Raw genomic sequence first — 57671 nt, forward strand, 5'->3', positions numbered from 1 at the left:
GGAGATGCACGCGATCACATTCTTCACCGCGGACGAGGAGGGCCGGATCGCCACGGTGACCGACTTCTGGCCCGAGCCGTACGAGCCTCCGGCGGGCCGGGAGCATCTGGCCGAGCGGTACTGAGCGGGCCCCACGGCCGAGTCCGGCTCGGCCGCCCCGTACCGTGGGCGGCGTGTACCGGTTCCTGCTGACGCCCCGCTGGTGGGGGATCAACGTCTTCGTGCTGTTGGCCATCCCCTTCTGCATCTTCATGGGGTCATGGCAGTTGGGGCGGTTCGAGGACCGGGTGCAAGAGCACCGGACGGCGGACGCGGCGGCCTCGACGGCCAGGACGGACCCCGCCCGGCCGCTGGCCGAGATGCTGCCCGTGACCCTGCGGACGTCCGGCAAGCAGACCACCGCGAAGGGCCGGTACGGCAAGCAGCTCCTCGTGCCCGGCCGGGAACTGGGCGGCAGGAACGGGTACTACGTGCTGACCCTCCTGCGGGTCGACGGCGGCAAGGCGCTGCCCGTCGTCCGGGGCTGGCTGCCCGGTGCCGCCGACCCGGCGAAGGCCCCGGCCGCACCCGGCGGCGAGGTCACCGTCACGGGCGCGCTCCAGGCGTCCGAGAGTCCCGGGTCGAACGGTGTCAGCACGGCCGGAGGACTTCCTCCGGGGCAGACCGCGGCGATCAGCTCCGCGTCGCTGGTGAACCTCGTGCCGTACACCCCGTACGACGCGTGGATCACGCTCGACAAGGCCGACGCCGGGATGAAGGCGGTGCCTCCGACCGCGCCGGACAACACGGGCCTGGACCTCAAGGCGTTCCAGAACCTCGGCTACACCGGCGAGTGGTTCGTCTTCGCGGGCTTCGTCGTCTTCATGTGGTTCCGGCTGCTGCGCCGCGAGGTGGAGTTCGCCCGCGACACCGAACTGGGGATCGTCCCGGACGCCACCGACGCCCCGGGGAAGAAGTCCGAGGACGCCGACACCGGCGGCACCGCTCCGGCGACGCCGTCCGCCACGGCCTGACAGGCCGGGGCGCGGCGGCCAGGCCGCGGCGGCTCCGGGGCGAACCCCGCGCCGCGCATCCGTCAGTACGGCTCATCGGGCGCCCGTCACGTCAGTACGACGCATCGGGCACCCGTCACGACGCCTGACCGTCCGCCTGTCCGCCCGTCAGGCCGTGGCGGACGGCGTGCCTGTCAGGACGACGCCAGGATCCCCGTGTGGTAGACCGTGCCCGCGCAGGCGTTGGACACGGTGACCGATGCCGTCGCGCCACCCGTCGCCGCTGTACTGGAGACGACGACGCTGCCGTCCTGCACGCCGTCCTCGAACAGGAGCTGGGGCGAAGTACCGCCGACCGCCGCGTCCGTGGTGGTGCCGCCGCTGTCGGTGGCACCCTGCGTCGGGCTCGGGGTCGGTGAGGGATCCGCCGTGGCCGGACACGTCGCCGAGGGGACCCAGGCGAACTTCACCACGTACGAGGTGCCCGGCTGGAGCACCAGGGAGGTGACCTCCGTGGTGGGATCGGGCAGCCCGGTGGCCGCGTCGCCCGCGACATGCGTCGCCACACCGACCTTGGTGGCGTCCGCCGCGCCTTGGGCGAGCGCGTTGACGGTGCCGGCGCCGGTGACCGTACAGGCGGCGGTGGAGACGTTCGAGACGGTGAAGGAGCCGTAGACCGCGCCGGTGGAGTCCGGGCCGGCGGCGGTACCGGAGGCTCCGCCGAGCTGGTCCGCCGTGCACGGGGTGGCGGTCGAGGAGGAGGCCGAGGGGCCGGCACCGCCCGTGGCGGCCCCGGCCGCGCCCTTGTCCTTGCCGCCCGGTGTCTCCGTCCTGCCGCCGGTGCCGTTGCCCGTGGACGTGCCGGCGGAGCCGCCCGCGTCCTTACCGGCGCCGCCGTCCGAGCCCTTGCCCTGGCCCGCCCCGCCCTGGGCCTGTGAGCTGTTGGCCGCGATGGACGGGTCGGCGTTCGACCCGGAGGAGTTCGAGACGTGGACGAACGCCGGGATCGCCGTGCCGATGAAGAGCGCCGCCGCCGCCATGCCGATCACGGCCTGGCGCTTCCTGGCCCGTCGGGCCGGTACCGCGCGGCGCAGATGGTCCAGGGTGCCGTCGGTGGGTTCGATCTCCTGGACGGCCTGGTGCAGCAGCCGGCGCAGTGCCAGCTCGTCGGAGCCGAGCAGCCCTTCGGGTCCCAGTCCGTCCGGGCCCGGCATGTCGGGCTGTTCGTCGGGGCCGTGGTTCACAGTTTCGTTCCCAGCGTGCGATTGCTTGTGCTCGTGTTCCGGGCGCCCCTCGTCCTGGGGGCGCCACCGGTCGTCGTACTCGCTCATGCCGAGGCCCCCATGGCGACGCGGAGCGCGGCGATGCCCCGCGAGCCGTACGCCTTCACCGAACCCAGGGAGACACCGAGCGTCTCGGCGACCTGAGCCTCGGTCATGTCCGCGAAATAGCGCAGGACCAGGACCTCGCGCTGGCGGCGCTGGAGTCCCTTCATCGCCTTGATCAGCGCGTCGCGCTCCAACTGGTCGTACGCGCCTTCCTCGGCGCTCGCCATGTCGGGCATCGGCTTCGAGAGGAGCTTGAGGCCGAGGATGCGCCGACGCAGGGCCGAGCGCGAGAGGTTGACGACGGTCTGCCGCAGATAGGCGAGCGTCTTCTCCGGGTCCCGGACGCGCTTGCGCGCCGAGTGCACCCGGATGAACGCCTCCTGGACGACGTCCTCGCAGGAGGCCGTGTCGTCCAGCAGGAGCGCCGCGAGACCGAGGAGCGACCGGTAGTGCGCCCGGTAGGTCTCGGTGAGGTGGTCGACGGTGGTACCCGCCGCCAGGCTGTCCTCCGCGCCGTCGCGCTGATTCGGGATGCGGGCCGGCCGCGCTGCGGGCATGGGCGCGATCACCGGCATGCCGCCGGGCGCGCCGGGGCTGCGGAGTCGGCGGGGTGGACGCAGGGCCATGCCCCTTGTCTGTACCGCGGTGAATTCGAGTACCTCTGCCACGCCAGTTGGACACTCGTCCCCCCGGCAGGGTTGTACGCGACAGGCATCACATTCACGCCGGGCGTCACATCGGCCGGATTCCCGTCCACCGGAACGCCCCTCCGTCCCCCCGCCGTTACGCTGTTCAGCCCGCGCGACAGTGCACCAGATGCCCTCATGCGTAACAGCTCTTCTCCTCTGCCCAATGCTCTGCCGCCCCCCGGACGCCCCTGAATGGCGACCGCAAAGACGCTCCCCGTCCGCTGCGCGGTTGCGCGGGACAGGGAGCAAATTTTCGAACGCCAGCACGGGTACGTACAAGTGGTCCGGACCACTAAGTTGATCACTGGACCGACATAGATCCTACAAACCCACCGCCCGGGGAGCACCAGGATTACGGCCCGCACCCGCCGGACCAGCAGAACCTGCGGAGCCGAGGCCGTCCGGACGGCAGTCCCGTCCGGGTCGAAACCGATCCGGACGGCCGGACCGGAGCACCCGGGACCCGGGCGGCGGACCGCCCGGGACCCCGCGTGGACGGCCGGATCTACGGCGTCGCGACGATCTCCGCCGCCACCAGCTCCGCGATCTGGGCGGTGTTCAGAGCGGCTCCCTTGCGCAGGTTGTCCCCGCACACGAACAGTTCGAGGGCCGTCGGGTCGTCCAGTGCCCGGCGGACCCGGCCCACCCAGGTCGGGTCGGTGCCCACCACGTCCGCGGGCGTCGGGAACTCCCCGGCGGCCGGATTGTCGAAGAGCACGACTCCCGGCGCGGTGGCCAGGATCTCCCGCGCCCTGTCGACGGTCACCTCGTCCTGGAAGCGGGCGTGCACCGTCAGCGAGTGCGTGGTCACCACGGGAACACGGACGCAGGTCACGGCGACCTTCAGACGGGGCAGCCCGAGGATCTTGCGGGTCTCGTCGCGTACCTTCATCTCCTCCGAGGACCAGCCGTCCTCGGCGAGCGACCCGGCCCACGGCACCACGTTCAGCGCGACCGGCTCGGGGAACGGGCCCGTGTCGTCGCCCACCGCCCGGCGGACGTCACCGGGGCTGTTCCCCAGTTCGGTGCCGGCGACGAGGGACATCTGCCGGCGCAGGGTGTCGACGCCCGCGCGGCCCGCGCCGCTGACAGCCTGGTAGGAGGAGACCACGAGTTCGCGCAGCCCGAACTCGGCGTGCAGTGCGCCGAGCGCCACGATCATGGACAGGGTCGTGCAGTTCGGGTTGGAGACGATCCCGCGCGGGCGCACCCGCGCGGCGTGCGGATTGACCTCGGGGACGACGAGGGGCACTTCCGGGTCCATCCGGAAGGCGCCGGAGTTGTCCACGACGACCGCGCCCTTGGCGGCGGCGATCGGCGCCCACTGGGCGGCCACCTCGTCCGGAACGTCGAACATGGCGACGTCGACCCCGTCGAGGGCCTCCTCCGACAGGGCCACCACCTCGACCTCGACGCCGCGCACGGCCAGCTTGCGGCCGGCCGAGCGCGGCGAGGCGATCAGACGGATCTCGCCCCAGACGTCCGCGTGCTGGGACAGGATCTGGAGCATGACCGTGCCGACGGCCCCGGTCGCTCCCACGACCGCGAGCGTCGGTCGTCCGGTCATCGCCCGGTGCCTCCGTAGACGACGGCTTCGTCGCTGTCGGAGTCGAGTCCGAAGGCGGTGTGCACGGCCCGTACGGCCTCGTTGACGTCGTCGGCGCGGGTGACCACGGAGATGCGGATCTCGGAGGTCGAGATCAGTTCGATGTTGACCCCGGCGTCGGTGAGCGCCTCGAAGAAGCCGGCCGTGACACCCGGGTTCGTCTTCATGCCGGCGCCGACGAGCGAGATCTTGCCGATCTGGTCGTCGTAGCGCAGCGACTCGAAGCCGATCACGCCCTTCGCCTTCTCCAGGGCGTCGATGGCCTTGCGGCCCTCGGTCTTCGGGAGGGTGAAGGAGATGTCCGTGAGACCAGTGGTGGCCGCCGACACGTTCTGGACGATCATGTCGATGTTGATCTCGGCGTTGGCGATGGCGCGGAAGATCGCGGCGGCCTCGCCCGGCTTGTCCGGCACACCGACGACCGTGACCTTGGCCTCGGAGGTGTCGTGAGCGACACCGGAAATGATGGCCTGCTCCACCTTCTGGTCCCCTTGCTGCTGTGTCTTTCCGACGAGTGGTGCGCTGCTGACCCAGGTGCCCTGAAGTCCGCTGAAGGACGAGCGCACATGGATCGGGATGTCGTAACGGCGCGCGTATTCCACACAGCGGTGGAGCAGCACCTTGGAGCCGGAGGCGGCGAGCTCCAGCATGTCCTCGAAGGCGATCCAGTCGATCTTCTTCGCCTTCTTCACCACGCGCGGGTCGGCGGTGAACACGCCGTCCACGTCGGTGTAGATCTCGCACACCTCGGCGTCGAGCGCCGCGGCCAGCGCGACGGCCGTGGTGTCGGACCCGCCGCGGCCCAGCGTGGTGATGTCCTTCTTGTCCTGCGAGACACCCTGGAACCCGGCGACGATGGCGATGTTGCCCTCGTCGAGCGCCGTACGGATACGGCCGGGGGTGACGTCGATGATCCGCGCTTTGTTGTGGACCGAGTCGGTGATGACGCCTGCCTGGCTGCCGGTGAAGCTCTGGGCGCTGTGGCCCAGGTTTTTGATCGCCATCGCCAGCAGGGCCATGGAGATCCGCTCTCCGGCGGTCAGCAGCATGTCGAACTCTCGTCCGCTGGGCATCGGAGATACCTGCTCGGCGAGATCGATCAGCTCGTCCGTCGTGTCGCCCATCGCGGAAACGACCACGACCACCTGGTGGCCGTTCTTCTTCGCTTCCACGATCCGCTTGGCGACGCGCTTGATGCCCTCGGCATCGGCTACGGAGGAACCCCCGTACTTCTGCACGACAAGGCCCACGTGCGCTCCTCGCTCAATCCGTCTCTGCACCGCACAACTGCGGTCGGCTCAGTCTAACGAGCGGCCGGATTTCCCTTCCGGGGTATCGCATCGTGAGATGTCCCGCTCACGACGTGATCACTCCGGGCTGTCAGGTCGATAAGGGACGTCCGGCCGCTCCGAGACGGCACCTGCCCGTGCCGAAGCCCCGCCACTCCGAAAGTGCCCCGAGTCACACCGCGGACACCGGGGCGCGGCCGGCTGTTCGACCGTGCGCGGACCGAGCGGGGCTGCGTCACCGCCCGCGGAGCGAGCAGGGCTGCGTGACCGCGCGGGGACCCGAGCGCCGCTACTTGACCGTGCGCAGGCCGAGCGGCCCCGCGATCTCCTCGGCCATCACCTTGCCGGCCTCCTCCGCGAGGGCTTCCTCGCCGATCTCCTGGTCGGTGTCGAGGCCGTCGAGCTCCTGGAGCGGCTGGTTCAGCCGGACGTGGGCCACCACGGACTGCAGGGCGCGCAGGGCCGCGGAGGCGGTGGAGCCCCAGTTGGAGAAGTAGGAGAACTGCCACCACCACAGGGCTTCCGTGGTGCGGCCCGCGCGGTAGTGGGCCATGCCGTGGCGCAGGTCGGTGATGACGTCGGCCAGGTCGTCGGAGATACGGGCCGGGACGGGGGCCTTGCGGGGCTCGTAGGGGTCGAAGACCTCGGAGTAGACGTCGATCGGCTCCAGCATCACCGCGAGGCGCTCGCGGAGTTCGTCCACATCCCCCTCGGGGCCGAGGTCCGGCTCGTAGCGCTCGTCGGGAACGATGTCCTCGTGCGCGCCGAGACGGCCGCCGGCCAGGAGGAGTTGGGAGACCTCCAGGAGGAGGAAGGGCACGGCCGAGTCCGGCTCGTCGCCCTTGGCCACCTCGGTGACGGCGACCAGGAAGCTCTCCACCTGGTCCGCGATCTGGACCACGAAGTCGTCGGGGTCCGGGCTGGTCTCGTGCAGCGTGGCGTCAGACATCTAGAAGTCGTCTCCCCTCGAAGGCGCGGCCGAGCGTGACCTCGTCCGCGTATTCCAGGTCGCCACCCACCGGGAGGCCGCTGGCCAGGCGGGTGACCTTGAGGCCCATGGGCTTGATCATGCGGGCGAGATACGTGGCCGTGGCCTCGCCCTCCAGGTTCGGGTCCGTGGCCAGGATGAGCTCGGTGACCGCGCCGTCGGCGAGGCGGGCCAGGAGTTCTCTTATCCGCAGGTCGTCCGGGCCGACGCCCTCGATCGGGCTGATCGCGCCGCCGAGCACGTGGTACTTGCCGCGGAACTCACGCGTGCGCTCGACCGCGACGACGTCCTTCGGCTCCTCCACCACGCAGATCACCGAGAGGTCGCGGCGCGGGTCGCGGCAGATGTTGCACAACTCCTCCTGCGCCACGTTGCCGCAGGTCGCGCAGAAGCGGACCTTCGCCTTGACCTCCATGAGGGTCTGCGCGAGCCGGCGGACGTCCGCCGGCTCCGCCTGCAGGATGTGGAAGGCGATCCGCTGCGCGCTCTTGGGACCGACGCCGGGGAGCCGCCCCAGTTCGTCGATGAGGTCCTGAACTACGCCTTCGTACAACGGACTGCCTTTCCGAGTGTCCTGGTACCGCCTGGTCCCGTCCTGCGTTTCCTCTTGCGTTTCTTCCTGGTGCGTACGGTAGTTGGCCGCCGCCGGTCTTAGAAAGGCAGACCGGGGATGCCGCTGCCGCCGCCGAGCCCCTGGGTGAGCGGGCCCAGCGTCCGCTGCTGGAGCGCCTGCGCGTTCTCGTTCGCCGCCTGGACGGCCGCGACGACCAGGTCGGCGAGCGTCTCGGTGTCCTCGGGGTCGACCGCCTTCGGGTCGATCACCAGGGCGCGAAGCTCTCCGGAACCCGTCACGGTCGCCTTCACCAGGCCGCCGCCCGACTGGCCCCCGACCTCCGTCCGCGCCAGCTCCTCCTGCGCGTTCGCCAGGTCCTGCTGCATCTTCTGGGCCTGCTGCAACAACTGCTGCATATTGGGCTGGCCACCACCGGGAATCACGATCAGCTCCTGGTTTCGAGTACGGCTGTGTGGACCGCTTTTCCTGTCCAGCTTGAGCCTACGTGGTCGACGGGCCCGTCGCCCAAGCACTCTTTCGAGTGACACCGTCATCGCGCCTATACCTGATCAAGACCCTCTTCCAGGCGGAAAAGCCGGTAAACCCGGTCCATCGCCACCCATTGGGCGGTAGGAAGGGGGCGGCGCATTTGCACCACGCGTCACAGGACGTCACGCAGTGTCAGTGCCGTCACCGTCGTCACCGTCGTCCGTCATCACCGTCGTCAACTAGGGAGTACCGGTGAGTCAGCCGGAGATGCAGCCGGAGGGGCCGCCCCAGGACGGGCGGAGCGAGGGCGCGGCGGGGCTGCGGCCGGGCGACCTGACCGGTCGGCCGTTTCCGCTCGGCGACTGGGGGGAGCCAGCCGAGCGGCTCCACGAGCTCTACCGGTGGGTGGAGCAGGGGGCGCTCGACACGGCCGCCTGGTACCTCTCCGACCGCGTGTGGAAGCGGTGGGGGGCGCGGCTGCTGCGGAGCGGTGCCTCGCTGGGGGCCGTCGCCGGGGCCGCGCTGCCGCTGCTCGACCTCACCGGGTCGGCGCGGGGGGCGGCTCCGTGGGGATATCTGGCGCTGCTGCTCGCGGTCTCCTGCGTCGCCGTCGACCGGTTCTTCGGAGTGACCTCCGGATGGATAAGGGATGTGGCCACCGCGCAGGCCGTGCAGCGGCGGCTTCAGGCACTTCAGTTCGACTGGGCGTCCGAGAGCGTCCGGGAGGTCCTGGGCCCCGCGGACGGGACGGCCAGCGAGGCGGCCGACCGGTGCATCGGGGTGCTGCGCAGGTTCTCGGAGGACGTCACGGAGCTGGTGCGCACCGAGACGGCGGACTGGATGGTGGAGTTCCGTACGGGACCGGCGCCGCTGGGGATCCAGTCGTCGGCGGCGGGAGCGCCCAGGCCCGACGGATCGCCCCTGAACGGGCGGGTCCCGCTGCCGCCGGGAACCCGCCCGAACATGCCCCGCCAGCGCCCGCCCGAGCCCAGGTAGCGGTCCCGGGCGGCCGGTGTGCCGGGTCGCCACGGCGTCAGCCGGCGCCGCAGATCTTCAGGCCGACCGGCGTCCCGCACGGCAGATGACCGCGGGCGCGGATGACCGCCTCGCCGCTGCCCTGGCCGATGTACGTCAGGAAGCTGGAGGCGAGGGAGTCGCTGGGCGAGTCTCCGTAGGTGTAGGCGTACTCGATCTCGCGGTACGGGTAGTCCGTGGTGCCGCGCTCCAGGTCCACGACGGAGGCGCTGTGACCGTCGAGGCCGATCCGGTGCAGGCCCTTGTGCCCGGTGGCGTCGTTGAGTTCGCTGTAGCCGATCGCGCCGGGCAGTTCGGCGACCTTGCTCAGCACCTGGTCGGTGGAGTCCAGTTCGCAGCGCACGAGCGGTGCCGTCGCGTCGTCCTTGTGGACGCAGTCCAGCGAGGAGTTGGCGATCTCGCCGCGTCCGAGCACCCGGCGCTGGAACACCTGCCGGGTACCGGAGTTGGCGTCCCGGCTGACGAGGAGGACGGGCCTGTCGGGTCCGCCGAGCTGCTTCCAGTTCCTGATCTCGCCGCGGTACAGACGGCGTACGTCGGTCAGCGACAGGTTCCTGACCCGGACGGTGTCGTTGACGACCAGCGTGAAGACCGAGACCGCGATCCGGTGCTCGCGCAGGCTGGGGAAGTCGCCCTGCTGGGGACCGTCGGAGAGGGCGACGAGGGCCGGCGATCCCTTCTTCGACGCCTGCCCCGCCGCTTCGAGCGCACGCACACCGTCCGTGCTGCCGTGGGCGTCCACCGTGATCGTGGAGCCTTCGCAGTCGTGCTCGTACCTCTCGGCCAGGCCGCGCATCACGGGCGCGAAGGCGGTCGAGCCGGTGACGGTCAGCGTGCCCCGCTCACAGCCCATCGGCGGTGGCGTGTCGTCGCGCAGGACGACGATCAGGGCGAGCGTGACGACGCACGCCGTCAGCATCACCGTGATCAGCCGGGCCGCGCGGCTGAACAGCGGCTGCTGATCGTCCGGGGTCGTACTGCGGTTGGGCCGGACCTCACCGTCCCGGATGCCGCCGACGATCCGTATCGGACAGCCCACGTCGCCGCCCGACAGCAGGACGAGCAGCTTGAAGTGCTCGCCCCGGTTCAGCGGGACCCCCGGGACGTGCAGGGTGCCGTCCTCGTAGCTGAGACCGGCGGTCGGGGTGAAGTGGCCCATCAGGTGGTCGGTGCCGGTCGGCTGGGTCACGGACACACCGCGGATGGTGCGGTCGGTGAACACCGCCGTCAGGCCGTGTTCATGGCTCGTGTAGTCGTCCCGGCCGATGCTCTGCGAGCCGTCGTTCTCGATCCGCAGCAGCACGAGGGTGGCGTCGGACATGCCGGGTGTCTCGTCGAACAGCCCGAGCCGTACGTTCGCGCGCCCCGAGCGGACGTCGTCGCCGATGGGATTGTCCATCTGGACGCGGTAGCCGATCGTCTTGCGGCGCGGCACCCTTCGCTCGTACCAGACCATCACGGCGGAGGAGACGACACCGATGACGGCGGTCCCGACGGCCACGACGTTCTCTGCGCTCAGCCAACTCACAGTGAGCCACTCCCCCGAGCACTGTGGTGCGGTGCGGTCACCGTACGGCCGCGGCCGGAAACAGCCCACATACGGGAAATGAACTTCGACCGCCCCGGACGGCACGGCGGTGGACGCCTTCCCCGGGGTCCGCGGCCACGGCCCGCGGCCCCCGGGCGGGGTCCCCCGGCGGGGTTCCGGGCTCAGCCGCTCTTCGTGTAGTTCAGCTCGGCCTCGGCTGCCGAGCCGGTCTTCGCCCGCCGCAGCCGGCCGTCCGGCAGGAGGGTGACCTCGGAGGCGGCACCGGGCTTGCAGGACGGCGGTTCACCGACGGTGACCTGGGAGGGGCCGATCTCCAGCGGCCCGCCGGGCCCCGGAACCGCGGCGAGGGCGGCCTGGAAGACACAGTGGTAGTCACTGCCGTCCGCGGTGACCGTCAGCACCGTGTCGCCGACCCCGCCCTGCTGGATGGTCAGCCGACGCGTGTGATGGCCGGTGGAGTTGTCGATGGCGGCGTCCCAGGTGCCGAGGAACGCCTCCGGGACGGTGCCGCCCTGCGTCGCCCCGGTGCTGGGCGACTCGGAAACGGTGGCCGGCGTCTGCGCGGCGCTCTGCCCCGGTGTCGTTTCGCCGGAGGCCGGGACGGACGCCTTGGGGTCGTCCTGGCCGCCCCCGCCCGCGCCGCCCTTCAACAGCGCGAACACACTGCCGCCCGCGCCGAGCGCGACGACCAGGGCCACGACGACGAGGAGGGCGGTGGACCGGCCGCTCCTGCGCGGCGGCTCCGGTCCGAGCGGGGCGACCACGGGACCGTACGGAGGGGTCGGCCCCTGGGGCGGGGTCGCGCCGCCGGGTCCGTACGGGTGGGCGGCGACGCCCGGGCCGTAGGGAGGCGTCGAGCCGTACGGCGGCTGGGGCGCACCCCAGCCTGCCTGCGGGTAGCCGTAGGCGGGGTGGGCGGGGCCCTGGCCGGGGGGCAGCGGGTGCTGCTGCGGGTAGCCGTAGGCGGGGTGCGGACCGGCCGGCGCCGCGGGAGGAGGCGTCGCGCCCGAGCCCCCGATGACGGTGGGGAGATGGTTCACGGGGCCGGGCCGCCCGGGGGGAGGCGGGGTGGAGCCCTCCTCGGCGGGCGCGGGCGCGTGCTCCGGGGAGGCGTCGGCGGACGCGGCGGGCGCCGAGGAAGAGGCGGAGGGCGTCGAGGAGGCGGCGGAGGCCGAGGCGGCGGGCGCTCCCGACGGCGGCTTGGAGAAGTCCGGGGCCGCGACCGGCGCCGAGGGCGCGGGCGGCAGGGACGGCCTGGCCGGCACGGCACCCGCCGGGGGCCGCCCCTGCCCCTCGTCGGGATTCTCCGTGTCGAGCAGTTGCACCGCGTGGCGCCCGAGCTGGGCCACCAGCGAGCCGGGCAGCCAGGGGTCGAGGGTGCGCCCTTCCGAGACGGTGTCCTCCGCGCCCGTGCGCTCCAGGATCTCGTCGAGACCGGGCCGGGCGGCCGGGTCCTTGCGCAGACAGTCCCGCACGAGGTCGGCGAGCCCCTCGGGCACACCCGTCAGATCCGGGTCCTCCTGCGCGATGCGGAACATCATGGCGTGCACACCGCTGTTGGCCGCCCCGAAGGGAACGGAGCCGGTGGCCGCGTACGACAGGACCGAGCCGAGGCAGAAGATGTCGCACGCGGCCGTGACACGGTCGCCGCGCACCTGCTCGGGGGCCATGAAGCCGGGGGAACCGACGAGCGCCCCGGTGTGGGTCAGACCGCCGTCGGTCACGGTCTCCAGGGCGCGTGCGATGCCGAAGTCGATGACGCGGGGGCCGTCGATGGTGACGAGGACGTTCGACGGCTTGAGGTCGCGGTGGATGAGGCCCGCGGCGTGGATGTCCGTCAGCGCGTGCGCGAGGCCCGCGGCGAGGATGCGCACGGAACGCTCGGGCAGCGCTCCGTGGTCGCGCCCGACGACCGCCTGGAGCGAGGGCCCGGCGACATAGCCGGTGGCCACCCAGGGGATCGCGGCCTCGGTGTCCGCGTCCAGCACGGGTGCGGTCCAGAGCCCGCCGACCCGGCGCGCGGCCTGCACCTCCTGGCGGAAGCGTGCCCGGAACTCCTCCTGCTCGGCGAGCTCCGGCCGGACGAGTTTGACGGCGACGGTACGTCCCCGGTCGGACCGCGCGAGATAGACGTGGCCCATCCCTCCGGCACCGAGCCGCGCCAGCAGGCGGTACGCCCCGATCCGGTGCGGATCCCCTGCCCCCAGGTTCTCCATGGCAGCGCCCACCCTCCCCCATATGTGTGCAACAGACCGAGGATAGTGCGCTCTACGGGGAAGTGGACGGGTGCTGTCTACGGTTCCGACACGACTGATCCCGTTTTCGTAACGGGTCCCGCCGTCTCCTTGACGCCCGCCGCCGGGGGATCGCCGGGAAGGGCCGCCGGACACCCCCGAACGCGGACCCGTCCCTCGGTCAAGCCCGACAGACTGTCGCGGAAAGCCCCGGACCACAGACAGGACGCCGATACCGCGCCCGGTCCGTGGACATTTACGCTTCGCCGCATGACCCCTCAGCCCAACCCCCAGGCCGGCGCCGCCGTGAAGGCCGCGGACCGCGCGCACGTGTTCCACTCCTGGTCCGCGCAGGAGCTCATCGACCCGCTCGCCGTCGCCGGCGCGGAGGGGTCGTACTTCTGGGACTACGAAGGCAAGCGGTATCTGGACTTCACCAGCGGGCTCGTCTTCACCAACATCGGGTACCAGCACCCGAAGGTCGTCGCCGCGATCCAGGAGCAGGCCGCGACCCTGTCCACGTTCGCGCCCGCCTTCGCCGTCGAGGCGCGTTCGGAGGCGGCCCGGCTGATCGCCGAGCGGACCCCGGGCGACCTGGACAAGATCTTCTTCACCAACGGCGGCGCGGAGGCCGTCGAGAACGCCACGCGGATGGCCCGGCTGCACACCGGCCGTCCGAAGGTGCTCTCCGCCTACCGCTCGTACCACGGTGCCACCTCCACCGCGATCAACCTCACCGGTGACCCGCGGCGCTGGCCGAACGACAGCGGCGCCGCCGGTGTCGTCCACTTCTGGGCGCCCTTCCTGTACCGCAGCCCCTTCCACTCCGACAGCGAGCGGCAGGAGTGCGAGCGCGCGCTCCAGCACCTGGAGGACACGATCGCCTTCGAGGGGCCCGGGACGATAGCGGCCCTCATCCTGGAGACGATCCCGGGCACCGCGGGGATCATGACGCCGCCGGCCGGCTACCTCGCCGGGGTGCGCGCGATCTGCGACCGCTACGGGATCGTCTTCATCCTGGACGAGGTCATGGCCGGGTTCGGCCGGACCGGCAAGTGGTTCGCCGCCGACCACTACGAGGTGACGCCGGACCTGATGACCTTCGCCAAGGGCGTGAACTCCGGCTATGTGCCGCTGGGCGGTGTGGCGATCTCCGCCGCCATCGCCGAGACCTTCGCCAGGCGGCCCTACCCGGGCGGACTCACCTACTCCGGCCACCCGCTGGCCTGTGCCGCCGCCGTCGCGACGATCAACGTCATGGAGGACGAGGGGATCGTCGACCAGGCCGCGGTCATCGGCGAGACCGTCCTCGGACCGGGGCTGCGCGAGCTGGCCGAGCGGCACCCGAGTGTCGGCGAGGTGCGCGGCACGGGCGTCTTCTGGGCGCTGGAGCTGGTGAAGAACCGGGAGACCCGGGAACCGCTGGTCCCGTACAACGCGGCGGGCGAGGCGAACGCGCCGATGGCCGCGTTCGGCGCCGCGGCCAAGGCCCGCGGTCTGTGGCCCTTCATCAACATGAACCGCACCCACGTCGTTCCGCCGTGCAACATCACCGAGGCCGAGGCCAAGGAGGGTCTGGCGGCCCTGGACGAGGCACTGTCGGTGGCGGACGAGCACACGGTGTGACGCCGTAGAGGGGGCACGCCCCGGCGGGGTCGGCCGCGCGGTCGCCCGCGCCCCTTCGGGGGTGCCGGAGAATCCGCCCGCCGACCCCCACGGCGTATGGTGGCCTGCTCGAAGGGATACGCGAGGAGACACGCGCACCCGCCCACGCGATGGGGAGTGAGACGACCACCATGGCCGGCACCGGCGGCACGGGCGCCGTAACCCGCAGCACCCTGCGGCAGCAGATCGCGGACGCGCTCCGTGACGAGGTGCTCGGGGGCCGTCTCCGGCCGGGCCAGGAGTTCACGGTGAAGGAGATCGCCGAGCAGTACGGCGTCTCCGCCACCCCCGTCCGCGAGGCGCTGGTCGACCTGTCGGCCCAGGGGCTCCTGGACGCGGACCAGCACCGCGGCTTCCGGGTGCACGAGTACTCCGCCGCCGACTACCGCGGCATGGTCGAGGCGCGCAGCCTGATCACGGAGGGCATGTTCCAGGCCCTCGTGGCCGAGGGCATGCGGCAGGCCGACGATCCCCGCGCGCTCGCCGCCCTCGCGGCCGTCCGGCGCCGCGGCGAGGAGGCCCAGCGCGCGGCCTCCGCCGGCGACCTGAACATCCTCATCGGCTACGACCTGCGTTTCTGGCGCGAGCTCAGCAGCCTGTTCGGCAACACCTACCTCTGCGACTTCCTGCACCGGCTGCGGGTCCAGTCGTGGGTCTGCACGGTCCAGCATCTGCGCCGGGTCTCCGACCTCCGTGGCCAGCTCTGGTCCGGCCACACGGAACTGGTGGACGCTCTCGCGCGCCGCGACGCCGACACGGCGCGGGCGATCGTGACGGCGTACAACGAGCACGCGCTCGCCCTCATCGAGCGCCTCGACGCCCCCTGAGACGGGGGCCGGGGACACGGTTCGCGCCGATCCCGGGTTTGAGGACATCCGCTCCGGGCGATCGGGGGGATGGGGGCGCGGCACCCGAGCCGCGGACGGACCCCTGCCCACCCGGGGGCCCAAGTTGCGTACCGGCCTCTTCACAGGACCGCCACGCGCACTACGCTGCCCTGACCACCCTGCACCCCAAGGAGCAAGAGGAGCCGTCTGTTGGCCTGTGACCTGTGGTTGGTCCCGCTCGTCGACGTGCTGTGCCACACCCCCGACAACCCCTTCGCCGAGGAACTCGCGCTCTACGACAAGGTGCTCGCCGAGGCCGGACTCCCCCCGGTGCCGGTGTACGCGTACATGCCCGGCCTGTCCGGTGACGTGGCCCCGGTCGCCGGCTTCGACTACGACGCGCTGCACTTCCTGCGTCGCGCGTACCTGCTCCAGATGTGTGGGCTCGCGGTGGCGCCGGTCGACGAACTGGGCGGCGACTACGAACAGTTGCTGGAGATGTTCGAGACCAACGCCCAGCAGTCGCATCTGGTCTGGCACTACGACCACGCGGGCGCGTACGTTCCGGTCGAGTTCCCGCATCCGCTGGCCAACGACGAACTCCTCGCGGGCGGCGGCCCCCTGGGCTCCTCCCAGGCCCTTCTGCGCGAACTCGAGTTCGTGGCCCCCGCGATCGGTATCGACCCGGCCAATCCCCCGATGCCACCGCAGCCCCCGAGCGCTCCCACGGAGCTGGAGGAGCCTGCCGCTCCGGCCCCCTTCGACGCCAGCCCCTTCGCCCGTGAACGTCACGTCTGGCTGGGCCTGCACGCCGCGGCGACCCGGAGTCTCGCCCAGGGCTCGATGATCATCTTCAGCTGAGCCGGATCTTCCGGTGCGGGGCCCGGCGTTACCCGGCCCCGCACCGGCACGCCGGCACCGGTCCGCCGGGACGGAACTCCGGCCGCCCGGCCGGATAGGCCCGCCCGCCCCGGCCAGGACACGCCTCCAGCCAGGCCCGGATACACCAGCGCACCCAGCCCGGCCGTCGGCCCGGCCCTGCCGTCAGCCCAGCTCGGCCAGGCCCTTCTTCAGGTCGTCGCCGTTCATGACGGGGGCGAGCTCGATGCGGGCTCCGAGGCTCATGAACAACGGCTCGGCGATCGACGGGATGTGACTGGGGTCCTGGAGGTCGAAGAAGAGGTAGCAGGCGCGGCAGCCGTCGTTGGTGGTGAAGTAGGCCGCCTCCGGCTTGAGCTTCTCCATCGTCTCCTGCATCAACTGCTGCAACTTCCCGTCGCGGATGACCTCGTTGGCCTTTTCCGTGTCCATGGTGGCCCTGAGCATCACGCGCATCGCGCTCACCTTCTTCATCGGTCGACGCACGCAGAGGCACCCAAACGTGCGTTTTCAGGCTATGCCCCTTGTCATCCGCGTGCCCGCTGGAGCGCCTGGAGCGCCGGGAGCCGGGAGCCGGCAGGGAACAGGCCAAAGGCAGGCGGCCCAGCCCTCACCCTCTCCGGTGAGACCTGGGCCGCGTATCTCCTGAAGGCGGAGGCGCCGAACACGCCGGATCAGAAGACCGGCGTGCCGTCCTGCGTCAGCTTCCAGTTGGCGACCGCGAAGTCCGCCGGGTTCAGCGAGCCCTTGGCCGTCACGTAGTCGATCATCAGCTGGCGGATCTCGTTGGTGGAGCTGTAGGCGATGTCGGCGGCCGCGATGTGCGGGTAGCCGCTGCCGCCGTTGGCCCGGTAGTTGTTGACGGCGACGACGAAGACCTGGTCCGCGGCGACCGCGGAGCCGTTGTAGGAGAGGTTCTTGATCCTCGACCCCTCCGGCTGCGCGATGTCGATGTCGTACGAGACCCCCGCCGCCGTGTCGTACATGTAGTCCCAGAAACTGTTGGCGTTGGTGACGGTGGCGGTGTCCACCGCCGTACCGGACGGGACCTGGTGGTAGTACTTCGCCGCGTACTCCAGGTAGTCCTTGAGCTGGGCGCCCGTCAGCTTCTTGCCGTACAGCGTGTTGTCGTAGATGTAGAGCCCGGCGACGTCGCGGATGGTGACGTCGCCCTGGGGGATGTCGGCGGTGCGGCTGAAGGGCGCGGCGACGGAGATCAGCGGCAGGGCCGCGTCGGCCGTCGACAGGCCGGTGGCCACGGCCGCCATCTGGACCTGGTGGATGAAGTCCATGACGGGGACGTCCTTCCAGCACGCCTCCGCCGCGGACAGGTCGGCGGTGCACGTGCCGACGGGCGTGTTGACGTACTTGACGACGAGGTCGTGGTCCGCCTTGATCAGCCGGGTGATCTCGGCGTCCTCCTCGACGGTGTTGCTGTTGAGGGTCTGCGCCTTGGTGCTGGTGACCTTCCACTGGCCGCGGACGAGTTCGAGCTCGAAGTCGAAGACGGTCAGCCGCATGCCGTAGCAGTAGGGCTCGGAGAGGACGACGTCCTTGCCGGTCTCGGTGTTGGTGACCGTGTACGACGAGACCTCGGTGTGGGTGTGGCCCACGAGGATCGCGTCGATGCCGGGGACCTGCTGGGCGACGAGGTTGGAGGCGTTCTCCACGTACGGGAGTTCGCTGCCGTACGACGAACTGCCGTCCAGGCCCGAGTGGTCGGTGAGGAACACGACGTCGCAGCCGAGCGCGCGCATCCGCGGCACGTACTTCTTGGCCTGCTCGACGAGCCCGGTGAACGCCATCTTCCCGGCGACGTTGTCCTTGTCCCAGAGGGCGATTCCGGGGTTGGTCAGGCCGAGGATGCCGACCTTGATGTCCGGGGCGCCGGGGACACGGATGCGCTTCACGGTGTACGGCGTGAAGGCCGGGCGCAGGGTCTTCGCGTCCAGCGCGTTGGCGCCGAGCAGCGGGAAGTGACACTGCTGCTCGAATCTGCGCAGCGTCTCGATGCCGTAGTTGAACTCGTGGTTGCCGAGCGCGGCGGCGTCGTACCGCATGGCGTTCATCGCGATGGCCATGGGGTGCTTGGGGCCCCGCTTGCCGTTCGTGCCGACGATGGGGTCGACGCGTGCGTAGTAGTACGCCAGCGAGGTGCCCTGGATGATGTCGCCGGCGTCGACGAGCAGGACGTGGTCCTCGCCCTTGGCGGCGCGCTGCTGCTTGACGAGGGTCGCGACGCGCGCGACGCCGACCGAGTTGCCCTTGCTGTCCTTGTACGCCGCGTCCGTGTAGTAGTCCCAGTCGAAGACGTGGCTGTGCAGGTCGGTGGTGCCCAGGATCGAGAACGACCAGGTGCGCGGCGGCTTCGGGTGCCTGCGGTCCGCCGCCTGCGCGGGAGCCGCCGCGGCCACGCCGCCGACGGCCACGGCCGCACCGGTGACGGCCGACTTCTTCACGAACTCCCGGCGGTTCAGGGGATTGACGGGCATACGGACTCCTGGGACTGGGGTGACGTGGGCAGGGGGACGTGCCGTGCGAGCCATGCGGAACTACACGCGTAGAGCGTGGTCGCCCGCCTATCCCCTCGTGAACCAGGAGAAGCCCATCTCCCGGTCAAGTAAAGGTCAGTTCGAGGTTTCCGGGGCACAACGAGCCGGGGTTTCGAACCGTGTTCACCCCGCTGTCACATCGCGCTTACGACGACGCCCGGCCCGACCGCCGGGCAACTCACCACAGTCGCCCGGCCCGCCCGGCCCGCCCGAGCAGACCCGGCACGCCGGGAACTCCCCGGGCACCCGGATCCGGAAGTCCCGAAGCCCCGAACGCCCGAACGCCCGAAGCGGAGCCTCCGGTCAGCTCGACTCGCGTACCACCAGCCGGCACGGAACCGTGTGGACGCCTCCCGGTCCCGGCTCCGCGTCGTCGGCGTCGATGGCCTCCAGGAGGCGCAGCGCGGCGATCCGGCCGATCTCGGTGAGGTCCATGTCGATGGTCGTGAGCGGCGGACGGCAGGCCAGCGCCATGGTGTCCCAGTTGTCGTAGCCGACGACGGCGATGTCACCGGGAACGTCCACGCCCCGCTCGCGCAGCGCGTCGGCGACTCCCCGGGCGATCTGGTCGTTGCCGCAGAAGAAGGCGTCCGTGTCCGGGGCCGTGCGCAGTACCGCGTCGGCGGCCCGGCGCCCCCACGCCTCGCTCCACTCGCCGAAGTGGACGCGCCCGGTGGCCAGTCGCAGCGAGGACCGCCCCAGGTGCTCGGCCGCGTGCCGGGCGCGGTCACGGGCGGCGGCGTGGTGTTCCGGGCCGGTGACATGCGCGATCCGGGTCCGGCCCGCGGCCAGCAGATGTTCCATGGCGAGCTGGGCGCCGCCGCGGTCGTCCGAGACGACGGAGGTGTCGGCCGGGTCGGTGGACGGGGAGAGCGCGTAGACGATGGGGATCGGGTCGACGCCGGTCAACGGCGGGCGCGGGTCCGTGCGGCGGCCGGTGACGATGATGCCGTCCACCCTGCGGTCCATCAGGTTGCGCAGATGGTGCTGCTCACGGATCGAGTCGCCCCGGGTGTCGCACAGCAGCACGGAGATCTTCCCGGCGCCGAGCGCGTCCTCCGCGCCGAGCAGCACGGGGGTGGAGAAGCGGCCGATGCCGTCCGTCGTCATCAGACCGACGGTCCAGCTCCGGCCGGTGTGCAGGCTCTGCGCGTGCTGGTTGGGCCGGAAGCCCAGCGACTCCACGGCGTCGAGAACCCGCTTGCGGGTCTCGGGCCGCATTCGTCCGCCGCCGTTCAGCGCCTTGGACGCCGTGCCCACACTGACTCCCGCGAGGGCGGCGACGTCGGCGAGCTTGGCCCGGCCGGCGGAGGACGAGCGCGGAGCAGAAGTCACGGGCAATCCTTTTCCTTCGCGTCGACCAGGACGACATCGTCCCTCGCCGACGACATTAGCGACCCCATCGTGCCAGCGGCCAGGGGTACGGGCCAGAGCCCGAGCAGCGGAGAAAAATCTGCGTCACGCCCCTTGACCCCTTCCGCCGTCTCCCCTCTACTTTCCGGCAGGAAAACGGTTGCTCAAACGAGTTCCCGAGCAGCCCTGCGTACCCGTGCCCGAGCGTCCTGGCGTACCCGTATCCGAGTGCCCTGGCGTACCCGTTTCCGAACAGTGCACGACCCGTCGAACGCGCTCCCGACGAGAACCGGAGAACCATGCCCCGCCACCGCTCCGCCGCCCTCCGCGGCACGGGACCCGTCCACCCCAGTCCCGGCGCCCTCGGCGCGCTGCGCCCCGCGCCGGTCACGATCGGCGCCGGTTTCTGGCACACCCGCCGTGAGGTCAACGCGCGCACCTCCCTCCCCCAGGGCCCGGACCTGCTGGAGTCGGCGGGCAACCTGCACAACCTGCGGCTGGCGGCGGGCACGGCCGAGGGCACGTTCCGGGGCGCGTACCCGTTCCTCGACACCGACGTCTACAAGTGGCTGGAGGCCGCCGCCTGGCGGCTGGCCGAGGAGCCCGCCGGCGGCCTGGCCGCCGAGGTGGACCGGATCATCGCCCTGGTCGCGGCCGCCCAGCAGCCCGACGGCTATCTCAACACCTGGTTCCAGCTCCGGAAGAACGGCGAGCGCTACCAGGACCTGCGCTGGGGCCACGAGCTGTACTGCGCGGGCCACCTCATCCAGGCGGCCGTCGCCCACCACCGCACCACCGGACGCCCCGAACTCCTCGACGTGGCCCGCCGTTTCGCCGACCAGATCGACTCGGTCTTCGGCGCCCCCGGCAGCGGCAAGCCCCTCGACGGCATCGACGGCCACCCCGAGATCGAGACAGCCCTGGTCGAGCTCTACCGGGAGACCGGCGAACGCCGCTACCTCGACCTGGCCGGCTACTTCGTCGACCGGCACGGCCACGGCCTGCTCGGCGGCGAGGCCTACTGCCAGGACCGCGTCCCGCTGCGCGAGGCGACCACCGTGGAGGGCCACGCCGTACGGCAGTTGTATCTGCTGGCCGCGGCGGCGGACCTGGCGTCCGAGACCGCCGACGCCGAACTCCGCGCGGCCACGGAGCGGCTGTGGCGGGCCATGGTGGCGACGAAGACCCACCTCACCGGCGGGCTCGGCGCCCACCACGACGAGGAGGACTTCGGCGACCCCTACGAACTCCCCAACGAGCGGGCCTACTGCGAGACCTGCGCCGCCATCGCCTCGGTCCAGTGGAGCTGGCGCATGGCCCTGCTCACCGGCGAGGCCCGCTACGGCGACCTGATCGAACGCACCCTGTACAACGGCTTCCTGGCCGGGGTCTCCCTGGACGGCGAACGCTGGCTCTACGTCAACCCGCTCCAGGTCCGCGACGGCCACACCGACCCCGGCGGCGACCAGTCGGCCCGCCGCACCCGCTGGTTCCGCTGTGCCTGCTGCCCGCCCAACGCCATGCGGCTGCTGGCCTCCCTGGAGCACTACCTCGCGTCCACCGACGCCGGCGGTCTGCAGATCCACCAGTACGTCACCGGCGAGTACCGAGCCGACCTGGCCGGCGCCCCCGTCGTCGTACGCGCCGAGACCGACTACCCGTGGCACGGCACGATCGCGCTGACCGTCGAGGAGGCACCCGGGACCCCCTGGACCCTCTCGCTCCGCATCCCCCAGTGGTGCGAGGCGTTCCGGGTGCACGACGGCGACCGGACGTACGACACCGAGGACGCGCCCGTCGAGGACGGCTGGCTGCGCCTGGAGCGGACCTGGGCGCCCGGCGACCGGGTGATCCTCGAACTCGCCCTGGACGCCCGGCTCACCGCGGCCGACCCGCGCGTGGACGCCGTACGCGGCTGTGCGGCGATCGAACGCGGCCCGCTCGTGTACTGCCTGGAACAGGCGGACCACCCGGGCGGCGGCCTCGACGACATCGTCCTCGACACCTCCCGCCCGCTCGCCGTCAAGCAGCGCCCCGACCTGCTCGGCGGCGTCACCACCGTGCTGGCCGCCGGACACCGCCGCGAGCTCCCCTCCGACGGCTCCTGGTGGCCGTACCGATCCCCCGGTCACTCGGCCCCGCCGGCCGGCGACCCCGTCGAACTCACCGCGATCCCCTACTACGCCTGGGCCAACCGCGAGGACGGCGCCATGCGCGTCTGGCTGCCCACGTCCTGAATCCGCACGTCCCACCGCACGTCCCTCTCCCGACAACGAGGTCACCCCGTGAGAAGCACCCGCCGCACCCTGACCGCAGCCATAGCCACCGCCTGTGCCCTCGCCACCGTCACCGCGTGCGGCGGCGGCTCCGGCTCCTCCTCCTCGTCCGGCTCGTCCTCGACGTACACCTTCTGGGACCCCTACCCGCAGTTCGACGCCTCCTCCGACTGGGGCAAGCGCGTCACCGCGTGCGGCACCGAGGCCGGGGTCAAGGTCAAGCGCACCGCGTACGACACCACGGACCTGGGCAACAAGGCGCTGCTCGCCGCCCAGCAGGGCAACGCGCCCGACGTGATGCTGGTCGACAACCCGGTCGTCTCCACCCTCGTGGAGGCCGGCATCCTCACCAAGACCAGCGACCTCGGCCTCGACACGGCCTCGATCCAGAAGAACATCATCGGCGCGGGCACCCTCGACGACGCGGCCTACGGCGTTCCCATCGGCGCCAACACCCTCGCCCTCTACTACAACGAGAAGGTCCTGTCCGCCGCGCACGTCGACCCGGCCGCCATCAAGGACTGGCCGTCCCTCTCCGCGGCCCTCAAGAAGATCAAGGCGACGGGCAAGAAGGGCATCACCTTCTCGGCGATCAACACCGAGGAGGGCAGCTTCCAGTTCCTGCCCTGGTTCTGGGGCGCGGGCGGCGACCTCACCCGGCTCGACTCCGCCAAGGGCGTGGCGGCCCTCACCCTGTGGAAGCAGTGGGTCGACGCGGGCTACGCCCCCAAGGACGTACTGAACAACACCCAGACCACGAGCTGGCAGGAGTTCGCCACCGGGGACTACGCCTTCGGCGAGAACGGCACCTGGCAGCTCGCCAACGCCGAGAAGGCCGGATTCCCGTACGGAATCGTCAACATCCCCGCGCAGAACGGGGGTTCGGCGCCAGTGCCCACCGGCGGCGAGTTCGTCACCGTTCCCGTGCAGAAGGACACCGGCCGCTACGACACCACCAAGAAGATCGTCTCCTGCCTGACCAGCTCCCCGAACCTGCTGGCGAGCGACACCACGCTGACCTATGTGGCGCCCACCGCCGCGGTCCAGGCCCAGCAGGTCAAGGCGAACCCGAAGCTCCAGCCCTGGGTGGACGCGGTGGCCGCGGCGCGCGGCCGCACCAGCGGGGGCCTGGGCACCAAGTACCCCACCATCTCGCAGCCGATGTGGACCGCCGTACAGGCGGCGCTCTCCGGTGCCAAGAGCCCCGCCGCGGCCCTGGGCGACGCCCAGACCGCGGCTTCCAAAGGGTAGGTCCCCCATCCCCCTGGGGCTGAACTTCCCGGGCTGATCGGCCACCACGACGCACCCGCAGCCGGGTACGCGCGGGAGGGGACGTGCCGGTACATCACATGCCCGCAGGCCGGACGGATCAGCACCCACGTCCGCTTCGCAAGGCCGCCGGGATCCGTCCGGACGCGGGCGGATGTACCGGCACGGCCCCGACCCCCCACCGACCGAACCCGGCAAACCGCAGAGGCATCCGCATGCTCACCCATCACCGCCGGAGCCGGCTGACGGCGCTCGCCTTCCTCGCGCCGCTGGCCTCGTACCTCGCCGCCTTCTACGCCTACCCGCTCTACCGCAACCTCGACCTGAGCCTGCGCGCCTACACCGTCAGATCCTTCGTCGCGGGCGACGCCCCCTTCTCCGGATGGGACAACTTCCGCACGGTCCTGGACGACCCGTCCTTCGCCCCGGCGATGCGGCACACGATGCTCTTCACCTTCGCGTCCATCGCCGTCCAGTACGCCGCCGGCCTCGCCCTCGCCGTCTTCTTCAACCGCCGGTTCGCGCTGGCCCCGACCCTGCGGGCCCTGTTCCTGATCCCCTGGCTGCTGCCGCTGATCGTGTCGGCGTCGACCTGGTCCTGGATGTTCAACAGCGAGTCGGGCGTGGTGAATTACGCCCTGCACCTGGTCGGCGTCGACCCGGTGGGCTGGCTCACCTCACCGCACTGGGCGCTGACCTCGGTCGTCATCGCCAACATCTGGATCGGCATCCCCTTCAACCTGGTCATTCTGTACAGCGGCCTCCAGAACATCCCCGCCGAGCTGTACGAGGCCGCCGCCCTGGACGGAGCGAACACCTGGCAGCAGTTCCGCCGCGTCACGTTCCCGCTGCTGCGCCCGGTCTCGGCGATCACGCTGCTGCTCGGCCTCGTCTACACCCTCAAGGTCTTCGACCTGATCTGGATCATGACGAAGGGCGGCCCTGGCGACTCCTCGACCACCCTGGCGACCTGGTCGTACCAGCTCGGATTCGGCACCCTGCTGCCCAGGTTCGGCCCCGGCGCCGCCGTCGGCAACATCCTCATCGTCATCGCCCTCGCCTTCGGGCTGCTGTACATCCGCGTCCAGAGGAGGCAGGAGTCGTGAAGTCCCGTACCGGCAAACGCCGTCACACCGTGCTCGGCGTCGCCCTCACCGCGCTCATGCTCTTCCCGGTGTACTGGATGCTGAACGTGTCCCTCACCCCGCAGCGGAACATGCGCAAGAGCCCGCCCGACCTGTTCCCGCTGCACCCCACCTTCGAGGGCTACCGGGCCGTCCTGAACGACCAGTTGCCCTATCTCGGCACCAGCCTGCTCATCGGCCTCGGGACCGTCGCCCTCACCCTGGTCATCGCCGCCCCGGCGGGCTACTCCCTCGCCAGGCTGCGCCCGCCCGGCGCGGGACCGCTCTCTCTCGCGCTGCTGGGCGCCCAGATGATCCCCGGCATCGTCATGGCGATGGGCTTCTACGGCTTCTTCCTCGACCTCGGACTGATCGACTCCTGGTGGGGCCTGATCATCGCGGACTCCACCATCGCCGTGCCGTTCGGCGTCATGATCTTCGCCGCGTTCATGTCGGGCATCCCCGGCGAACTCATCTCCGCGGCCCGCATCGACGGCGCCGGCACCTGGCGGATCTTCCGCTCCGTCGTCCTGCCGGTGAGCCGCAACGCGATCGTCACGGTCTCGCTCTTCGGCTTCCTGTGGGCCTGGTCCGACTTCGTCTTCGCCAACACCCTCGACGGCGGCGGCGACATGCGCCCCATCACCCTCGGCATCTACCACTACATCGGCAACAACAACCAGGAATGGAACGCGATCATGGCCACCGCCGTCGTCGCGTCGATCCCCGCCACTGTCCTGCTCGTCCTCGCACAGCGTTACGTGGCCGCGGGCGTGACCGCGGGCGCGGTGAAGGACTGAGCAGGCGTTCCCCGCTCCCCACCTTCAGGAGGCTCCTCCATGAGCCGCACGAGCCGCAAAAGACGCACGAGCTCCATTCGCCGCTTACGAAGTACGAGCCGCATCGTCGGTCCGAGCCGCGCAGACGGTACGAGCCGCACAGCCGGAACGTACCCCGCGAGCCGAGTGCGCCGCGCCGCCGTCAGGCCCCATCGTGGCCGGGCGCCGGCCGCGTTGGGAGCCGTCGCCCTGGCCGCCGCCCTCTTCACCGCGCCCCCCGCCCAGGCGGCCCCCACCACGGCCACCACCCTGGTCGTCAACGCCGACCAGACCCTCCGCTCCGTCACCCACGCGGCGAGCGGCAGCCTGTACGGCCTCGCCGACGCGAGCACCCCGGCCGACGGCCTGGTCACCCCGCTCAAGCCGAACACCTTCGTCCAGATGGCGCCGGGCGGCTCACAGCTCCCCAACGGCGAACCCGCGCCCGGGGGCGACGCGCTGAAGGTGGCGTCCAAGGCCGCCCGGGCCGGTGCCGGGGTCGTCGTCCGCATGCCCGACTGGTACCCGAACTTCCCCTACAAGTGGGTGAGCTGGAGCAACTGGCTGTCCGCCGTGGACACCCAGATCGCGTCGGTCAAGTCCTCCTCCGCCACCAACGTCCGTGCCTACGAGCTGTGGAACGAACCCGACTGGACCTGGGACACCACCAACGCCGGTACGTTCGAGGCGGGTTGGACGCGCACCTACAAGGAGGTCCGCGCCAAGGACACCACCACCCCGATCCAGGGCCCCAGCCACTCGGCGTGGAACCAGAGCTGGATGTCCACGTTCCTCACGGCCGCCAAGGCCGCCGGAACCGTCCCCGACATCATCGCCTGGCACGAACTCCAGGGCTCCCAGGACATCGCGGCGCACGTCGCGGCGTACCGCTCCCTGGAAAGCAGCCTCGGCATCAGCGCGCGCCCGATCTCCATCGAGGAGTACGGGACTCCCACCGAGGTGGGGGTGCCGGGTCCGCTCGTCGGCTATGTCGCCAAGTTCGAGCGGGCGGGCGTCCATGACGCCGAACTCGCCTTCTGGAACCACTACGGCACCCTCGGCGACACCCTCACCGACACCGGCGGATCGCCCAACGGCTCGTACTGGCTCTACAAGTGGTACGGCGACATGTCGGGCAGCATGGTCCCCGCCACGCCGCCGGCCCAGACCGGCATCGACGGAGCCGCGTCCCGCTCCGGGGACGGCCGGCAGATCAGCGTCGTCTTCGGCGGCGGCACCGGTTCGACGGCCGTGACGGTGAAGGGCCTCGGCTCACTGTCCGCGTTCGGCGCCACGGTGCACGCCAAGCTGGAGTACACCCCGTCCAAGGGCCGCACCACGGCCGTATCGGCCCCGTACACGATCTCGGAGGCCGACTACACCGTCTCGAACGGGTCCGTCACCGTGCCCGTGGCCATGAACGCCTCGGACGGCTACCACCTGGTCGTCACCCCCAGCGGCAGCTCCACCTCGCTCGCCGGGACCTACCAGATCACCAACAAGAACAGCGCCCTCGCCCTGGACACCCAGAGCGCGGGCACGGCCCAGGGCACCGCTGTCGTCCAGGCGACGTCCTCCACCGGCACCAGCCAGTCGTGGACCCTCACCTCCGCCGGATCCGGCCTCTACAAAATCGCCGACAAGGCGAGCGGCCTGCTGCTCGGCATCACGAACGCGAGCACGGCGGCCGGCGGGACCGCGCTGATCTGGGCGGACAACGGCACCGCGGACCACCTCTGGCAGCTGATACCGGCCGGTGACGGCTACTACAAGATCGCCAACTACAACAGCGGTCTGCTGCTCGGCGTGAACGGCATGAGCACCTCCACCGGCGCCCAGGTCCTGCAGTGGGACGACAACGGCACCGCCGACCACCTGTGGAGACTGACCTCGCGCTGAGGCCGGCTCCACGGGTACGGGTACGCCCCCGGATGTCGGCCGGGGGCGCACTCGTGGAAACAACTGTTTCGGAAACGGCTTCGGAACCTGGTCCGCCCACCGCCCCGGAACCTGGTCCGGAAGCCACTCCGGAACCTGGTCCGGAAGCCACCCCGGAACCTGGTCCGGAAGCCGCCCCGGAACCTCCGCGCTAGATGAACGAGTTGATCTCGATCGTCTCGTCGCGGCCCGGTCCGACGCCGATCGCGGAGATCGGGGCGCCCGACATCTCCTCCAGCGCCTTCACGTAGTCCTGCGCGTTCTTCGGCAGGTCCGCGAAGGTCTTCGCCTTGGTGATGTCCTCCGACCAGCCGGGGAGGGTCTCGTAGATCGGCTTCGCGTGGTGGAAGTCGGTCTGGGAGTACGGGAGTTCCTCGACGCGCTTGCCGTCGATCTCGTACGCCACGCAGACCGGGATCTCCTCCCAGCCGGTCAGGACGTCCAGCTTGGTGAGGAAGAAGTCGGTCAGACCGTTCACGCGGGTCGCGTAACGGGCGATGACCGCGTCGAACCAGCCGCAGCGCCGGTCACGACCGGTCGTCACACCGCGCTCGCCGCCGATGCGCCGCAGCGCCTCGCCGTCCGCGTCGAACAGCTCGGTCGGGAACGGACCCGAGCCGACACGGGTCGTGTACGCCTTGAGGATGCCGATGACCCGGCTGATCTTGGTCGGGCCGACGCCGGCACCCGTGCAGGCGCCGCCCGCGGTCGGGTTGGACGACGTCACGAACGGATACGTGCCGTGGTCGATGTCCAGCAGCGTGCCCTGGCCGCCCTCGAAGAGCACGACCTTGTCCTGCTCCAGCGCCTCGTTGAGGAGCAGGACGGTGTCCGCGACGTACGGCTTGAGCCGGTCCGCGTAGCCCAGCAGCTCCTCGACGACCTGGCTCGCCTCGATGGCGCGGCGGTTGTAGAGCTTGGTGAGGAGCTGGTTCTTGACCTCCAGAGCCGCTTCGACCTTCTGGACGAGGATCGACTCGTCGTAGAGGTCCTGGACGCGGATGCCGACGCGGTTGATCTTGTCCGCGTAGGTCGGACCGATACCGCGTCCGGTGGTCCCGATCTTCCGCTTTCCGAGGAAGCGTTCCGTCACCTTGTCGACAGTGACGTTGTAAGGCGTGATGATATGAGCGTTTCCGCTGATCAGCAGCTTGGAAGTGTCGACGCCGCGCTCGTTCAGTCCGTTCAGCTCGGAGAACAGGACGGACGGGTCGATGACGACTCCGTTGCCGATCACCGGAGTGCACTCCGGCGTGAGGATTCCGGAAGGGAGGAGGTGGAGGGCGTATTTCTGGTCGCCGACGACTACCGTATGGCCGGCGTTGTTGCCGCCCTGGTAGCGCACCACATAGTCCACGGATCCACCGAGCAGGTCGGTGGCCTTTCCCTTGCCTTCGTCACCCCACTGAGCACCGAGCAGCACAAGTGCGGGCACAGGCGTACACCCCTTCCGGGCGGGGCATGTCCAAGGTCGGGGACGTACGCGGCTGGTTCTGCCTACGGCTGCGTACGCCGGCGACCACCATTGGCCGCGACCGTCGGACCGGATGCCCCGGAATAGACGAAGCCCCTGGCGCAAAGGCGCAAGGGGCTCTTGCACAAAGATGCTACCCGAGGAAGCGAGGCAGGACCGAGGTGGCGGCTTCCGACCAGCTCCTGGTGGTCATCGACCCGGTCGCCCGACGGACGGACGGCGAGTCCGTCCGGATCGCGAAAGACGTGCTCAGCGCGGGTGCGGCGACGAAAGTGTGCCTCCCGGAAGGGCCCGAGGAATTCGCTCGGGCACTGATCCGCCGGGGTGCGCGCCGCCCCGTCGTCATCGGTGACGACGGGGCCCTGCTGCGGGCGGTGTCCCTGTTGCACCGGCAGCGGGAACTCGCCGCGTGCGCGTTGTCCTTCGTGCCCGTCGGCGGTGTGCTGTCGCTGTCCCGTTCGCTCGGGGTGCCGATGGGGGCCGTCGCGGCGGCCAGGGCGGTCCTCGACGGGGCCGAGCGACGGCTCGACCTGCTCGTGGACGACAGTGACGGTGTGGTGCTCGGCGCGCTGCGCATCCCCTCACTGCCCTCGCGGCCGCCCGCTCCGGTGCACGTGGGAGCACCCGGAGAGGCCGGAGCGCACCCCTGGCTCCGCACCTGCCAGTCCCTCGTACGGACCTTCGCCACCCGGCCGTCCCGGCTCGCCTCCGCACCCGGCCCCGGGCCCTCGCGGCTGCGGATCGAGGTCGACGGGGTGTGCGTGGTGGATCTGGACCAGCCCGTGGAAGCCGTGTCCGTGACACCCGGAGCCTCGGGCACCGGAGCCGAGATCGAGGTCCGCCCGGTGTCCGTGGGGGCCGCGGCCTCGCCCCTGCGACTGCTGGGCCACAAGGTCACCGTCTCCGGCGCCGACTTCCGCTACCGCGCGGACTCCGTGGTGAGCGGCCCGGTCCGGACCCGAACCTGGACGGTACGGGAATCGGCCTGGGGCCTGACCCTGCCGGCCACGCGCTGACAGCGACGGCGGGGGCTCGGCGCCACCAGTGACGCGGGACCACGGAGGGCACCCTGCCGGTGACGGCGCGGGGTTCGCCTCTGCCGACGGCTCGCACGGGTCGGGGCGCCCGTCCGCCCCGGCGGGACGGGGTACCAGGTCGACTCCGGCGGGAGCGGTGCCGGTCTGCCCGGCGGGCGCGGTGCCGGTCTGCCCGGCGGGCGCGGGCGCAGCGGAACGGGACGGGACGGGACAGAAGGGAAGTGGACCGGGATGCCCGGGCCGGCTTGTCACGTGTCGCCGTACAGAGCCTCGCGGTGCGCGCGCCAGCGTTCCATCATGGCGGCGATCTCGCCGTCGATGAACTCGAAGAACGCCAGGGTCTCGGAGAGCCGCCGCCCGGCGGGGGTCGTGGAACCGAGGGAGTCGACGCCGACGCGCAGGGCCAGCTCCCAGCGCTTGAGCACCGCGTCGCGGTTGGTCAGCGCCTCGTACCACTGGTTGCTGTGCACGCGGTACCGCTCGCGCCGCGAGCCGGGTTCCCGCTCGCGCGAGACCATGTGCTGCTGCGCGAGATAGCGCACCGCGCCGGAGACGGCGGCGGGGCTGACCTGGAGCTGCTCGCCGAGTTCGGCGGAGGTCATCGCACCGGAGTCGGAGGCCAGCAGCGCCGCGAAGACCCGTGAGGGCATCCGCTGCATCCCGGCCTCGACGAGCTGCGCCGCGAAGCCCTCGACGAACTTCGAGACCGCCTCCGGATCCCGCTCCGCCGTGGTCGGTTCAGCCATCTGTCGATCATCTCCCCTGCTCACGCATCGTAGTCGAGTGTATCCAGGATTTACATGTTTCCTTAACTTCACAAATTTCTGAAAGAAGCGTACGTTCTGGGCCATGACGAAGGCAATCAGCGTCGCCGGACTGCACAAGTCGTTCGGCAGGACGCACGCACTGGACGGGCTCGACCTGGAGGTCGAGGCCGGTGAAGTGCACGGCTTCCTCGGCCCCAACGGCTCCGGGAAGTCCACCACCATCCGGGTCCTGCTGGGCCTGCTGCGCGCGGACTCGGGCGCGGCACAGATGCTGGGCATGGACCCCTGGGCCGACGCGGTGGAACTGCACCGCCGGGTCGCCTACGTCCCCGGCGACGTGACCCTGTGGCGCAACCTCTCCGGCGGCGAGGTCATCGACCTCTACGGGCGGCTGCACAAGGGGGGCCGCGCCCGCCGCGGCGGGCAGGACGGCGGACGGACCGGCGGTCTCGACCCGGCGCGCCGCGCCGACCTGATCGAGCGCTTCGAACTCGACCCCACCAAGAAGGGGCGCACCTACTCGAAGGGCAACCGCCAGAAGGTCGCCCTCGTCGCCGCCTTCGCCTCGGACGTCGACGTGCTCATCCTGGACGAGCCCACCTCGGGCCTCGACCCGCTGATGGAAGAGGTCTTCCAGCGGTGCGTCCGGGAGGAACGCGACCGGGGCCGCACCATCCTGCTGTCCTCGCACATCCTGAGCGAGGTCGAGGAACTCTGCGACCGCGTCAGCATCATCCGCAAGGGCCAGACCGTCGAGAGCGGCTCCCTCGCCGACCTGCGCCACCTCACCCGCACCAGCGTCACCGCCGAACTCACCGGCCCGCCGAACGGGCTGGCATCCCTGCCCGGGGTCCACGACCTGGTCGTCCAGGACCTCGACGACCAGGCCACCGGGGTCCGGCCGGACGGCGTCAGGTGCCGGGTCCGGCTGCACGTCGACACCGACCGGCTCAACGCCGTCCTGCGGTCGCTGACCGACTCGGGCGTACGGTCCCTGACCTCGACCCCGCCGACCCTGGAGGAGCTGTTCCTGCGGCACTACCAGGAGGACGTCCGGGCGGACGGATCCGAAGAGGCGGTGACCCGATGACCGCCACGACCGCCGGTACCTTCGCCGCACGCGTCGGCGGCTCCCGCCCGCTGGCCGGCACCGGAACCCTGCTCAGGTTCGCGCTGCGCCGCGACCGCGTGATGATGCCGCTGTGGATCGGCGTGAACGCCCTGCTGGTGCTCTCCCTGCCGGCCTCGCTGAAGTCCGTCTACAGCACCCCGGCCGAACGGGCCACCCTGGCCCGGCAGATGCTCGGCAACAGCTCGCTGCGCGCCACCTACGGGCCGGTGTTCAGCGACTCCATCGGCGGACTCACCGCCTGGCGCATCGGCGGCTACGCCGGGGTCCTCGCCGCCATCATGAGCCTGATCATCGTCGTACGGCACACCCGCGACGAGGAGGAGAGCGGACGGCAGGAACTCGTCTCGGCCGCGATGGTCGGGCGGCGGGCCCCGCTGACCGCCGCGCTGCTCGCGGCCCTCGTCGCCAACGGCGTCCTCGCCCTGATCGTCGCGGGCGGTCTCGCCGGACAGGGCGGCTCCGGAGCCCTGGCGCTGGGACTCGCGATCGGCGCGACCGGGATGGTCTTCGCGACCATGGCCGCGATCGTCGCCCAGCTCACGGAGAGCGCCCGGCTCGCCAAGGGGCTGACCGGCGGGCTGATCGGCGCCGCCTTCGTCCTCAGGGCGGCGGGCGACTCGGCCACCGACGACGGCTCGTCGCCGCTGACCTGGATCTCCCCGGTGGGCTGGCTGGAGAACCTCCGCGCCTTCGCCGACGAACGCTGGTGGGTCCTTCTGCTGTTCGTCGCGGCCGTCGCCGCACAGGGCTCCGCCGCCTACGCACTCGCCGGGCGGCGCGATGTCGGCATGAGCTTCCTGCCCACCCGGCCGGGGCCCGCGACCGGCCGCCTCGGCAGCGCCGGAGCGCTGGCCTGGCGGCTGCAACGCGGTGCCGTGCTCGGCTGGAGCCTCGGCTTCCTCGCCGCGGGCGCCGCGTTCGGCGGGATCACGAAGGGGGCCGCTGACCTGGTCGGCAGCAACGCCAAGACCCGCGAGATCATCGAGCGGATGGGCGGGCAGGCCGGGATCACCGACGCGTTCCTCGCCGCCATGGTGAACATGCTGGGCATGGTCGCCGCCCTCTACATCGTCTCCTCCGTGCTCCGGCTGCACGGCGAGGAGACCTCACAGCGCGCCGAACCCCTGCTCGCCGCCGCTGTCGGCCGACTGCGCTGGGCCGGCGGACACCTCGTCCTCGCCTTCGGCGGCGCGGTCCTCATCATGCTGCTCGGCGGACTCGGCCTCGCTCTCGGCTACGGCTCCGAACTCGGCGCCGTCCTCGGCGCCTGCCTGGTCCAGGTCCCGGCGATCTGGGCCCTGGGCGGCGCCGCCGTCCTGCTCTACGGCCTCTCGCCCCGGCTTGCCCCCGGCGCCTGGGCCGTGGCGGGCCTCGCCCTCCTCCTCGGCTGGATCGGCCCCGCCCTGAACATCCCCCAGGCCGTCATGGACCTCTCCCCCTTCGGCCACCTCCCGAAGCTGCCGGGCGGCACCATGGCCTGGACTCCGGTCCTCGTCCTGACCGGGATCGCGGTGGCCCTGACGGCAGCGGGACTGGCCTCCCTGCGCCGCCGCGACCTGACGACCTGAGCGGCGACCCGGGCGGGGAGGCGGCCTGACGGCGTGCGGGCGAGGCGGCCTGACGGCATGACAGGCGGGACCGATCCAACGGCGGAGGCAGGCCGACGACACGACCGGTCGCGATTACGGCGGTACGAGGGGGCGCGTCCCGGCGACAGAAGAGGCCGCGCCACCGGGACGGGTCTGCCGATGCCGCTCGGCGGGGGGCGATGTCGGTCGGCGGGGCTGCGGACGCCGCTCGGCGGAGGACGGTCTCGGCCGGCAGGGCTGCGCACGCCGCTCGGCGGAGGACGATCTCGGCCGGCGGGGCCATGGTGGTCAGACCTCGACCGACAGACCCTCCAGTCCGCGGATCACGAAGTTCGGTCTGCGGACCGGCTCCTCGATGAGCCGGAGATCCGGGGCCCTGGTCAGGAGCGCGCTCATGGACGCCGCCAGTTCGAGCCGGGCCAGCGGAGCGCCGATGCAGTAGTGGATACCCGCGCTGAAGGAGATGTGCGGGTTCTCCGCCCGGGACAGGTCCAACGTCTCCGGGTCCGCGAACACCTCGGCGTCCCGGTTCGCCGAACCGAAGAGCATCGCGATCTCCGCACCCCGCGGAACCGTCGTACCGTCGATCTCGATGTCCTCCAGCACCCAGCGCTCGAACAACTGGAGCGGGGTGTCGTAGCGCATCAACTCCTCCACCGCCGTGGGGATCAGGCTGTGGTCCGCCCGCAGCGCCGCCAGCTGCCCGGGATGCCGGAACAGGGTCCACCAGCCGGTCACCGTCGAGTTGACCGTCGCCTCGTGCCCCGCGTTCAGCAGCAGCACACAGGTGGAGATCATCTCCTGCTCGGTGAGCCGGTCTCCCTCGTCGTGCGCCGCGATGAGCCCCGAGATCAGATCGTCCGCCGGCTCCTTGCGGCGGGCCTCGATCAGCCCCCGAAGGTACTCGGTGAACTCCACCGAAGCCCGCACGGCCTTCCGCGCCACCTCCTCGGACGGATTCAGCTCGTACATCCCGCAGATGTCCGCCGACCAGGGCCGCAACGGCGCCCTTTCGGACTCCGGGACACCCAGCATCTCCGCGATCACCGACACCGGCAGCGGCTCCGCCACATCGGTCAGCAGATCCCCGCCGCCCGCCTCCACCAGCCGGCCGACCAGCTCACCGGCCAGCCCCTCCACATACGGCTTCAGCCGCTCCACCGTGCGGGGCGTGAACGCCTTCGACACCAGCCGCCGGATCCGTGTGTGGTCCGGGGGCTCCAGATCGAGCATCCCGTGATCGTTGAGCACATGGAACGGCTCGTGCTCCGGGGGCGGCGCCGTCCGCCCGAAGTCCTCGTGCGTGAACCGGTGCTGATACGTCCGGCCCAGCCGGCGGTCCCGCAGCAGCGCCGACACATCCGCGTGGCGCGGCACCAGCCACTGGTTCGTCGGCTCGTAGTAGTGCACCCGGCCCCGCGCACGCAGTTCCTCGTACGCCGGGTACGGGTCCGCCACGAACGCCGGATCCCATGGGTCGAAGGCCCGCGAACTCTCCAAAGCTGCCATGAACGGACGCTAGCCCGACCCACCCCCCGCTGAACAGGGCCGTCCTGAACAGCGGGCCACCGCCTCCCCCTCCCAGTCATCCCGGTACGGCCGGCTCCCGCCCGCCCCTCCGTGAGACCAGCGGGGCCACGGTCACCCGAGTGCGACCCGCCGTACCACGGTCACCTGGGGGTGACCAGGCGGGCCTCGTACGCGAACACCGCCGCCTGTGTCCGGTCCCGCAGGCCCAGCTTCACCAGGATGCGGCTCACATGGGTCTTGATCGTCGACTCCGCGACGACGAGCCGCTCGGCTATCTCCGCGTTCGACAGCCCCTGCGCGATCAGCACCAGCACCTCCGTCTCCCGATCGGTCAGATCCCCGTACGCCGCGTGCGCCGTCGCCGACAGCCTGGGCGCGTCCGCGAGCTTGGAGAACTCCGTGATCAGCCGTCTGGTGACCGAGGGGGCGAGCAGCGCCTCCCCGGCCGACACCACCCTCACCCCGTCGGCGAGCTGGCGGGCCGAGGCGTCCTTGAGCAGGAAGCCGGACGCCCCCGCCCGCAGCGCCTGATACACGTACTCGTCGAGATCGAACGTCGTCAGCACCAGCACCTTCGCGGCGCCGTCCGCGGCGACGATCTCCCGGGTCGCGTCGATCCCGTTCATCTCCGGCATGCGGATGTCCATCAGCACGACGTCCGGTTGCAGCTCGCGGACCCGCTCGACCGCCTCCCGCCCGTTGACCGCCTCGCCGACCACTTCGATGTCCGGCATCGCGCCGAGCAGTACGGAGAAGCCCTCGCGGACCATCATCTGGTCGTCGGCGATCAGCACGCGGATCGCACGGCTCGTGCCGCCCGTCATCCGGTCTCCTCCCCCGACGGCACCGGCAGGAACACCGCCACCTCATACCCTCCGTCGTCCATGACGCCCGTCGTCATCTCACCGTCCAGCATCGTGACCCGCTCGCGCATGCCCGTGATGCCGTGCCCCGCGCCGTGCGTGGACTTCTCCAGGGTCGTCACCGGCGCGGGGCCGTTGACTATGCGCAGGCCGAGCCCGCCGAGGACATAGCCGATCTCTACGCGGGCCGACGCGCCCGGCGCGTGCCGCAGGGTGTTGCTGAGCGCCTCCTGGACTATCCGGTACGCCGACAGCTCGACGCCCTGCGGAAGCTCGCGCACCGCGCCGGTGACCGCCTTCTCCACGGTCAGACCCGCGTCCCGCACGTTGGCGAGGAGCGCGTCCAGATCCGCGAGGGTGGGCTGCGGCGCGTCCGGGGCCTCGTAGTCCTCGGCCCTGACCACGCCCAGCACCCGGCGCAGCTCGGTCAGCGCCGCCACCGCGTTCTCCCGGATCGTGACGAAGGCCTGCTCCAGCTCCGGGGGCGGATTCTCCACCCGGTAGGGCGCCGCCTCCGCCTGGATGGCGACCACCGACATGTGGTGCGCGACCACGTCGTGCAGCTCGCGGGCGATCGTCGTGCGCTCTTCGAGCAGTGTGCGCCTGGAACGCTCCTGTGCCGTCTCCGACTGATGGGCCGTCACCTCCTGCTCGGCCTCCTTGCGTATGTTCAGAACCGTGACGACCAGGAGGGCCAGCGCGGAGATGAAGAGCAGCGGGAACGTGTTGACGCTGTAGTAGCCCCCGCCGAAGAGGGTCTCGGCGATCATGCTGTAGCCGGCGGTCAGCAGCCACATCCACGCCGCGACGCGCGGCCGGGACCGCAGGGCGACGACCGTCATGACGGTGACATGCGCTATGAAACTGCCGGGCGCCCACGGCCAGGCGCTCCAGGCGCTGCCGAACATGGCGACGATCGGGGCCGCCGCGATCGAGAACCAGAAGGCGCCGACCGGGCGGACGAGGGTCGCCAGGACCGGTAGTAGGGCGAGAAGCCCGCACAGGGGTCCGACCGTGCCGCCGCCGTCTCCGGCGGAGTAGCCCGCGGCCATCGCCAGCAGACCGGCCGCCGCCACCGTCCCGTGCGGGATCCAGGCCGCCTTCGCGCGCAGGGTTCTGGGGAGGCGGCGGGTGAGAGGGCCGTCCGTGCGCATGCGGGGGAGCGGGCGATAGGCGAAGGCGTCGTGGAACATGTCCTGTCGCAGGCCGCGCACGGCGTCCGCGGCGACGCGGTACTCCGGGCTGCGGGGCTTGGCCCCGGCACCGCCAGGGGGCGGAGGTGTCGTCTGCGTCTGGGTCGTCTGGGTCACGTTCAAAACGGTAGGACCAGGCGGGGGGTGTGGTCGTCACCTGCGAGGAGGGTCCTTGGGGATCCGTCTCAGGTACTACAGGTAGGGCCGGGGTGCGGACTCGGTGACAGCCGGGATTCCCTCGCTCGCGTTCGGTCCCGGGTGCGTGGGGGGCCGGTGCCTGTATGGCTCCCCTGTGTGACTGCGGCCCCCGGGTGCGGGCAGGCGGGTCAGTAGCCCGTGGGGCGGATCAGGCCCGATTCGTAGGCGAAGACCGCTGCTTGGGTGCGGTCGCGCAGGCCCAGTTTGACGAGGATGCGGCCGACATGGGTCTTCACGGTCTGCTCGGCCACCACCAGGCGTTGGGCGATCTCGGCGTTGGAGAGGCCCTGGGCGATGTGGGCCAGGACCTCGGTCTCGCGTTCGGTGAGGTCGCCGATGCGTTCCTTCAGGGGCGCGCGCGGGGCGGAGTCGAGGCGGGAGAACTCGGCGATGAGGCGACGGGTGATGCCGGGGGCGAGGAGGGCGTCGCCGGCCGCGACCACGCGGACCGCCTCCGCGAGTTGATCGGCCGAGGCGTCCTTGAGGAGGAAGCCCGAGGCACCGGCGCGGAGTGCCTCGTAGACGTATTCGTCGAGGTCGAAGGTGGTGAGCACCAGGACCTTGACGTGCGGGGTGTCGGTGGTGATGCGGCGGGTCGCCTCGATGCCGCCGAGTTCGGGCATGCGGATGTCCATCAGGACGACGTCCGGGGCGAGTTCGGCGACCTTGAGGATCGCGTCGAGTCCGTCGACCGCCTGACCGACCACCTCGATGTCCGGGCGGGTGTTGAGCAGCACGGTGAATCCCTGCCGGACCATCTGCTGGTCGTCGGCGATCACTACGCGGATGGTGCCGCTCACGGTCGTCATGGCGTCTCTTCTCCTGGGATGCCTGTGAAGGTGTCGGCCGGGAGGCCTGTGAAGGTGTCGTCGGTCCGGGCGGCGGCGTCGGCGGGCGCGGTGCCGTTGCCCGGGAGGAAGGCCGCCACCGCGAAACCGCCGCACGACGTCTCCGAGGTCACGAGGGTGCCACCCAGCATCGCGACGCGCTCCCGCATACCGAGCAGTCCGTGTCCCGCGCCCGGGGACGGCGGAGCGGGGCGCTGGGGCCGTGAGTTGACGACTCTCACCTGGAGGCCCCGCGGGAAGTGCCAGAGCTCCACCTTGACCGCGGAACCCGGGGCATGGCGCAGGGCGTTGCTCAGCGCCTCCTGGATGATCCGGTACGCCGACAGTTCGACGCCCGGTGCCAGAGGGAGCTGCTCCCCGGTGATCTCCGTGGTCACGTCCAGTCCCGCGGCGCGGGTGTTCTCGACCAGCGCGTCGAGACGGCCCAGCGTGGGCTGCGGGGCGTCCGGAGCCACACCCGCACCCGCGCCGAGGCCGTACGGGTCCTCTGGATTCTCCGAACGCAGCACTCCGAGCACCCGGCGCAGCTCGGTCAGCGCCTCCAGGGCGTTCTGCCGGATGCCCTCCAGGTTCTCCTTCAACTCGTCGGTCGGGTTCTCGACCAGGTGCGGGGCGACCTGCGCCTGAATGGAAATCACCGACATGTGGTGCGCGACCACGTCATGAAGCTCGCGCGCGATACGGCTGCGCTCTTCCAGGACCGTGCGGCGGGCGCGCTCCTCCTCGGTCAGGGACGCCTGCTCGACCAGTTGGGTACGGGCCTCGCGGCGACCGCGCAGCGCTGTGCCGAGAAGGACGACGGCGGCGAAGACGACGACCGCCAGCGCTCCCGTCGGGTGGTACGAGGGTCCGGGGAGCCTGGCCGTCGGAGGGTACGACGGCCCACCGGCCAGGCTCTGCAGCACGTAGGTGGCCAGGGAGGTCAGGGACAGCGCGCCGACAGCGACGCGCGTGGGCAGCCGCAGGGCGAGCAGGAAGAGCACGAAGGCCTGCGCCATCATCGCGGACGTGCTCCATGGCCAGTCCGGTCCCGGTACCGGTCCCGGGAAGGCCGCCACTATGTCGGAGTGGGCAGCGGCGGCGGCGACCACGGTGGCCCCGAGCGACAGCCACCAGGCCGGCACGGGACGCCACAGCGCGAGCACGACCGCCACGCCCAGCGCGAAGCCGCTCAACGTGCCCAGTGGGAAACCCAGTCGATAGCCGTCGCTCAGCTCGTCCATGGCCGCCAGCCCGAGTCCGAGGGCGATCACGCACACCACGACATGCGGTAGGCGGCGCAGCCGGCGGGGCCGGGACAGCGGTGGCAGCGGCGCGACCGCCGGCACCGCGAGCTCGGCCAGGATCCCGCGCAGGAACGGGAAAGGGGCCTGGGCCAGCGTCTGTACGCGGGAGCCTCTGGGCGAACGGGGGGCACGGCTGGTGGGCACGGTGGTCGGATCACCGCGGAAGGGTGCGGTGGTGGATGCGGTGGCGGATGCGCTGACGGGGTCAGCACTGGAGGGTGCGCCGATGGGGGCGGCGGTGGGAGCGGAGGATTCTTGCACCGTGGTGAGGTCCAGACTCTCGTGCACCCTGGTGGGGTCAGGAGTCCCGTGCACCCTGGTGAGGTCCGGAGTCCCGTGCACCCTGGTTAGGTCCGGACTCTCGTCCACCCTGGTGAGGTCCGGAGTCCCGGGCGGGTGTGAGGAGGCGTCAGGGAGTGGGGCGCGCTCGCTGTTCGGGGGCCGGTGCTCCTCGCTGGTCACGCCGTCAACCCTAGGCACGAGGCGCCGCCTCGGGTGTGGCCGGGCCGGAACCGCGGTGGACCCGGTGGACGCGGACGACCCGGGACGGACGGCCGGTCGGGCGGCGGGGTCCCCGTTCGTGCCAGCTGAAGGCGCACCAGCACAGGGTGAGGGCACAAACGAAGACGGGCAGCCAGGCGACTCTCGCGGCCACCCAGACCAAGGAGTCGGGGTTGGTGTGCAGGCCGGGTAGCCGGCCCGCGAGCAGGCCGAGGGCGGTCACCGCCATCAGGGACGTCTGGTGCCAGAGGAATATCGTCATCGCGGAGAGGTTGGCGAAGGCCGTGGCCGCCCAGAGCGCGGGGCGCCGCATCCCCCGGCGCAACGGCTCGCGCAGCAGCAGGGCGAGTCCGCACTGGGCCAGGCCGAAGGTGACCGCGGCCAGTGTCGGCGGATTCAGGTTGGAGACGGCGGCCCCCGGTATGCCGACCATGGACGCCGGATAACCGGCCCAGGTCACCAGCACCGCCGTCGCCACCGCGCCGCCGCCCAACAGCACCCACCCCGCGCGCGGCCGCTCCAGTTCTCCGCGTGTCCAGGCGGCACCCAGGGCGTACGGCACCAGCCAGCCCGCCGCGAGGTTCACCCAGCCGAGCGACGCCGGGCCGCCGAAGCCGAAGCGGATGACGTCCACGTGCAGGACGACGGCCAGCGGCCACAGGGGGTTGAGGCGGGTCAGCAGCGGTGTCGCCGCGGTCAGTCCGGCGAAGACCACCAGGAACCAGAGCGGGGACAGGGCCAGCTTCACGAGTGTGTGCACCGTGCCGAGGTCCGCGCCGGACACGAGCAGACAGGCCGTCGCCACCGCCCAGAGCGCCAGCACCGCCGCCACCGGCCTCAGGAGGCGGCCCATCCGGGCCCCGAGCCACTGCCCGTACGTCGTGCCGCGCGCCTGCGCCGACGCGTAGCTCTTCGTCGCCACATGGCCGCCCACCAGGAAGAACACGGATAACGTCTGGAAGACCCAGGAGATCGGGGTCAGCCAGGGCATGTGCCGCAAGGGGCTCGCCGTGTGCAGCGCGCCGCCGTCCGCGACCAGCGCGGTCACCAGCCAGTGGCCCAGGACGACACCCAGGATCGCGAGGGCGCGCAGGGCGTCGACGGCGCGGTCCCGCTCGACGGGGGTGGCGCGCTCGATGCCGTGGATCGCGGTCCGTAGGCCGGTCAGGGCGGTCGTGCCGGTCCGGACGGTCGTGCCGGTCAGGTCACGCACGGGGCACCTCCGAGGTGTCTCCGAGGACGATGCGGGTGAGGTTGGCGAGGGACACCGAGCCCGGTGCGAAGTAGTCGCTGTGGCCGCCGTGGCCCGCCTGGAAGACCCGGGCACCGAAGGACGGGGCCACCGGGTCGGTTCCGAAACCGACGGTCGTGCCGAAGAGGCCGAGGCTCGCGTGCGGGATGTACGTGATCCAGTCGGCGGAGCCGCGGGCGGCCCAGACGCGGGCGGAGGTGTGCAGCGCGGCGGCGGAGGACACTCCGCTGCCCGGACTGCCGACCAAGACGATGTCGCTCACGTCCAGGCCCGGAGCAGCGCGGCCGCAGACGACCGTGCCGTACGAGTGGCACAGCAGGGACAGGTGCGCCGACCGGCCGACGACTCCGCGCAGTTGGCGCACGAAAGCCCGCAGAAGGGGGGCCGCCTGCTCCGCGCGGTCCGTCGTCAGGACCGTCGTGCTCACGGTGCCCGGGGTCTCGTACCCGAGCCAGGCGAGGACGGCGCCGTGCGGGCCGAGTCGGTCGTGCAGGGCGATCGCGCCGGCGCGGAAACGGTCGTACGTCTCCAGCGTGGTGTCCGAACCCGGGACCAGGACGGCCACGCGGTCGGCGTGTGCGAGGTCGCCGAAGACCTCGACGGCCCGGCCGGGTCCCCGTCCGTCGAAGGAGAGGAATCGGCGGGAGGGGGCGGCCATGGCACGGTCCGCCGCGGCCCGGGTGCGGTCGCCGTGGTCCGCGGCCATCCCGGCCGCCTGCGCCGCGTCGGCCCGGTTCGCCTCGTACGCCTTCTCCAGGGTCGACGCGGTCAGCGGGGCGAGGACCGCGGGTGGCGGAGCCGGGATCTCCGGCCTGGCGGCGGCGGAGACGGGGACGACGACGGCGGCCATGACGAGCGCGGCAAGCAGCGTCCGGCGCAACCGGCGCGCAATCCCGCCTCCGGCTCGGGCGGGCGGGACCTCGGCTCGGGGGCGCCGGGCCTCAACTTGACGACCAGGGGCTTCGACTCGGGAACGAGGAGCTTCGACTCGCGGGCGAGGGGCCTCGACTCGGGAACGAGGGGCCTCGACTCGGGAACGAGGGACTTCCGCTCGGAAGCGCGGGACTTCGACTCGGGAACGAGGGGCCTCGACTCGCGGGCGAGGGGCCTCCACTCGGGAGCGCGGGACCTCGGCTGGGGAGCGCGGGACTTCGGCTCGCGGGCAAGAGGCCTCGGCTCGGGAGCGAGGACTTTCGGTCTCCGTGGGGGGCGTGCTCGGCGTGTCGCGTGGCGGGGGCGCGAGGGCGTCCTCTCTCCCTCCGGCGGTCGGCTTCGGCCAGAAATCCATCGTGTCCGTCCCTCCCCGTCCGCCCGTTCATCGGGCGTCACTGGAAGGGAAATTACGGATCGTCGCCTGTCGTCCGCGTCCCGCTGCGGACCTCATCTGGGAGGTAGCTCTCAGGTACTACGGGTATGACCGGGGTTCGGACGTAGGGGGTCAACCCCCTTGACCAACAAGGCTTTTGAAGGATCTCCGAGCGCTCCCAGTCCTCCAGGTGAGCCACCGGGCTGCCAGGCCAGTTGCCGGGCCAGTGCCGGGGCCAGTTGCCAGGCCAGTTGCCGGTCCACCGAGTGTCCGCCGGCCGGCTACCAGGCCAGTTGGGCGATCTCCTCCACGACCACGGCACAGGCGTCGGCGGCCGGGTCGATCAGGGGGAAGTGGCCGACGTCCTCCAGAAGCGTCAGACCGACCACCTCGCCGGCCTTCGCCGCCGCGTCCGCGTACGACTCGGCGACCGCCTGGGGAACGACGATGTCGGTACGACCCTGGACGAGCGTGGTGGCGATGCCGGTGGGGAGCAGCCGCACCGGGTCGGCGTACGGCAGACGTTCCGAGAACGTGGCTTCTCCACCCAGGAGTTGACGCGACGCCCCGCCGCAGACACCGAGCTCCTCCGCGACCTGGAAGTCCGCGATCGGGGCGAGGGCGACGACGCCACGCAGGGGTGCGGGGCGGTCTATGTGCCAGGGCGCGTCGGCGGGCAGCAGGTGGCGGGCCGCGGCCCACAGGGCCAGATGACCGCCCGCCGAGTGGCCGGTGATCACCATGCGCCCGGGGTCGGCCTGCGGGAGCGCCCGGCGTACGAGCGCGGGCAGCGCGTCGAGCGCGGCCGCCACGTCGTCGAAGGTGTCGGGCCAGCGACCGGCGACCGGAGCACCGGTGTCGGTGCCACCAGTTCCCTCCCCGTCGCCGGATCCGGCGGTCGCGGAAGTGGCCGTGCTCTCCGGTCCGGGGGTCGTGGGACCGGCCTGTGCGGGGATCGCGGGCCCGCCCGGAGCGGGTGTCGCCTCGCCGCGGCGGTACTCGACGTTCGCCACGGCGAATCCGTGGCGGGTCAGGAAGTCGGCGAACGGGGTGATGTGGCGGCGGTCGTACGGGGCACGCCAGGCGCCGCCGTGCAGAACGACCACGAGAGGGGTGAGGACCGCCGGGTCGGGGTCGCGCGGGGCATAGAAGTCGATCACCTGGTCGGGGTGGGCGCCGTACGACACGGTGACGTCGGGGTCCACGGTCGGGTGCGAGAAGGCGGACGCCTCCTCGGCGGCGTCGCGCGCGACGGCGGCCTCGCGCGCGGTGGCCGCGTCGCGCGCGGTGGCCGCGTCGCGCTGTGCACCGTCGTGCTGCGCGCCCACGCGGTGCTGTGGAGCGGCGTCGTCGCCGTCCCGGGATGCGGCGTCGTCCTGCATGCTCCAACCTCTCAGCGGTGAAACGGATGTGGCCCCGGACATCCGGGGCCACCGGGGGACCCCGGCGACCGCCGGGCGGCCCAGGTGTCCGGCGGCGCCGGGCGGGGGCAGGAGGAGTTTCGCCCCTCCGCCCCTACCCTCCCCCGAAGGCTCGGCCTCCCTCGACCCGGGACCCCATCATCCCTGGGGCTCCGCCCCGACCCCGCTCCTCAAACGCCGAACGCCGAACGCCGGAGCGCCGGAGGGGCCGAGCGGCTGGACTCCGCTCCTGGAGCCCGAGGGCACCTGATGGTCGCGCCTTTGCTAGTCCAGTACCCCGGCCAGTACCCGCGCCGCCCTCTCCGTGTCGGCGAAGCCGACGTACAGGGGGGTGAAGCCGAAGCGGAGGATGTCCGGGTGGCGGAAGTCGCCTACGACGCCCTGGTCGATCAGGCGCTTCATCACGGCGCCCGCGTCCGCGCAGCGCAGGGCCACCTGGCTGCCCCGTTCCGCGTGGGCGGAGGGGGTCACGGACTCGACCCGGCCCTCGGGGACGTACGCGGAGACGCACTCCAGGAAGAAGTCGGTCAGGGCGAGCGACTTGGCGCGGACGCTGTCGATCGAGACGCCGTCCCACACCTCCAGCGCGGCTTCCAGGGCCAGCATCGACAGGATGTCCGGCGTGCCGACCCGTCCGCGGAGCGCGCCCGGCGCGGGTGCGTACGACGCGCTCATGCCGAAGGGCTCCGCGTGCGAGTTCCAGCCGGGGAGCGGGGAGTCGAAGCGGTCCTGAAGGCCGGAGCGGATGTAGAGGTACGCCGGCGAACCCGGGCCGCCGTTCAGGTACTTGTAGGTGCAGCCGACCGCCAGGTCCACGCCGTTCTCGTCCAGTCCGACCGGCAGGGCGCCCGCGGAGTGGCACAGGTCCCACACCGAAATGGCACCCGCCGCACGGATCGCGGACGTCAGGGACGGGAGGTCGAAGCGCCGGCCCGTGCGGTAGTCGACGTGGTTGAGCAGCACCGCCGCCGTACGGGAGTTGAGCGCCGAGGGCACCTCGTCGGGGTCGACCGGACGCAGTTCGCAGCCCGTCATCCGGGCCGCGGACTCCGCGATGTACCCGTCCGTCGGGAACGTCGTCGCGTCGACGAGGATCTCGTCGCGCCCCTCGCCCGCCAGCCGTACGGCACCCACCAGCGCCTTGAACACGTTCACGCTGGTCGAGTCGCCGACCACGATCTGTCCGGCCGCCGCGCCGACCAGCGGGGCGATCCGGTCACCGATCCGCTCGGGCGCGGTCCACCAGCCGCTCTCCTCCCAGGAGCGGATGCGGAGTTCGCCCCACTGCCTGCGGACGACGTCCTCGACCCGGCCGGGGACCCCGGCCGACAGCGCGCCGAGCGAGTTCCCGTCCAGGTACACCACGTCGTCGAGCACGAACTGCCCGCGCACCCCGGCGAGTTCGTCCGCCGCGTCCAGTTCCGCCGCCCGCGCGCCCAGCGCGGACTCAAGGGCTCGCTCAGACAGTCGCTCAGACATGGGACCTCGCTGTCCACAGCTCGGGGAACACGTTCTTCTGCGCGCGCTTCTCCAGCCAGGCGACCCCGGCGGAGCCACCCGTGCCGGTCTTCGAGCCCATCGCCCGCCGGGTGGCGACGAGATGGTCGTTGCGCCATCGCCACACCAGCTCGGCGACATCGGTCAGCGCCTCGCCGAGACGCGCGAGCTCGTCGCTGTCGTCACCGGCGTACAGGGCCGCCCAAGCGGCCTCCACCTCGGGCGCGGGCTCGTAGCGCTTCGACACGTCACGCTCCAGCACGGAGGCCGGGATCGCGTGCCCGCGCCGGGCGAGCAGCCGCAGCACCTCGTCGTACAGGCTCGGCTCGTGCAGCGCCTTCTCCAGCTCGGCGTACACCCGCGCCGCGCCCCGGTGCGGGACGAGCATGGACGCGGACTTCTCGCCGAGCAGGAACTCCATGCGCCGGTACATCGCCGACTGGAAGCCGGAACCCTCGCCGAGGGCCGAACGGTAGGAGTTGAACTGGGCGGGGGTGAGCTGGCCGAGCGGACGCCAGGACGCGTTGAGCGCCTCCAGCTCCCGTACGGACCGCTTCAGGGCGGCCACCGCGACGGGGACGTCGTCGGCGCGCAGGGCCTTGGCCGCCGTCTCCCACTCGTGGACGATGACCGTGAACCACAGCTCCATGACCTGGGTCGTCACGAGGAAGACCATCTCTCCGGGGTCGTCGGAGAGGGTGTGCTGGAGGTGGGTGAGCACGTCCGCCTGTACGTAGTCCTCGTACGGCGTCGTGCCCTGGAAGTCGAGATGCGGAGTCTCGGGCTCCTGAGCCTGCGTGGGCTGAGCCTGGTGGGACATCGCTGTCTCCTGCGTTGTGCTCCGGGTAGCGGTCCGCCCCTGCCGTTACCGACACGGGGGCCCCGGTCCCCACCGGGCATCCTCCACAATCGTCCCCCGAAACCGCAAGGTCCGCCTGATCACACCAGGCGGACCCGCGTCACGGCCCCCAAAGGAGCCGGTCCGGAGCCGGTCCGGAGCCGGTCCGGAACAGGCCCGGGGCCGCGGCCCGGCGACCGGAGGGAAACCGGTCCCGGGACTAGCCCAGGGTCTGGGCCGCCGTCGGCGAGGAGTCCTTCAGGAACTGGCTGCAGCGCTCGTACTCCTCCTGCTCGCCGATCGCCTGCGCGGCGCGGGCGAGGGCGTGCAGGGCGCGCAGGAAGCCGCGGTTCGGCTCGTGCTCCCAGGGCACCGGTCCGTGTCCCTTCCAGCCGCTGCGCCGCAGGGCGTCGAGGCCACGGTGGTAGCCCGTACGGGCGTAGGCGTACGACTCGACGACACCGCCGCGCTCGAACGCGTCGTCGGCGAGCTGCGCCCAGGCGAGCGAGGAGGTGGGGTACTTGGCGGCGACATCGGCGGGGGCTGTGCCGTTCGCGAGGAGCTCGCGCGGCTCCGGGTCGTCCGGGAGATGGGTCGGGAGCGGTCCCCCGAGGAGGTTCTCGTGAATCGTCATGGGTTCCAGTCTGCTGCATCGTCCGTGATCGGTAACGGTTGCCCACGGCGCTCAGGGAACGATCCGTTCCGCGGTCACGCTGCGATCAGCGCCTGTCGAACGTGTTCACGCCGACGGGGGACCATCATGGCTCTACCGATCGCTGCCCGGATCCGCGGAGGTGGCGCCCTGGCCGCCCCCGCCCTTCTGCTCGCCACGACCGCGTGCGGACCGGGGGACGACACCGCCGCCGGTACCTCCCCCACGTCGGCCACCGCCTCCCCACCCGTGACCGTGACCGCGGCCCCGACCGCCGGCGGCGAGCCCACGACCGCCGCCGCGAAGATCCCCGCCGCAGCCTCCTCCGCCAGCCCCGCCTGCAAGGGCTGGCCCGGCGTCGACATCACGCTGATGCCCGGCACGCGCGTCGCCAAGGGCGGCTCGTACATCAAGGTCCATGAGGGCTCCTGGACCTGCCCGCAGCCCGACGCCCCGGTGTGGCACGGGATCGGCCCACGGCACGAGATACGGCTCTCCGCGACGGCGCGGCTCTGCGTGAACGAACCGTTCTACGACACCGACGTGAACAAGCCGATCGACGGCCACACCTTTCCCGCCGAGGCCGACGCCTCGGCCCGTGCGAGCCGGATGTACTTCGCCTACCGGATCGACGCCTCCGGCACGATCATGAAGCTGGACCAGCGCTGGAAGGCCCAGCACCAGGGGAGCCTGGGGAGCCCGGGGCCCCGAGGGCGCCCCGGGATCGCTCCGGCTCCAGCGGCGGGGCCGTCAGTGAGCCGTGGGTATGGCACTCGGGGCGGAGGCAGCCGGGCGACGGGCGGCGTACGGTCGTGAAGGCCAGCACCGCGCCGACCACCAGCACACCCGCGCACAGCGGCATCGCCCGCCGGAAGGCCGCGTCGAAGGCCTCCGCCGAGCGGTACGCCTCCTCTCCCATCCCGGTGAGCAGCGGCAGCGCGGCCACCGCGAGCAGCCCGGCCACGCGGGCCGCCGCGTTGTTGATCCCGCTGGCCAGGCCCGCCCGCCCGACGTCCACGGAGGCCAGGACGGTCGCGGTCAGCGGCGCGACCAGGGTCACCATGCCGAGGCCCATCACCAGCAGCGCGGGCAATACGTCGGCCACGTACGACGCGTTCACGCCGACTCGCAGCATCAGCAGCATGGCCGCCGCGCACAGCAGCGGTCCGACCGTCAGCGGGATGCGCGGGCCGATGCGCTGGGAGATCTCGCCGGAGCGGGCGGAGAAGAGCAGCATCAGGACCGTGGTCGGCAGCAGGGCCGTACCGGCCTGGAGCGCGGAGTAGCCCGCCACGACCTGGAGCTGGAGCGCGGTCAGGAAGAAGAAGCCGCCGAAGGCCGCGTAGACGCACAGGGTCACCAGGTTGACGGCGGTGAACTGGCGCGAGGCGAAGATGTCCAGCGGCATCATCGGATCGGGCCGCCGCTTCTCGACGTACACGAACGCCACCCCCGCCGCCACGCCTCCGACCGCCGCCACCCACACGAGCGGGGAACCGCTCGTGGCCTCGATCAGGGCGTACGTCACCAGGGCGAGGGAGAGCGCGCCGAGGACGGCGCCGAGGACGTCGAAGCCGCGATGGGGCTTGTCTCCCCCGCTCTCGGCTCCGGTGGCGCGGGAGGTGCCGCCGGCCGACTCCGGAACGTGCAGCAGGGCGATCGGGGCACACACCAGCGCCACGGGGATGTTCAGCAGGAAGACCCAGCGCCAGCCGGGCCCGTCCACCAGCCAGCCGCCCAGGAACGGACCGACGGCCGCCCCGACACCCCCGAAGCCCGACCACAGGCCGATGGCACGGGCCCGGTCGTCCGGGTGGAAGGAGGCCTGGATGATCGCCAGCGAGCCGGGGGTGAGCAGCGCCCCGCCGACGCCCTGGAGGACACGGGCGGCGATGAGCACCTCCACGTTGGGCGCGAGCCCGCACAGCAGCGAGGCGGACGCGAACCACACCACGCCGATGACGAAGACCTTCCGGCGCCCGAAGCGGTCACCGAGGGAGCCGCCGAGCAGGATCAGTCCGGCCAGCGACAGCATGTAGCCGTTCACGGTCCACTGGAGGGCGGCGAGGCTCGCGTTCAGGTCGCGGCCGATGGTCGGCAGAGCCACATTGACGACCGTCGAGTCCAGCAGGGCCATGCTGGAGCCGAGGACGGTGGTCAGCAGGATCCACTTCCCGGTCCGGGAGGCGATCCGGACCGCGGGGCCGCCGTCCGATACGTCCGATGCGTCCCGCTCAGGAACAGCCATACCTCGGAGCATACGGAAGGGCCCGGCACCTTGGCAGGTGCCGGGCCCTCGCGCGGTACCGACTCTTGGAGAGCGCTACTGACTCTTGGAGAGCGCTACTGACTCTTGGAGAGCGCTACTGACTCTTGAGGGCGGTAGGGACTACTTGAGGCGGGTGCCCGTGGAGCGCAGGGCGGCGCAGGCCTCGGTCACACGCGCGGCCATGCCGGCCTCGGCGAGCTTGCCCCAGGTGCGCGGGTCGTACTTCGACTTGGTGCCGACCTCGCCGTCGACCTTCAGGACACCGTCGTAGTTGCGGAACATGTGGTCCACGACCGGACGGGTGAAGGCGTACTGGGTGTCGGTGTCGAGGTTCATCTTCACGACGCCGTTCTCCAGCGCGGTGGCGATCTCCTCGGCCGTGGAGCCGGAGCCGCCGTGGAAGACGAAGTCGAACGGGCTCGCCTTGCCGTACTTGGCGGCGACACCCTCCTGGAGGTCCTTGAGGAGCTCGGGGCGCAGGACGACGTTGCCCGGCTTGTACACACCGTGCACGTTGCCGAACGAGGCGGCGAGCAGGTAGCGACCCTTGTCGCCCAGGCCGAGGGCCTCGGCGGTGCGCAGGGCGTCGTCGACGGTCGTGTACAGCTCGTCGTTGATCTCGTGGCTGACGCCGTCCTCCTCGCCACCGGTCGGGGTGATCTCGACCTCAAGGATGATCTTCGCGGCGACGGCCTTCGCGAGCAGCTCCTGGCCGATGGCCAGGTTGTCGGCGAGGGTCTCGGCGGAACCGTCCCACATGTGGGACTGGAACAGCGGGTTCTCACCCTTGGCGACGCGCGCGGCGGAGATGTCGATCAGCGGGCGGACGTAGCCGTCCAGCTTGTCCTTGGGACAGTGGTCCGTGTGCAGCGCGACCGTGATGTCGTACTTCGCGGCGACGATGTGCGCGAACTCGGCGAGCGCGACGGCGCCCGTCACCATGTCCTTCTTGTGCTGACCGCCGAGGAACTCCGCACCACCGGTGGAGATCTGGATGATGCCGTCGCTCTCGGCCTCCGCGAAGCCGCGCAGCGCAGCGTGCAGGGTCTGGGACGAGGTCACGTTGATGGCCGGGTAGGCGAACTTGCCTGCCTTCGCCCGGTCGAGCATCTCGTTGTAGACCTCGGGGGTTGCGATGGGCATCTGTCCGCTCCTTGTATGTGCGGGTCTGCGTACTGCTGCTGCGGTACGACGGGACTGGTGCTTATGGCCCTGACCTAGGGGGGCGACGTCATCGTCGGCCCCATCTTTCCAGACATCGCCGGATGCTCCAGACCCCCATCCGACATGCGGGACCCTGCCGTCGGCGGGGCCCCGCGGGAGCTTCGTCAGTCGAGCCCCAACTCGCCCTTGGAGTAGGCGAAGAGGTACGGAACACCGGCGCCGGCCTCGATCTTCTCGGCGGCACCGGTCGCGCGGTCGACGATCGTGGCGACGCCGACGACCTCGGCTCCGGCCTCCCTGACGGCCTGGACGGCCTCCAGCGGGGAGCCGCCCGTGGTCGAGGTGTCCTCGACCACGAGGACGCGCCGGCCCTTGATCTCCGGGCCCTCGACACGGCGCTGCAGGCCGTGCGCCTTGGCGGCCTTGCGGACGACGAAGGCGTCCAGCTTGCGCCCGCTCGCGGCGGCGGCGTGCAGCATGGCCCCGGCGACCGGGTCGGCGCCCATGGTCAGCCCGCCGACCGCGTCGAACTCCAGGTCGGCGGTCAGGTCGAGGAGGACCTGTCCGACGAGCGGGGCGGCCTCGCCGTCCAGGGTGATCCGGCGCAGGTCCACGTAGTAGTCGGCCTCAAGACCCGAGGAGAGGGTCACCTTGCCGTGCACCACGGCCTTGTCCTTGATCTGCTGCAGCAGCGCTCCGCGTACATCACTCATGGGCGCCAGCTTAGAGGCGCCGCCAGCTCCAGGTCGTGGCGGCTTCGAGGGGTTCGATGGGTGTGACCAGGCGGGGGTGGGTATTGAGCCCGTTCGGCGGACCGGTCTGCGGCTCCACGCACACGGCCGCCTCCTGCTCGTCGTACACGACGACCCACTGCTCGCGGCTGCCGATCTTCAGCTCCAGCCGCCCCGGCCAGGTGAGCGTGACGTCGACGCCGTCCGGCATGCCGAAGCAGTCGTCCCAGGGGCCGGGCTTCGGGTCGACGCGGCGGCCGGTGGGCAGGTGGTCGTCGCCGCGCTCCTCCTGCCAGCCGGGCCGGAAGTCGACGAGGACGTCCTCACCGCCGTCACCCAGGTTCCTGTTGAACCAGGGGTGCCAGCCGATCTGGGCCGGGAACGAGTCCCCGTACGTCTCCACGGCCATGGTGATCGTCAGGGCCTCCTCGGTGAGGGTGAAGGCCTGGGTGACACGGGCGGGATGCGGCCAGGGGTCCACCAGGGCGTACGTGATCACGGCCTCGCCGGTGGTGACACGGGCCGTGGTCCAGGCGCCGTCGCGGGCGGTGCCGTGGATGGCGTTCGGCGGGGAGTTGAGCGGCATCTGGCGGACGGCGGCGCCGTCGAGGAACCGGCCGTCACGGATCCGCCCGCACCACGGGACCATCGGGAAGCACCCGAACTTCGCGCCCTGCCGCAGCAGTTCGACGCCGCCGACCCGCAGACTCCCGACCCGTCCGCCGTTCCCCGGCGCCACGGTCACCTCCGCGTCACCCGCGGTCAGCGTGATGTCTTCGTTACTCACGGAGTCGACCCTACTGGGGCGGGAGCGCCGTGCGGTCTCCCGCCCTCCCCACTCCCCGACGGCGCTCGCGCCCCGTTCACTCCCTCAACGGCGCCGGCGCCGTGCTCACTCCGTCAACGACGCTGGCGCAGTCCCCACCCCGTCAACGGCAATGGCGCAGTACCCACCCCGTCAACGACGCTGGCGCAGCGCCCACCCCGTCAACGGCGCTTGCGCAGCGCCCGGGTCACGACGATCGCCGAGGCCAGCGCCAGGGCCGCCGCGGGGGCCGCCCAGCGGAGGGTGGCACGGGCGGCGGTGGCCTCCGGGGGCGGGACGGGGGCGTAGCGGCCACGCGGAGGAGCGTGGTCCACCTCCTCCGCGCTGCGCCCGATCATCGTCCGCCGCGCATGCGCCGCCTCCGCCATCGCGTCCGCCCGCCCCGGGCCCGCGACCTCAGCCGCGAAGTCCTCCCGGTCGAACTCGTCGTCCCCGGCCAACGGATCGAACGCGGAGGCCGGCTCGTCCGCCTCGAAGAACGAGGACGCCTCGACTCCGGCCCCCGCACCGGGGCCACGGCCACTTCCGGGCTCGGTTCCGGGCTCGTGTTCGGTTCCGGGCTCCGTCTCGGGTTCGGGCTCCGTCTCGGGTTCGGCTTCAACGTCGGCTTCCGCGTCGGTCTCGGCTCCGGTGTCGGCTTTGGTCTCGGCTCCGGGTCCGGGTCCGGGTCCGGCCTCGGCTTCCGGTCCGGCTTCAGCCTCGGGTCCCGGTCCAGCCTCGGTCTCGGGCCCAGCTCCGGTTACGTGCTCTGGTTCGGACTTGGCTCCGTGTCCGGGCTCGGTGCCGGTTTCCGGCTCGGACCCGGGTTCCAAGGCGGGGTCGGGGTGGAGGTCGGTCGTGGGCTCGGACTCGTGCGCGGAGCCGACGCCGTTCGCGGAGCCGGCCCCGGACGGGGTCCCGGGTTCCGGCTCGGGCGTCATGGGCGCGGCGTCCGGTTCGACGCGGGACCCGGGTTCGGTTGCCGGCCCGGACGCGAAGTCGGACACGCCCGCGGACGCGGAACCGGGCCCGGCCGCGGAATCGGCCCGGGACGCGAGGTCCGTCGTCAGGGCTTCTCCGAAGCGGGTCAGCAGGCGCGACCCGGCTGCGGACACCGCGTCGTGCGGGAGTTCGGCCACCCGGCCGTCGCCGGAGGCCGTGCCGCCGAACACGAGGGTCGTACCGCCGTCGGCGGGGAGCAGCCGCAGGGTCAGCGCCAGTTTCACGGCGCCCCCGCCGCGTACCTCCGAGGCGTCGCCCTCGACGGCGTACGAGCCGTCGTCCTGGGCGGTGACGCGGAACGCGCCGCGATAGGTGATCGTGTGACCGGCGACGCGGACCTTCAGCCGCCCGGCGAGACGCGCGGCCCCCACCTCCCGCTCGCGCCCGGCGCGGGAGGACGGCTCAGCGGCGTCCTGCCCCGTCCCGGAGACGGGCGACTCGGTCCCGGAGACGGGCGACTCGGTCCCGGAATCAGGCGACTCGGTCCCGGAGACGGGCGGCGAGCCCGCGTCCGCGTCCGCCGCGCTGTCGGAGACGGCCGACGCGTCCTGCTGGAGACCCGGGATCGCGCGGGCGACCCGGACGGGATCGGCCAGCGCCTCCCTCAGCCGCCCGGCCGGAAACGGAACGAACACCTCATGCTCCATGTCAGCCGAGCCTACCCAGCACGCCCCGCACCGCACCCGCGTATCCCGGGATTCCCGTGCCGCCGCCTCAATCGGTGTACCGCGGATGCACCAGCGTGGAGGGCGGGAGGGGGTGCTGGAAGCGGCTGCGGGAGGCGGCGCGCGCGTCCGCCGTCAGGGCTGCCTGGGTGAGGGTGCGCAGCCGTGGGCAGGAGGAGTCCAGACGTAGGGGCGCGGGCGTGCGGGAGGCGAGGATGAAACCCCAGTCGCCCGCGAAGCCCGGTGCACCCGCGGAGCCCGCGGCACCGGCGGAGCCCGCAGCGCCCCTGGCACCCGCGGCACCCGTAGGACCCGTGGCACCTCCGGCGATACGACCGGGACCGCCCGCGAAGCCGGAGTCCCGGCCGCCGACACGGTAGGGCCTGGTGAACAGACCGGCCGCGCGCAGGGTCGCGTCGACCGTCCAGAAGGCCCGGTGCCGGTCGGCCAGCGGCCCCGCGTGGACCACGAGGCGCCCGCCGGGGGCGAGCACCCGGAGCGCGAGGCCGTAGAACTCCTGCGAGTACAGCTTGGTGCTCGCGGTGATGCCCGGATCGGGCAGGTCCGAGATGACGACGTCGTACGTCGACCGGACACCGCGCGGCCGGGCGTCGCGCAGCCGGTCCTCGCGCAGCCGGCTGAAGACGTCCGCCGTCACCTCGTGCACCCGGGGGTCGTCGTACACGTGATGGTTGAGGGCGGACAGCGCGGCGTCGTGGCGTGCCAGCCGGACCACGTCCGCGTCGGGTTCGACGATGTCGACGCGGTGTAACCCGGAGTGGCGCAGCACCTCGGCGGCGGCGAGTCCGTCGCCGCCGCCGAGGATGAGCACGCGGGCGTGCGGACCGTTCATCGCGGGGTGGACGAGCGCCTCGTGGTAGCGGTGTTCGTCGCGGCCGCTGAACCGCAGGCGGCCGTCGAGGAAGAGGTGGAGCGGACGGCCGCGGGTGCCGCCGGTGAGGACGACCTCCTGGACGCCGGTGCGGAGCGCGACCCGCACGTCCGCCCCGTACAGGGCGTGCCGCGCGGCCCGTTCGAAGTCGCCGACCAGCACCGCGGCCGAGGCGAGGAGGCCGAGGACGACGAGGTTCGCGACGACCAGGGTCCAGCGCGCCCGGCGGGTCAAGTCTCCACGGAACAGGCCGAGTACGAGGGCTCCGCCGGCGACCGCGTTCACCGTTCCGGTCAGCAGCGCGCCCGTGAGCTGGCCGAGCTCGGGCAGCAGCAGGAACGGGAAGGCGAGGCCACCGACGAGGGCGCCCACGTAGTCCGCCGCGAACAGGTCCGCGACCGCGCCGCCGGGGTCCTGACGGCGGATGCGCTGTATCAGCTCCATCAGGAGGGGGACCTCGGCGCCGATGAGCAGACCGATGGTGAGCGAGAAGGCCACCAGCAGACAGCGGGGCCCGTCCGCCCACAGGCCGCCCCACGCCCCGGTCCAGGCGAACACCGCGTACAGGCCCATCGCGCTGCATCCGCCGACCAGGGCGAGCGCCGCCTCGACGGCGCCGAAGCCGGCCGCGGCGCGCGGGCGCAGCCGTTTCGCGGCGAGGGAGCCGACGCCCATGGCGAAGACCATGACGGAGAGCACGACGGATGCCTGGGTTACCGAGTCGCCGATCAAGTACGAGGCGAGGGCGACGAGTTCGAGTTCGTACACGAGTCCGCACGCCGCGCAGACGAACACCCCGGCCAGGACGAGGAACCTGCCGATGCCCGGACGGACGGGCAGCCGCGCCTGGCCCTGGACGACCCAGGGCGGCGGCGCGCCGGGAGGAGCTGGCGCGTGCGGTTCGATCACGTCGTGAACGCTACGTCACGTCGCCACTACGTCTCGTCACCCACACGTGTGGAAACTATTGCTCTTCCTGGCGCACGGAGTTGACCTGGGCATCTTCCCGGCGCACCCGCACGCGAACCCCGTGTCCGCGACCAGCGGGTCGCGCCGCACGTACGCGCCCCTCGCACGACGCCGGGCGTGGGCCACGGGAAGCGGGTCACGGGAAGCGGGTCACCGGACGGGAGCCACGGGTCGCGAGAGGGGAGACAGGAGACGACAGACGGGAGACAGCAGACCGCAGACGTTCAGACGGCAGACGCCGAACGCCGGACGCCGGACGCCGGACGGCAGAGCCTCAGACGGCGGACGCGCTGAGGGCGTCCGTCCGTACGCCGACCCGCGTACGCGTCGCGACCAACTGGCCGTCCTGCGGGTACGCGTGCCACGTACGCCAATGGACCTGGCCCTCGTGACGCTGGGCGAGCATCGCGGTGAACGCGTGCGGGCTGCCGGGGAAGACACCGGCGAGACCCTGCGGATGGTCGGCGACCAGCGCCAGCAACTCCTGGGCGCGGCCCGCGAAGGAGCCGGGGGACAGGATCTCGACGCGGGCCGCGAACTCGTACTCCCAGTCGTCGAACCGCTTCGCGACGCCGAGCGGCAGGGGCATGCTGCTGCCGGCGATGCACGCGACGGTCTCCGAGCAACTGCCCCGCTCCTCCTCAAGGAGTACCTGGTGGGATGCGCCGAGCAGTCTCAACTGGAGTTTCGCCCCGGCCAGTTCGAGGTCGAGGGTGGCGAGGGCCGGCAGCGGTTCGCGGCCCAGGGTCCAGGCGAGATCGGCCGCGCGCGTGTCGGTGTACGAGGTTTTCAGGGTCGTGAGCATGGGTCGGCTCCGCTAGCACGCAAAGGTGAGGTGGGGTTCCGGCGCACCCGGTCAACACCGGGGGAACGGCCCGGTCAGCCCGGCCGGAAGGGCATCCGAAGGACGCGTCCGATAGGACCATCCGATGGACTTCCGAGGCCTGTCGGCCCAGGGCTGCTTGGTGATGTACCAGGGCTGCTTTGGTGGTTTAGAGGGAATCATGAACTGTGGTGCCGCCACAGCGTTTTTACCCAACTTCGTGCGGTTTCCATCCCCCCGAGGGCTCCACAGCTCAACTGTTCAACAATGGCGTGCGCCCGGCGCACGGACGTGCCCGTCGGCAGTCGTCGGCCGACGGGCACGTCCGTGCGCCGGATGCGTTTCCGGCCGGAGCTCGGCTGCCCCGTGTCAGCTGCCTCCGCCGCATCCGCCCCCGCCGCACGAGGACCCGCCTCCGCAGGACGAGCCTCCGCACGACGAGTGCCCCCCGCAGGAGTGACCCCCGTGGCCTCCACCGTGGTGACCGCCCGACGAGTCGCCGGACGAACCGCAGGACGTGGCGCCGCCCACCCCGCCGGCCCACCAACTCCCGCTGCTGCCATCGCGCCCCCTGGAGCGGCGCCACCCCTTCCTGGCCCCGCCGACGACCTTCATCACCACAACCAGCACAACGACCGCCAGGATGATGCCGATGACCATGGCGTCACCCTCCTTCCGTTCCCCCGAAGCGGCCCCCCGTGGGCCGTGCTTCTCGTTTCCGGTCCTGCGTGACAGGGGGATGCCCTCACGCTCCACGGCCCAAAGCAGAGTTGAGCAACTCCTGAGCATCCAGATATGGGGAGGGCGGCTGACCGTCCGGCCGGAGAGCGCGGGTTCAGTTCTCGCCGATGCGGCGGGCCTTGGCCACAAGCGCCGGGGGCAGCCCAGGGCCCGCGCACGCGTAGTCGATCAGCAGGTCACGGTAGGAGGTGTCGGGGAGCTCAGGAGCCAGGTCGATCAGGGCCCGCAGGTCGTCGGACGAGCCGGACAGGCGCGTGCGATAGGCGGCACCCGCCGCGCGCAGGGAGGCCTCGTGCGGTGCGTGTCGCAGGCCCTGTTCCACGAGGGCCACCGCCGCGGCGAAGTCGCCCTGTCCGGCACGCACGTCGGCGAGGTCCAGGTAGAGGGACCATGTGCCGGCATCCAGAGCCAGCGCCTGTTCGATGCCCGCCGCGGTCTGGTCCAGGTCGCCCATCGCGTGCCAGGTCTTCGCCCGTGCGACGGCGGTCCACATGACCCGATCGACGGCGTCTTGTCCGTGGCCGGCACCCAAGGGGTGATCAGGATGCCGGCGGAACCGGCGGTGCGGCCGGTACGCCGGGCGCCGTCGGCTGTCCCGGGGCGGCCGGCGCCCACGAGGAGACTCCCCAGGTAGGGGGCAGGGCAACCCAGTCGGTGCCGCGGTGTGTCTGCCACCACTGGCCGATGACGTGGAACTTCTCCTCGAAGCGGCGGTCCCGTTGCAGGAACGCGGTGAACGGTGCAGGAAGTCGGGTGCGGCGGCCGTCGGCCTC

General features: G+C 71.6%; 48 protein-coding genes (2 of these 48 cut by a window edge). 14 read left to right on the forward strand and 34 right to left on the reverse strand.

The window, feature by feature from the left end; all coding sequences use genetic code 11:
* Positions 1 to 124, forward strand: partial view of a nuclear transport factor 2 family protein gene (locus ACIQRL_RS07740; protein ID WP_401328499.1) — the 3' portion only. It extends 251 nt beyond the left edge of the window; the window shows 124 of its 375 coding nt (coding positions 252-375); the start codon falls outside the window, past its left edge; the stop codon is at positions 122 to 124.
* Positions 125 to 173: 49 nt separating this feature from the next.
* The gene (locus tag ACIQRL_RS07745) at positions 174 to 1013 is read left to right on the forward strand and encodes an SURF1 family protein (protein ID WP_401328501.1); all 840 of its coding nucleotides are present in this window, start codon (positions 174 to 176) and stop codon (positions 1011 to 1013) included.
* Between the two features lie 173 nt (positions 1014 to 1186).
* On the opposite strand, the gene ACIQRL_RS07750 is transcribed toward ACIQRL_RS07745, so the two are convergent.
* From ACIQRL_RS07750 to ACIQRL_RS07780, 7 genes are all read right to left on the reverse strand, one after another.
* On the reverse strand, positions 1187 to 2323 hold the full coding sequence (locus tag ACIQRL_RS07750; protein WP_401328504.1) for a hypothetical protein: 1137 nt from the start codon (positions 2321 to 2323) through the stop codon (positions 1187 to 1189).
* Positions 2320 to 2946 carry a SigE family RNA polymerase sigma factor gene (locus ACIQRL_RS07755; protein ID WP_401328506.1) on the reverse strand — a complete coding sequence of 209 codons (627 nt, stop codon included), beginning with the start codon at positions 2944 to 2946 and terminating at the stop codon, positions 2320 to 2322. Before ACIQRL_RS07755 ends, ACIQRL_RS07750 begins: the two co-directional genes overlap by 4 nt.
* Positions 2947 to 3514: 568 nt before the next feature.
* A complete protein-coding gene (locus tag ACIQRL_RS07760) occupies positions 3515 to 4576 on the reverse strand; it encodes an aspartate-semialdehyde dehydrogenase (RefSeq protein ID WP_401328509.1) in 1062 nt (353 codons plus the stop codon).
* Complete coding sequence (locus tag ACIQRL_RS07765; RefSeq protein ID WP_401328512.1) at positions 4573 to 5865, reverse strand: aspartate kinase; 1293 nt, start codon at positions 5863 to 5865, stop codon at positions 4573 to 4575. Before ACIQRL_RS07765 ends, ACIQRL_RS07760 begins: the two co-directional genes overlap by 4 nt.
* Positions 5866 to 6193: 328 nt before the next feature.
* A complete protein-coding gene (locus tag ACIQRL_RS07770) occupies positions 6194 to 6853 on the reverse strand; it encodes a DUF5063 domain-containing protein (protein WP_401328515.1) in 660 nt (219 codons plus the stop codon).
* Entirely contained in the window at positions 6846 to 7445 is a 600-nt protein-coding gene (gene recR, locus ACIQRL_RS07775; RefSeq protein WP_401328516.1) for a recombination mediator RecR, read from the reverse strand. The genes ACIQRL_RS07770 and recR overlap by 8 nt, the downstream gene beginning before the upstream one ends.
* A gap of 98 nt (positions 7446 to 7543) precedes the next feature.
* Complete coding sequence (locus ACIQRL_RS07780; RefSeq protein WP_401328519.1) at positions 7544 to 7888, reverse strand: YbaB/EbfC family nucleoid-associated protein; 345 nt, start codon at positions 7886 to 7888, stop codon at positions 7544 to 7546.
* 298 nt (positions 7889 to 8186) lie between these two features.
* On the opposite strand from ACIQRL_RS07780, the gene ACIQRL_RS07785 reads away from it, so the two are divergent.
* On the forward strand, positions 8187 to 8930 hold the full coding sequence (locus ACIQRL_RS07785) for an SLATT domain-containing protein (RefSeq protein WP_401328521.1): 744 nt from the start codon (positions 8187 to 8189) through the stop codon (positions 8928 to 8930).
* 37 nt (positions 8931 to 8967) lie between these two features.
* Here ACIQRL_RS07785 and ACIQRL_RS07790 read toward each other — a convergent pair whose 3' ends face one another.
* Together ACIQRL_RS07790 and ACIQRL_RS07795 are read right to left on the reverse strand one after the other, a co-directional pair.
* On the reverse strand, positions 8968 to 10497 hold the full coding sequence (locus tag ACIQRL_RS07790) for a substrate-binding domain-containing protein (RefSeq protein WP_401328524.1): 1530 nt from the start codon (positions 10495 to 10497) through the stop codon (positions 8968 to 8970).
* A 182-nt stretch (positions 10498 to 10679) separates the two neighbouring features.
* Positions 10680 to 12734: a protein kinase gene (locus ACIQRL_RS07795; protein WP_401328527.1), complete on the reverse strand. Its 2055-nt coding sequence runs from the start codon at positions 12732 to 12734 to the stop codon at positions 10680 to 10682.
* A 288-nt stretch (positions 12735 to 13022) separates the two neighbouring features.
* Here ACIQRL_RS07795 and ACIQRL_RS07800 point away from each other — a divergent pair, with 288 nt between their 5' ends.
* The 3 genes from ACIQRL_RS07800 (at position 13023) to ACIQRL_RS07810 (ending at position 16105) form a co-directional block, all read left to right on the forward strand.
* Positions 13023 to 14378 (forward strand): aspartate aminotransferase family protein, encoded by a 1356-nt coding sequence (locus ACIQRL_RS07800; protein WP_401328530.1) that lies wholly within the window; start codon positions 13023 to 13025, stop codon positions 14376 to 14378.
* Positions 14379 to 14548: 170 nt separating this feature from the next.
* Entirely contained in the window at positions 14549 to 15244 is a 696-nt protein-coding gene (locus ACIQRL_RS07805) for a GntR family transcriptional regulator (RefSeq protein ID WP_401329533.1), read from the forward strand.
* A 210-nt stretch (positions 15245 to 15454) separates the two neighbouring features.
* Positions 15455 to 16105, forward strand: coding sequence for a hypothetical protein (locus ACIQRL_RS07810; RefSeq protein ID WP_401328533.1), 651 nt, complete (start codon positions 15455 to 15457; stop codon positions 16103 to 16105).
* Positions 16106 to 16288: 183 nt separating this feature from the next.
* Here ACIQRL_RS07810 and ACIQRL_RS07815 read toward each other — a convergent pair whose 3' ends face one another.
* The 3 genes from ACIQRL_RS07815 to ACIQRL_RS07825 all read right to left on the reverse strand — a co-directional run bounded on the left by ACIQRL_RS07815 (position 16289) and on the right by ACIQRL_RS07825 (position 20010).
* Positions 16289 to 16579 (reverse strand): hypothetical protein, encoded by a 291-nt coding sequence (locus ACIQRL_RS07815; RefSeq protein WP_401329535.1) that lies wholly within the window; start codon positions 16577 to 16579, stop codon positions 16289 to 16291.
* Between the two features lie 218 nt (positions 16580 to 16797).
* Positions 16798 to 18615 (reverse strand): bifunctional metallophosphatase/5'-nucleotidase, encoded by a 1818-nt coding sequence (locus tag ACIQRL_RS07820; RefSeq protein ID WP_401328536.1) that lies wholly within the window; start codon positions 18613 to 18615, stop codon positions 16798 to 16800.
* Between the two features lie 363 nt (positions 18616 to 18978).
* The gene (locus ACIQRL_RS07825; protein ID WP_401328538.1) at positions 18979 to 20010 is read right to left on the reverse strand and encodes a LacI family DNA-binding transcriptional regulator; all 1032 of its coding nucleotides are present in this window, start codon (positions 20008 to 20010) and stop codon (positions 18979 to 18981) included.
* A 317-nt stretch (positions 20011 to 20327) separates the two neighbouring features.
* On the opposite strand from ACIQRL_RS07825, the gene ACIQRL_RS07830 reads away from it, so the two are divergent.
* The 5 genes from ACIQRL_RS07830 to ACIQRL_RS07850 all read left to right on the forward strand — a co-directional run bounded on the left by ACIQRL_RS07830 (position 20328) and on the right by ACIQRL_RS07850 (position 27414).
* Positions 20328 to 22265 (forward strand): glycoside hydrolase family 127 protein, encoded by a 1938-nt coding sequence (locus tag ACIQRL_RS07830; protein ID WP_401328540.1) that lies wholly within the window; start codon positions 20328 to 20330, stop codon positions 22263 to 22265.
* 48 nt (positions 22266 to 22313) lie between these two features.
* Positions 22314 to 23555 carry an extracellular solute-binding protein gene (locus tag ACIQRL_RS07835; protein ID WP_401328543.1) on the forward strand — a complete coding sequence of 414 codons (1242 nt, stop codon included), beginning with the start codon at positions 22314 to 22316 and terminating at the stop codon, positions 23553 to 23555.
* A gap of 233 nt (positions 23556 to 23788) precedes the next feature.
* Positions 23789 to 24679 (forward strand): carbohydrate ABC transporter permease, encoded by an 891-nt coding sequence (locus tag ACIQRL_RS07840; protein ID WP_401328546.1) that lies wholly within the window; start codon positions 23789 to 23791, stop codon positions 24677 to 24679.
* On the forward strand, positions 24676 to 25497 hold the full coding sequence (locus ACIQRL_RS07845; RefSeq protein WP_401328549.1) for a carbohydrate ABC transporter permease: 822 nt from the start codon (positions 24676 to 24678) through the stop codon (positions 25495 to 25497). The genes ACIQRL_RS07840 and ACIQRL_RS07845 overlap by 4 nt, the downstream gene beginning before the upstream one ends.
* Before the next feature lie 213 nt (positions 25498 to 25710).
* Positions 25711 to 27414 (forward strand): RICIN domain-containing protein, encoded by a 1704-nt coding sequence (locus ACIQRL_RS07850; RefSeq protein ID WP_401328550.1) that lies wholly within the window; start codon positions 25711 to 25713, stop codon positions 27412 to 27414.
* A gap of 190 nt (positions 27415 to 27604) precedes the next feature.
* On the opposite strand, the gene ACIQRL_RS07855 is transcribed toward ACIQRL_RS07850, so the two are convergent.
* Positions 27605 to 28888 (reverse strand): adenylosuccinate synthase, encoded by a 1284-nt coding sequence (locus ACIQRL_RS07855; protein WP_401328553.1) that lies wholly within the window; start codon positions 28886 to 28888, stop codon positions 27605 to 27607.
* Positions 28889 to 29088: 200 nt separating this feature from the next.
* On the opposite strand from ACIQRL_RS07855, the gene ACIQRL_RS07860 reads away from it, so the two are divergent.
* Positions 29089 to 29943 (forward strand): diacylglycerol kinase family protein, encoded by an 855-nt coding sequence (locus tag ACIQRL_RS07860; RefSeq protein ID WP_401328555.1) that lies wholly within the window; start codon positions 29089 to 29091, stop codon positions 29941 to 29943.
* Positions 29944 to 30212: 269 nt separating this feature from the next.
* Here ACIQRL_RS07860 and ACIQRL_RS07865 read toward each other — a convergent pair whose 3' ends face one another.
* Entirely contained in the window at positions 30213 to 30710 is a 498-nt protein-coding gene (locus ACIQRL_RS07865; RefSeq protein ID WP_401328558.1) for a GbsR/MarR family transcriptional regulator, read from the reverse strand.
* A 103-nt stretch (positions 30711 to 30813) separates the two neighbouring features.
* On the opposite strand from ACIQRL_RS07865, the gene ACIQRL_RS07870 reads away from it, so the two are divergent.
* Positions 30814 to 31821, forward strand: coding sequence for an ATP-binding cassette domain-containing protein (locus ACIQRL_RS07870; protein WP_401328560.1), 1008 nt, complete (start codon positions 30814 to 30816; stop codon positions 31819 to 31821).
* On the forward strand, positions 31818 to 33431 hold the full coding sequence (locus ACIQRL_RS07875) for an ABC transporter permease (protein ID WP_401328561.1): 1614 nt from the start codon (positions 31818 to 31820) through the stop codon (positions 33429 to 33431). The genes ACIQRL_RS07870 and ACIQRL_RS07875 overlap by 4 nt, the downstream gene beginning before the upstream one ends.
* Positions 33432 to 33740: 309 nt before the next feature.
* Here ACIQRL_RS07875 and ACIQRL_RS07880 read toward each other — a convergent pair whose 3' ends face one another.
* From ACIQRL_RS07880 to ACIQRL_RS07975, 20 genes are all read right to left on the reverse strand, one after another.
* Positions 33741 to 34961 (reverse strand): cytochrome P450, encoded by a 1221-nt coding sequence (locus ACIQRL_RS07880; protein WP_401328563.1) that lies wholly within the window; start codon positions 34959 to 34961, stop codon positions 33741 to 33743.
* Between the two features lie 161 nt (positions 34962 to 35122).
* Complete coding sequence (locus ACIQRL_RS07885) at positions 35123 to 35806, reverse strand: response regulator (RefSeq protein WP_401328566.1); 684 nt, start codon at positions 35804 to 35806, stop codon at positions 35123 to 35125.
* Entirely contained in the window at positions 35803 to 37155 is a 1353-nt protein-coding gene (locus ACIQRL_RS07890; RefSeq protein WP_401328569.1) for a sensor histidine kinase, read from the reverse strand. The genes ACIQRL_RS07885 and ACIQRL_RS07890 overlap by 4 nt, the downstream gene beginning before the upstream one ends.
* 209 nt (positions 37156 to 37364) lie before the next feature.
* The gene (locus tag ACIQRL_RS07895; protein WP_401328572.1) at positions 37365 to 38045 is read right to left on the reverse strand and encodes a response regulator; all 681 of its coding nucleotides are present in this window, start codon (positions 38043 to 38045) and stop codon (positions 37365 to 37367) included.
* Positions 38042 to 39514 (reverse strand): sensor histidine kinase, encoded by a 1473-nt coding sequence (locus ACIQRL_RS07900; RefSeq protein ID WP_401328575.1) that lies wholly within the window; start codon positions 39512 to 39514, stop codon positions 38042 to 38044. Before ACIQRL_RS07900 ends, ACIQRL_RS07895 begins: the two co-directional genes overlap by 4 nt.
* Before the next feature lie 328 nt (positions 39515 to 39842).
* Positions 39843 to 41084 carry an acyltransferase gene (locus ACIQRL_RS07905; RefSeq protein ID WP_401328578.1) on the reverse strand — a complete coding sequence of 414 codons (1242 nt, stop codon included), beginning with the start codon at positions 41082 to 41084 and terminating at the stop codon, positions 39843 to 39845.
* The gene (locus ACIQRL_RS07910; RefSeq protein WP_401329537.1) at positions 41077 to 42015 is read right to left on the reverse strand and encodes an alpha/beta hydrolase; all 939 of its coding nucleotides are present in this window, start codon (positions 42013 to 42015) and stop codon (positions 41077 to 41079) included. Before ACIQRL_RS07910 ends, ACIQRL_RS07905 begins: the two co-directional genes overlap by 8 nt.
* 695 nt (positions 42016 to 42710) lie before the next feature.
* A complete protein-coding gene (locus tag ACIQRL_RS07915) occupies positions 42711 to 43811 on the reverse strand; it encodes an alpha/beta hydrolase family protein (protein WP_401328581.1) in 1101 nt (366 codons plus the stop codon).
* Positions 43812 to 44114: 303 nt separating this feature from the next.
* Positions 44115 to 45329, reverse strand: coding sequence for a kynureninase (gene kynU, locus ACIQRL_RS07920; RefSeq protein ID WP_401328583.1), 1215 nt, complete (start codon positions 45327 to 45329; stop codon positions 44115 to 44117).
* A complete protein-coding gene (locus tag ACIQRL_RS07925; RefSeq protein WP_401328585.1) occupies positions 45322 to 46167 on the reverse strand; it encodes a tryptophan 2,3-dioxygenase family protein in 846 nt (281 codons plus the stop codon). The genes kynU and ACIQRL_RS07925 overlap by 8 nt, the downstream gene beginning before the upstream one ends.
* A gap of 238 nt (positions 46168 to 46405) precedes the next feature.
* Positions 46406 to 46819 (reverse strand): DUF3151 domain-containing protein, encoded by a 414-nt coding sequence (locus tag ACIQRL_RS07930; protein WP_401328587.1) that lies wholly within the window; start codon positions 46817 to 46819, stop codon positions 46406 to 46408.
* 664 nt (positions 46820 to 47483) lie between these two features.
* Complete coding sequence (locus ACIQRL_RS07935; protein ID WP_401328590.1) at positions 47484 to 49085, reverse strand: MFS transporter; 1602 nt, start codon at positions 49083 to 49085, stop codon at positions 47484 to 47486.
* A 141-nt stretch (positions 49086 to 49226) separates the two neighbouring features.
* Complete coding sequence (gene fbaA / locus ACIQRL_RS07940) at positions 49227 to 50249, reverse strand: class II fructose-bisphosphate aldolase (RefSeq protein WP_401328593.1); 1023 nt, start codon at positions 50247 to 50249, stop codon at positions 49227 to 49229.
* Between the two features lie 185 nt (positions 50250 to 50434).
* Positions 50435 to 50983 carry an orotate phosphoribosyltransferase gene (gene pyrE / locus ACIQRL_RS07945; RefSeq protein WP_389090039.1) on the reverse strand — a complete coding sequence of 183 codons (549 nt, stop codon included), beginning with the start codon at positions 50981 to 50983 and terminating at the stop codon, positions 50435 to 50437.
* A 10-nt stretch (positions 50984 to 50993) separates the two neighbouring features.
* A complete protein-coding gene (locus tag ACIQRL_RS07950; protein ID WP_401328595.1) occupies positions 50994 to 51788 on the reverse strand; it encodes an aldose 1-epimerase in 795 nt (264 codons plus the stop codon).
* 200 nt (positions 51789 to 51988) lie between these two features.
* On the reverse strand, positions 51989 to 53455 hold the full coding sequence (locus ACIQRL_RS07955; RefSeq protein WP_401328597.1) for a hypothetical protein: 1467 nt from the start codon (positions 53453 to 53455) through the stop codon (positions 51989 to 51991).
* A 67-nt stretch (positions 53456 to 53522) separates the two neighbouring features.
* A complete protein-coding gene (locus ACIQRL_RS07960; protein ID WP_401328599.1) occupies positions 53523 to 55274 on the reverse strand; it encodes a polyamine aminopropyltransferase in 1752 nt (583 codons plus the stop codon).
* Between the two features lie 334 nt (positions 55275 to 55608).
* Positions 55609 to 56139 carry a DUF2617 family protein gene (locus tag ACIQRL_RS07965; RefSeq protein ID WP_401328601.1) on the reverse strand — a complete coding sequence of 177 codons (531 nt, stop codon included), beginning with the start codon at positions 56137 to 56139 and terminating at the stop codon, positions 55609 to 55611.
* Between the two features lie 853 nt (positions 56140 to 56992).
* Positions 56993 to 57391 carry a hypothetical protein gene (locus ACIQRL_RS07970; RefSeq protein ID WP_401328603.1) on the reverse strand — a complete coding sequence of 133 codons (399 nt, stop codon included), beginning with the start codon at positions 57389 to 57391 and terminating at the stop codon, positions 56993 to 56995.
* 46 nt (positions 57392 to 57437) lie between these two features.
* Positions 57438 to 57671, reverse strand: partial view of a hypothetical protein gene (locus tag ACIQRL_RS07975; RefSeq protein WP_401328605.1) — the 3' portion only. Its footprint extends 339 nt past the window's final position; only the last 234 of its 573 coding nucleotides appear in the window; its start codon lies beyond the right edge, outside the window; it ends in the stop codon at positions 57438 to 57440.

Source organism: Streptomyces sp. NPDC091209, from assembly GCF_044757755.1.
In the GTDB taxonomy this organism is placed as follows: Bacteria; Actinomycetota; Actinomycetes; order Streptomycetales; family Streptomycetaceae; genus Streptomyces.

Excerpts from the sequence above, each read along its gene's own strand:
- ACIQRL_RS07880 (WP_401328563.1), bottom strand. The coding sequence starts at position 34,961 with ATGGCAGCTTTGGAGAGTTCGCGGGCCTTCGACCCATGGGATCCGGCG.
- ACIQRL_RS07840 (WP_401328546.1), top strand. The coding sequence starts at position 23,789 with ATGCTCACCCATCACCGCCGGAGCCGGCTGACGGCGCTCGCCTTCCTC.
- ACIQRL_RS07815 (WP_401329535.1), bottom strand. The coding sequence starts at position 16,579 with ATGCGCGTGATGCTCAGGGCCACCATGGACACGGAAAAGGCCAACGAG.
- ACIQRL_RS07755 (WP_401328506.1), bottom strand. The coding sequence starts at position 2,946 with ATGGCCCTGCGTCCACCCCGCCGACTCCGCAGCCCCGGCGCGCCCGGC.
- ACIQRL_RS07795 (WP_401328527.1), bottom strand. The coding sequence starts at position 12,734 with ATGGAGAACCTGGGGGCAGGGGATCCGCACCGGATCGGGGCGTACCGC.
- ACIQRL_RS07930 (WP_401328587.1), bottom strand. The coding sequence starts at position 46,819 with ATGACGATTCACGAGAACCTCCTCGGGGGACCGCTCCCGACCCATCTC.
- ACIQRL_RS07770 (WP_401328515.1), bottom strand. The coding sequence starts at position 6,853 with ATGTCTGACGCCACGCTGCACGAGACCAGCCCGGACCCCGACGACTTC.
- ACIQRL_RS07865 (WP_401328558.1), bottom strand. The coding sequence starts at position 30,710 with ATGGCTGAACCGACCACGGCGGAGCGGGATCCGGAGGCGGTCTCGAAG.
- ACIQRL_RS07830 (WP_401328540.1), top strand. The coding sequence starts at position 20,328 with ATGCCCCGCCACCGCTCCGCCGCCCTCCGCGGCACGGGACCCGTCCAC.
- kynU (WP_401328583.1), bottom strand. The coding sequence starts at position 45,329 with ATGTCTGAGCGACTGTCTGAGCGAGCCCTTGAGTCCGCGCTGGGCGCG.
- ACIQRL_RS07760 (WP_401328509.1), bottom strand. The coding sequence starts at position 4,576 with ATGACCGGACGACCGACGCTCGCGGTCGTGGGAGCGACCGGGGCCGTC.
- ACIQRL_RS07870 (WP_401328560.1), top strand. The coding sequence starts at position 30,814 with ATGACGAAGGCAATCAGCGTCGCCGGACTGCACAAGTCGTTCGGCAGG.
- ACIQRL_RS07955 (WP_401328597.1), bottom strand. The coding sequence starts at position 53,455 with ATGGAGCATGAGGTGTTCGTTCCGTTTCCGGCCGGGCGGCTGAGGGAG.
- ACIQRL_RS07875 (WP_401328561.1), top strand. The coding sequence starts at position 31,818 with ATGACCGCCACGACCGCCGGTACCTTCGCCGCACGCGTCGGCGGCTCC.
- ACIQRL_RS07820 (WP_401328536.1), bottom strand. The coding sequence starts at position 18,615 with ATGCCCGTCAATCCCCTGAACCGCCGGGAGTTCGTGAAGAAGTCGGCC.
- pyrE (WP_389090039.1), bottom strand. The coding sequence starts at position 50,983 with ATGAGTGATGTACGCGGAGCGCTGCTGCAGCAGATCAAGGACAAGGCC.
- ACIQRL_RS07805 (WP_401329533.1), top strand. The coding sequence starts at position 14,549 with ATGGCCGGCACCGGCGGCACGGGCGCCGTAACCCGCAGCACCCTGCGG.
- ACIQRL_RS07915 (WP_401328581.1), bottom strand. The coding sequence starts at position 43,811 with ATGCAGGACGACGCCGCATCCCGGGACGGCGACGACGCCGCTCCACAG.
- ACIQRL_RS07965 (WP_401328601.1), bottom strand. The coding sequence starts at position 56,139 with ATGCTCACGACCCTGAAAACCTCGTACACCGACACGCGCGCGGCCGAT.
- ACIQRL_RS07885 (WP_401328566.1), bottom strand. The coding sequence starts at position 35,806 with ATGACGGGCGGCACGAGCCGTGCGATCCGCGTGCTGATCGCCGACGAC.
- ACIQRL_RS07750 (WP_401328504.1), bottom strand. The coding sequence starts at position 2,323 with ATGAGCGAGTACGACGACCGGTGGCGCCCCCAGGACGAGGGGCGCCCG.
- ACIQRL_RS07935 (WP_401328590.1), bottom strand. The coding sequence starts at position 49,085 with ATGGCTGTTCCTGAGCGGGACGCATCGGACGTATCGGACGGCGGCCCC.
- ACIQRL_RS07925 (WP_401328585.1), bottom strand. The coding sequence starts at position 46,167 with ATGTCCCACCAGGCTCAGCCCACGCAGGCTCAGGAGCCCGAGACTCCG.
- ACIQRL_RS07800 (WP_401328530.1), top strand. The coding sequence starts at position 13,023 with ATGACCCCTCAGCCCAACCCCCAGGCCGGCGCCGCCGTGAAGGCCGCG.
- ACIQRL_RS07970 (WP_401328603.1), bottom strand. The coding sequence starts at position 57,391 with ATGTGGACCGCCGTCGCACGGGCGAAGACCTGGCACGCGATGGGCGAC.
- ACIQRL_RS07895 (WP_401328572.1), bottom strand. The coding sequence starts at position 38,045 with ATGACGACCGTGAGCGGCACCATCCGCGTAGTGATCGCCGACGACCAG.
- fbaA (WP_401328593.1), bottom strand. The coding sequence starts at position 50,249 with ATGCCCATCGCAACCCCCGAGGTCTACAACGAGATGCTCGACCGGGCG.